The organism is Streptococcus sp. 1004_SSPC (assembly GCF_001069025.1).
In the GTDB taxonomy this organism is placed as follows: Bacteria; Bacillota; Bacilli; order Lactobacillales; family Streptococcaceae; genus Streptococcus; species Streptococcus vestibularis.
Genome location: NZ_JWGQ01000049.1, coordinates 1 through 57671 on the forward strand (window position 1 = coordinate 1; position 57671 = coordinate 57671).

Annotated in this window: 54 protein-coding genes, 2 pseudogenes and 1 riboswitch (1 of these 57 running past the window's edge); of the genes and pseudogenes, 17 read left to right on the plus strand and 39 right to left on the minus strand. The window is 39.7% G+C overall.

The annotated features are described in order from the left end of the window. Positions 1–276 precede the first annotated feature (276 nt). Genes efeO through ADF62_RS03840 form a run of 5 tightly spaced genes read left to right on the plus strand, consistent with a single transcriptional unit; the run spans position 277 to position 4939 of the window. Positions 277–1149 (plus strand): iron uptake system protein EfeO, encoded by an 873-nt coding sequence (gene efeO / locus ADF62_RS03820; RefSeq protein WP_048788127.1) that lies wholly within the window; start codon positions 277–279, stop codon positions 1147–1149. Positions 1150–1154: 5 nt separating this feature from the next. Next, positions 1155–2360: an iron uptake transporter deferrochelatase/peroxidase subunit gene (efeB, locus tag ADF62_RS03825; RefSeq protein WP_003092988.1), complete on the plus strand. Its 1206-nt coding sequence runs from the start codon at positions 1155–1157 to the stop codon at positions 2358–2360. Next, positions 2338–4023 carry an FTR1 family iron permease gene (locus ADF62_RS03830; protein ID WP_048788128.1) on the plus strand — a complete coding sequence of 562 codons (1686 nt, stop codon included), beginning with the start codon at positions 2338–2340 and terminating at the stop codon, positions 4021–4023. The genes efeB and ADF62_RS03830 overlap by 23 nt, the downstream gene beginning before the upstream one ends. Beyond that, entirely contained in the window at positions 4010–4738 is a 729-nt protein-coding gene (gene tatC / locus ADF62_RS03835; protein ID WP_048788129.1) for a twin-arginine translocase subunit TatC, read from the plus strand. The genes ADF62_RS03830 and tatC overlap by 14 nt, the downstream gene beginning before the upstream one ends. Positions 4739–4750: 12 nt before the next feature. After that, a complete protein-coding gene (locus ADF62_RS03840) occupies positions 4751–4939 on the plus strand; it encodes a twin-arginine translocase TatA/TatE family subunit (protein WP_003092496.1) in 189 nt (62 codons plus the stop codon). A gap of 135 nt (positions 4940–5074) precedes the next feature. Here ADF62_RS03840 and ADF62_RS11855 read toward each other — a convergent pair whose 3' ends face one another. The 5 genes from ADF62_RS11855 to ADF62_RS03860 form a co-directional block, all read right to left on the minus strand. Next, on the minus strand, positions 5075–5167 hold the full coding sequence (locus ADF62_RS11855; protein ID WP_082162581.1) for a type I toxin-antitoxin system Fst family toxin: 93 nt from the start codon (positions 5165–5167) through the stop codon (positions 5075–5077). Between the two features lie 158 nt (positions 5168–5325). Next, positions 5326–6462, minus strand: a complete 1137-nt coding sequence (locus ADF62_RS03845) for an ABC transporter ATP-binding protein (protein ID WP_048788130.1) — start codon at positions 6460–6462, stop codon at positions 5326–5328. Between the two features lie 15 nt (positions 6463–6477). Beyond that, on the minus strand, positions 6478–7314 hold the full coding sequence (locus ADF62_RS03850; protein ID WP_048788131.1) for a sugar ABC transporter permease: 837 nt from the start codon (positions 7312–7314) through the stop codon (positions 6478–6480). Beyond that, positions 7314–8672, minus strand: a complete 1359-nt coding sequence (locus tag ADF62_RS03855) for a carbohydrate ABC transporter permease (protein WP_048788132.1) — start codon at positions 8670–8672, stop codon at positions 7314–7316. Before ADF62_RS03855 ends, ADF62_RS03850 begins: the two co-directional genes overlap by 1 nt. 115 nt (positions 8673–8787) lie before the next feature. Then, on the minus strand, positions 8788–10035 hold the full coding sequence (locus ADF62_RS03860; RefSeq protein ID WP_048788133.1) for an extracellular solute-binding protein: 1248 nt from the start codon (positions 10033–10035) through the stop codon (positions 8788–8790). A gap of 185 nt (positions 10036–10220) precedes the next feature. On the opposite strand from ADF62_RS03860, the gene ADF62_RS03865 reads away from it, so the two are divergent. The 3 genes from ADF62_RS03865 (at position 10221) to glgP (ending at position 15238) form a co-directional block, all read left to right on the plus strand. Next, positions 10221–11222: a LacI family DNA-binding transcriptional regulator gene (locus ADF62_RS03865; RefSeq protein WP_003092528.1), complete on the plus strand. Its 1002-nt coding sequence runs from the start codon at positions 10221–10223 to the stop codon at positions 11220–11222. A 253-nt stretch (positions 11223–11475) separates the two neighbouring features. Then, positions 11476–12975, plus strand: coding sequence for a 4-alpha-glucanotransferase (gene malQ / locus ADF62_RS03870; RefSeq protein WP_048788134.1), 1500 nt, complete (start codon positions 11476–11478; stop codon positions 12973–12975). 1 nt (position 12976) lies between these two features. Beyond that, a complete protein-coding gene (gene glgP / locus ADF62_RS03875; RefSeq protein WP_048788135.1) occupies positions 12977–15238 on the plus strand; it encodes a glycogen/starch/alpha-glucan family phosphorylase in 2262 nt (753 codons plus the stop codon). Between the two features lie 81 nt (positions 15239–15319). Here the strand turns inward: glgP and ADF62_RS11380 are convergent. After that, positions 15320–15421 (minus strand): annotated as a pseudogene (locus ADF62_RS11380) (IS30 family transposase); the annotation flags it as partial. A gap of 376 nt (positions 15422–15797) precedes the next feature. Here ADF62_RS11380 and ADF62_RS03885 point away from each other — a divergent pair. Further along, entirely contained in the window at positions 15798–16787 is a 990-nt protein-coding gene (locus ADF62_RS03885; protein ID WP_048788137.1) for a lipoate--protein ligase, read from the plus strand. A gap of 285 nt (positions 16788–17072) precedes the next feature. Then, positions 17073–18143: a tyrosine recombinase XerS gene (gene xerS / locus ADF62_RS03890; RefSeq protein WP_048788138.1), complete on the plus strand. Its 1071-nt coding sequence runs from the start codon at positions 17073–17075 to the stop codon at positions 18141–18143. A gap of 161 nt (positions 18144–18304) precedes the next feature. On the opposite strand, the gene ADF62_RS03895 is transcribed toward xerS, so the two are convergent. The 20 genes from ADF62_RS03895 to pcrA form a co-directional block, all read right to left on the minus strand. Beyond that, a complete protein-coding gene (locus ADF62_RS03895) occupies positions 18305–20845 on the minus strand; it encodes a M1 family metallopeptidase (RefSeq protein ID WP_048788139.1) in 2541 nt (846 codons plus the stop codon). Between the two features lie 133 nt (positions 20846–20978). After that, positions 20979–21632 (minus strand): phosphate signaling complex protein PhoU, encoded by a 654-nt coding sequence (gene phoU / locus ADF62_RS03900; RefSeq protein WP_039976229.1) that lies wholly within the window; start codon positions 21630–21632, stop codon positions 20979–20981. Positions 21633–21660: 28 nt separating this feature from the next. Further along, entirely contained in the window at positions 21661–22419 is a 759-nt protein-coding gene (gene pstB / locus ADF62_RS03905) for a phosphate ABC transporter ATP-binding protein PstB (RefSeq protein ID WP_048788140.1), read from the minus strand. A 12-nt stretch (positions 22420–22431) separates the two neighbouring features. After that, positions 22432–23235: a phosphate ABC transporter ATP-binding protein PstB gene (gene pstB, locus ADF62_RS03910; protein WP_003092580.1), complete on the minus strand. Its 804-nt coding sequence runs from the start codon at positions 23233–23235 to the stop codon at positions 22432–22434. A gap of 10 nt (positions 23236–23245) precedes the next feature. Continuing rightward, positions 23246–24130: a phosphate ABC transporter permease PstA gene (gene pstA / locus ADF62_RS03915; protein WP_003092751.1), complete on the minus strand. Its 885-nt coding sequence runs from the start codon at positions 24128–24130 to the stop codon at positions 23246–23248. Further along, entirely contained in the window at positions 24120–25034 is a 915-nt protein-coding gene (gene pstC, locus ADF62_RS03920; RefSeq protein WP_002890959.1) for a phosphate ABC transporter permease subunit PstC, read from the minus strand. Before pstC ends, pstA begins: the two co-directional genes overlap by 11 nt. A gap of 2 nt (positions 25035–25036) precedes the next feature. Then, positions 25037–25912: a phosphate ABC transporter substrate-binding protein PstS family protein gene (locus tag ADF62_RS03925; protein ID WP_048788141.1), complete on the minus strand. Its 876-nt coding sequence runs from the start codon at positions 25910–25912 to the stop codon at positions 25037–25039. Positions 25913–26037: 125 nt separating this feature from the next. Continuing rightward, entirely contained in the window at positions 26038–27348 is a 1311-nt protein-coding gene (locus ADF62_RS03930; RefSeq protein WP_003097175.1) for an RsmF rRNA methyltransferase first C-terminal domain-containing protein, read from the minus strand. Between the two features lie 80 nt (positions 27349–27428). After that, a complete protein-coding gene (locus ADF62_RS03935; RefSeq protein ID WP_037621466.1) occupies positions 27429–28196 on the minus strand; it encodes an inositol monophosphatase family protein in 768 nt (255 codons plus the stop codon). Continuing rightward, positions 28186–28467, minus strand: coding sequence for a UPF0223 family protein (locus ADF62_RS03940; protein WP_003097177.1), 282 nt, complete (start codon positions 28465–28467; stop codon positions 28186–28188). Before ADF62_RS03940 ends, ADF62_RS03935 begins: the two co-directional genes overlap by 11 nt. Further along, positions 28460–28873, minus strand: coding sequence for a Spx/MgsR family RNA polymerase-binding regulatory protein (locus ADF62_RS03945; protein WP_003097178.1), 414 nt, complete (start codon positions 28871–28873; stop codon positions 28460–28462). The genes ADF62_RS03940 and ADF62_RS03945 overlap by 8 nt, the downstream gene beginning before the upstream one ends. A gap of 70 nt (positions 28874–28943) precedes the next feature. Next, positions 28944–29855, minus strand: coding sequence for a bifunctional riboflavin kinase/FAD synthetase (locus ADF62_RS03950; RefSeq protein ID WP_003097179.1), 912 nt, complete (start codon positions 29853–29855; stop codon positions 28944–28946). After that, on the minus strand, positions 29852–30733 hold the full coding sequence (gene truB / locus ADF62_RS03955) for a tRNA pseudouridine(55) synthase TruB (RefSeq protein WP_003097180.1): 882 nt from the start codon (positions 30731–30733) through the stop codon (positions 29852–29854). Before truB ends, ADF62_RS03950 begins: the two co-directional genes overlap by 4 nt. A 120-nt stretch (positions 30734–30853) precedes the next feature. Beyond that, complete coding sequence (locus ADF62_RS03960; RefSeq protein WP_048788142.1) at positions 30854–32200, minus strand: DUF438 domain-containing protein; 1347 nt, start codon at positions 32198–32200, stop codon at positions 30854–30856. 1 nt (position 32201) lies between these two features. Continuing rightward, a complete protein-coding gene (locus tag ADF62_RS03965) occupies positions 32202–32435 on the minus strand; it encodes a DUF1858 domain-containing protein (RefSeq protein WP_003097182.1) in 234 nt (77 codons plus the stop codon). Positions 32436–32523: 88 nt separating this feature from the next. Next, entirely contained in the window at positions 32524–33144 is a 621-nt protein-coding gene (locus tag ADF62_RS03970; RefSeq protein ID WP_048788143.1) for a restriction endonuclease subunit S, read from the minus strand. A gap of 127 nt (positions 33145–33271) precedes the next feature. After that, on the minus strand, positions 33272–33766 hold the full coding sequence (gene tpx, locus ADF62_RS03975) for a thiol peroxidase (protein WP_048788144.1): 495 nt from the start codon (positions 33764–33766) through the stop codon (positions 33272–33274). A gap of 64 nt (positions 33767–33830) precedes the next feature. After that, entirely contained in the window at positions 33831–34586 is a 756-nt protein-coding gene (locus ADF62_RS03980; protein ID WP_048788145.1) for an HAD hydrolase family protein, read from the minus strand. A gap of 60 nt (positions 34587–34646) precedes the next feature. After that, positions 34647–35927, minus strand: coding sequence for an O-acetylhomoserine aminocarboxypropyltransferase/cysteine synthase family protein (locus ADF62_RS03985; RefSeq protein ID WP_003092642.1), 1281 nt, complete (start codon positions 35925–35927; stop codon positions 34647–34649). A gap of 120 nt (positions 35928–36047) precedes the next feature. Continuing rightward, positions 36048–38357 (minus strand): DNA helicase PcrA, encoded by a 2310-nt coding sequence (gene pcrA, locus ADF62_RS03990; protein ID WP_048788146.1) that lies wholly within the window; start codon positions 38355–38357, stop codon positions 36048–36050. Positions 38358–38662: 305 nt separating this feature from the next. Next, a riboswitch (glycine riboswitch) is annotated at positions 38663–38769 on the plus strand. Between the two features lie 96 nt (positions 38770–38865). On the opposite strand from pcrA, the gene ADF62_RS03995 reads away from it, so the two are divergent. The 3 genes from ADF62_RS03995 (at position 38866) to ADF62_RS04005 (ending at position 42788) form a co-directional block, all read left to right on the plus strand. Further along, positions 38866–40209, plus strand: coding sequence for an alanine/glycine:cation symporter family protein (locus tag ADF62_RS03995; protein WP_048788147.1), 1344 nt, complete (start codon positions 38866–38868; stop codon positions 40207–40209). Positions 40210–40336: 127 nt separating this feature from the next. Beyond that, positions 40337–41707: a tRNA uridine-5-carboxymethylaminomethyl(34) synthesis GTPase MnmE gene (mnmE, locus tag ADF62_RS04000; protein ID WP_048788148.1), complete on the plus strand. Its 1371-nt coding sequence runs from the start codon at positions 40337–40339 to the stop codon at positions 41705–41707. A 139-nt stretch (positions 41708–41846) separates the two neighbouring features. After that, the gene (locus tag ADF62_RS04005; RefSeq protein WP_082162582.1) at positions 41847–42788 is read left to right on the plus strand and encodes an AraC family transcriptional regulator; all 942 of its coding nucleotides are present in this window, start codon (positions 41847–41849) and stop codon (positions 42786–42788) included. A 36-nt stretch (positions 42789–42824) separates the two neighbouring features. On the opposite strand, the pseudogene ADF62_RS09935 reads toward ADF62_RS04005, so the two are convergent. The 7 genes and pseudogenes from ADF62_RS09935 to ADF62_RS04040 all read right to left on the minus strand — a co-directional run. Then, positions 42825–43472, minus strand: a pseudogene (locus ADF62_RS09935) (5'-nucleotidase C-terminal domain-containing protein); the annotation flags it as partial. 275 nt (positions 43473–43747) lie between these two features. Further along, positions 43748–44377, minus strand: coding sequence for an orotate phosphoribosyltransferase (gene pyrE / locus ADF62_RS04015; RefSeq protein WP_003092477.1), 630 nt, complete (start codon positions 44375–44377; stop codon positions 43748–43750). 87 nt (positions 44378–44464) lie between these two features. Then, positions 44465–45160: an orotidine-5'-phosphate decarboxylase gene (gene pyrF / locus ADF62_RS04020; protein WP_003093014.1), complete on the minus strand. Its 696-nt coding sequence runs from the start codon at positions 45158–45160 to the stop codon at positions 44465–44467. Positions 45161–45396: 236 nt separating this feature from the next. Then, complete coding sequence (locus tag ADF62_RS04025; RefSeq protein ID WP_048788150.1) at positions 45397–46353, minus strand: dihydroorotate dehydrogenase; 957 nt, start codon at positions 46351–46353, stop codon at positions 45397–45399. Positions 46354–46362: 9 nt separating this feature from the next. Next, entirely contained in the window at positions 46363–47136 is a 774-nt protein-coding gene (locus ADF62_RS04030) for a dihydroorotate dehydrogenase electron transfer subunit (RefSeq protein WP_048788151.1), read from the minus strand. A 267-nt stretch (positions 47137–47403) separates the two neighbouring features. Continuing rightward, positions 47404–47952 (minus strand): DJ-1 family glyoxalase III, encoded by a 549-nt coding sequence (locus ADF62_RS04035; protein WP_048788152.1) that lies wholly within the window; start codon positions 47950–47952, stop codon positions 47404–47406. 132 nt (positions 47953–48084) lie between these two features. Further along, positions 48085–48885 (minus strand): TraX family protein, encoded by an 801-nt coding sequence (locus tag ADF62_RS04040; protein WP_048788153.1) that lies wholly within the window; start codon positions 48883–48885, stop codon positions 48085–48087. 475 nt (positions 48886–49360) lie between these two features. Between ADF62_RS04040 and ADF62_RS04045 the strand changes: the two genes are divergently transcribed. Next, on the plus strand, positions 49361–51019 hold the full coding sequence (locus tag ADF62_RS04045; protein ID WP_003098402.1) for an Rqc2 family fibronectin-binding protein: 1659 nt from the start codon (positions 49361–49363) through the stop codon (positions 51017–51019). A gap of 124 nt (positions 51020–51143) precedes the next feature. Here ADF62_RS04045 and ADF62_RS11390 read toward each other — a convergent pair whose 3' ends face one another. Continuing rightward, positions 51144–51602, minus strand: coding sequence for a hypothetical protein (locus ADF62_RS11390; protein ID WP_003097197.1), 459 nt, complete (start codon positions 51600–51602; stop codon positions 51144–51146). Between the two features lie 104 nt (positions 51603–51706). On the opposite strand from ADF62_RS11390, the gene ADF62_RS04055 reads away from it, so the two are divergent. After that, a complete protein-coding gene (locus ADF62_RS04055; RefSeq protein ID WP_003097198.1) occupies positions 51707–51970 on the plus strand; it encodes a hypothetical protein in 264 nt (87 codons plus the stop codon). 50 nt (positions 51971–52020) lie between these two features. Further along, on the plus strand, positions 52021–53373 hold the full coding sequence (locus ADF62_RS04060) for an MATE family efflux transporter (protein ID WP_048788154.1): 1353 nt from the start codon (positions 52021–52023) through the stop codon (positions 53371–53373). A 141-nt stretch (positions 53374–53514) separates the two neighbouring features. Here the strand turns inward: ADF62_RS04060 and ADF62_RS11655 are convergent, their stop codons facing one another. Continuing rightward, complete coding sequence (locus ADF62_RS11655) at positions 53515–53649, minus strand: hypothetical protein (RefSeq protein WP_275043069.1); 135 nt, start codon at positions 53647–53649, stop codon at positions 53515–53517. A 393-nt stretch (positions 53650–54042) separates the two neighbouring features. On the opposite strand from ADF62_RS11655, the gene ADF62_RS04070 reads away from it, so the two are divergent. Then, positions 54043–54678: an HAD-IA family hydrolase gene (locus ADF62_RS04070; RefSeq protein ID WP_003097201.1), complete on the plus strand. Its 636-nt coding sequence runs from the start codon at positions 54043–54045 to the stop codon at positions 54676–54678. A 59-nt stretch (positions 54679–54737) separates the two neighbouring features. Here the strand turns inward: ADF62_RS04070 and ADF62_RS04075 are convergent, their stop codons facing one another. The 4 genes from ADF62_RS04075 to ADF62_RS04090 form a co-directional block, all read right to left on the minus strand. After that, a complete protein-coding gene (locus ADF62_RS04075; protein ID WP_003097202.1) occupies positions 54738–55502 on the minus strand; it encodes a nucleoside phosphorylase in 765 nt (254 codons plus the stop codon). Between the two features lie 201 nt (positions 55503–55703). Continuing rightward, the gene (locus tag ADF62_RS04080; protein ID WP_003092576.1) at positions 55704–56327 is read right to left on the minus strand and encodes a TetR/AcrR family transcriptional regulator; all 624 of its coding nucleotides are present in this window, start codon (positions 56325–56327) and stop codon (positions 55704–55706) included. 23 nt (positions 56328–56350) lie between these two features. Then, positions 56351–57433, minus strand: a complete 1083-nt coding sequence (locus ADF62_RS04085; protein ID WP_003097204.1) for an ABC transporter permease — start codon at positions 57431–57433, stop codon at positions 56351–56353. A 1-nt stretch (position 57434) separates the two neighbouring features. Then, positions 57435–57671, minus strand: the final stretch of a protein-coding gene (locus tag ADF62_RS04090) for an ABC transporter ATP-binding protein (protein WP_048788155.1). The gene runs 480 nt beyond the window's last position; only the last 237 of its 717 coding nucleotides appear in the window; its start codon lies off the right edge, out of view — the gene reads right to left on this strand; its stop codon occupies positions 57435–57437.

Consider the following 57671-nt stretch of genomic DNA (forward strand, 5'->3'; position numbering starts at 1 on the left):
TGTCTGCATTCAAAAAGCTCCATAATCTCTACAGTGGTTTTACCCACTACAGAAATTATAGAGTAAGAATTCCTTGGTTTTGTATTATTTAGAATCATTCTTAAATAGCCTAAAACCGTTGACAATGCTGCCTTCTTCTGTTAGTTTAGATAATGTTCTCTTACATATGAGAGTTCATTTTTGACTTATCATCGTTCGTTTTTTATTAACATTAAAACGACGATTCACATATATAACGACAAATGTCGAACACTATCTTGAAAATAGGAGACATTCATGAAAAAACTTAACAAACTTGGTGTTGTTCTTTTAGCATCAGGGCTTTTATTGACGGCTTGTGCCAAATCTGGTAATTCAAGTAATTCAAGCTCAACTAACTCAAAACTCACAGCTAGTGAGCAAAAGCAATTGAAGCAGGCCACAAGTGATTATAAGACTTTCGTAGAAGGTGAAATTGATCAACTTTTGAAAGATACTGAAGGATTCAGTGCAACCCTCAAGTCAGGAAATCTTGAAGAAGCTAAGAAACAATACCCATTGATTCGTATGGCTTACGAGCGTTCAGAGCCGATTGCAGAAAGCTTTGGTGAGTCTGACGTGAAAATTGACTACCGTTTGGTTGATTACATGGACGAAAAAAAATCTGAAGACGGTTGGTCAGGTTTCCACCGTATTGAACGTATCATGTGGCAAGACAACACGACAGAGGGAACAGCTGCCTATGTGGATCAATTAGTCAATGATATCAAGGAACTAAAGGCTAAAATCGCAACTGTTAAAGTCACTCCAGATATCATGTTGACAGGTGCTGTTGATCTTCTTAACGAAGTAGCAACTCAAAAGATTACAGGTGAAGAAGAGGTCTTCTCACACACTGATCTTTATGATTTCCGTGCCAATATTGAAGGTGCAGAAAAAATCTTTGAACTCTTCAAGCCATTGATTGAGAAGAAAGATGCTAAACTTGTTAAGACTTTGGAAACAGAATTCAAGAATGTTAATGGTCTTTTGGACAAACACATGACTGATGATAAAAACTATAAGTCTTATACTGATTTGAGTGAAGCAGATACTAAGGAATTGGCCGAAGCTGTAACGAAACTTGGTGAACCATTATCACAGATGGGTGTTATTTTAGATGGGAAATAAGAAAAATGACTGACGAAAAATTTTTAGATAAAAAAATGGACCGTCGTGAATTTCTTAAAAAAGCAGGTATTGGAGGGGCTGGGCTTGCGCTTGGTCTTTCTGGTGCATCTGCTTTTTTCGCTAATCAGGATAGTTCAACAAAAAAGGCACTAGACGGGGATGAAGATATTAGTTTCTTTGGCAAGCACCAGGCTGGAATTACGACTCCAATGCAGAAGGCTTGTTATTTGGTGGTTCTAGATCTTCGCACGACCGATAAAAAAGAAGTGATTCAGCTCTTTAAGGACTGGACAGATTATAGTAGTAAATTAGTAGAAGGTGAACTAGTTAAAAAGGATGGTTCTAATGCCCTCTTGCCTCCTACGGATACAGGCGAAACGGTGGGACTCAATCCCTATCGCCTGAGTCTGACTTTTGGAGTTTCGGCTGATTTTCTTAAAAAACTTGGTTTAGAATCCAAACGTCCTAAGCTCTTCCGTGATTTGCCTCCATTTCCTAAGGAGCAGTTGCAGGACAAGTATACGGGTGGAGATATCGTTATTCAAGCCTGTGCAGATGATGAACAAGTGGCTTTTCATGCTGTTCGCAATTTGATTCGCAAAGGTCGTAATAAAATTACCATGAAGTGGAGCAAATCAGGTTTTGCTGCCATTGGAGACCGCAAGGAAACGCCACGAAATCTCTTTGGCTTCAAGGACGGTACTGCCAATGTTACGACAGAAAAGGAATTCGACAAGGTGGTCTGGACCGATAGTAAAGATTGGATGAAGGGTGGTTCTTATATGGCTCTTCGTCTGGTACAGATGCACTTGGAAACTTGGGATCGTACCAATTTGCAGGAGCAGGAAAATACCTTTGGTCGTTACAAGGAATCAGGTGCACCCTTTGGAAAGAAAGATGAGTTTGACGAAGTAGATTTGTCAAAACTTCCAGTTGATTCACATGTCCGTTTGGCTAAAGAAGTGAACCTTCCTATCTTACGCCGTTCCTATTCCTATTCAGATGGCATTGATGAGAGAACTGGCCAGTTTGATTCAGGTTTGATTTTCATTGCCTACCAGAAGGATCCCGACCGTTTTGTTAAAATTCAGACTAATCTTGGTGCTGTAGACAAGATGAACGAGTACATCACCCATATCGGAAGTGGGCTCTTTGCTTGCTTTGCTGGCGTGGAGAAGGGAGGCTACCTTGGTCAAGCACTCTTTGAATAAACTCCTCGTTTTACTTGGGCTTCTGGCCTTATTCTGTACTTATCCAGTAGCTGCTGAATCTTACAGTGATCTTTTCATCAAAATCACAGATACGACAACAGCTGTTCAAAATAAAGATCAAACAAAAGCTAATGAATTGGTTAGTGAGATTAAGTCTGATTTCGAAACTAAAGAAAATCACGATTCCAAGGCTGGTCGAAAAGTTAGCAAGGCTCTTGATATTAAGGGAGATGTGACAGAAGAGGACTTAACCGCCATCTCGTCAGCCCTTCTTAAATTTGAGAAAGAGCAAAATCCTGTTGATTTAGACGCAGAGAAGGAAAAACTTGAAACTCGCCTAAATCCTTATTTCAAGAACTTACAGGATGCTATTAATGCCAAAGATTTGACTGTGACACGAAAAACTTACAGTGAATTAAATAATGCTTGGACGCGAAATGAAGCTGTTGTCCGTGACCATAGTACTGCCTACTACGGTAAGATTGAGACCGCCATTTCACTATTAAGAAGTAGAATCGAGACAGAACCAACTGATTTCACTAGCATCCAGTCATCCTATGATGATCTTAAAGGGGGGATTGATGACTTTATCAAGGGTGTCCCTCTTGATAGCACTAGTACCAGTTTAACTCTTAAAGATGGTATTAAACTCTTGAAAAAAGCTTTAGGTCAATTCCAATCGGGTGATGAAAAAACGGCTGCGGCCACTATGAAGAAATTCATCACTATTTGGCCAACCATTGAAGGAGATGTAAGCACAACTAATCCTAGCCTCTATACACGTGTGGAGAGTGAAACGCCTGTTATCATGGTTAAGGGAAAAGAAAAAGCTTATCAGGACAAACTCCAAGCTTTGATTACAGACCTATCTGCTATCGATACCAGTGCTTCTTACAATGCCTTTGATGCTATGTTAATTCTCTTGCGTGAAGGGGTTGAAGCCCTCCTCATTGTTATGGCACTTGTGACAACTCTTAAGGCAGCCAAGATGCGTAAGGGACTCAAATGGGTTTATGGCGGAGCTATTGCTGGTGTTCTTGCCAGCGCAGTTATAGCTGTTATCTTACAAGTTGTCTTTCCAGCTGTGACCTCGGGCTCTAACCGTGAAATCATTGAAGGTGGCGTTGGTATTTTCGCAGTTGCAATGATGATTCTCATTGGAATCTGGCTCCATAGTAAGTCATCAGTCAAACAGTGGAATGACTTTATGGACCGCCAGATGAAGACGGTGACGGCTACTGGAAGCTTTGTATCTATGTTTGCCCTCAGTTTCTTGGCTGTCTTCCGTGAAGGAGCTGAGACAATCCTTTTCTATGTTGGTATTATCCCACGTATCACGACAGCTAATTTCTTGATTGGTATTGCTTCAGCTATTGCAGTTCTTGTTATCATTGCTGTGGCTATGACTAAGGCTAGTCATTATATTAAACCGCACCGTATCTTCTTTATCTTGACCTGGTTGATTTATGCCTTGGCCTTCAAGATGCTTGGTGTCAGCATTCATGCCCTTCAGTTGACTAATATGATGTTCAATCATTTGATTAGTGGTTTCCCAACCATTGATTGGGCTGGTATCTATCCAAGCTGGGAAGTCCTAATTCCACAACTTATCTTTATTGTTATTATTGCCTTTGTGACGGTGAGACAGCATGGCAAAAAGTAAGGAAGAGATGACCATTGTTGAGCATCTGGTGGAGTTTCGGAGACGCTTCATTGCAGTAGTGTTATGTTTTTTCCTAGTTTTTTGTATTACCCTGTTGTTTGCTGGGGAGCTCTATGCTTATCTGACTAGAGGGTTTGACAAGCCTTTATTGGTTCTTGGGCCTAACGATATTCTCTGGATTTACATTAATCTAGCAAGTCTCATAGCTTTTACGGTTACTCTGCCTTTCACGACCTACCAGATTTGGCAGTTTGTAAAACCAGGTTTGAGGGACAATGAAGCGCGTGCTATCTTTGCTTATATCCCAGCAACTTTTGTCTGTTTTGTATTGGGTTTGGCCTTTGGTTATTATTTTGTTAGTCCAGCTATCTTAGAAGTACTTTTAAAACTAGGAGAAGGGCACTTTAATACACAAATTACAGCACAGAACTACCTTAGTTTTTTACTGCATACGACAGTGCCTTTAGCAGTTCTCTTTGAACTTCCCGTAGTTGTGAGTTTTTTGACATCTATCGGCATGATAACACCAGTTTTTCTGACACACAATAGACGCTATGCTTACTTTATTCTCTTGGTTTTGGCGGTCATTCTAACACCAGCTGACTTTATCAGTGACCTGGCCATGACGGCACCCTTAATCTTGCTTTATGAAGTTAGCGTAACTCTAAGTAAGCTCATTTATAAACGTAAACAAAGAAAATATAAAGATAACTAGAAAGGAGATCTTATGGGAATTCTACGTGATATCGGAGCCCCAGGACTTATCATTATTGTCCTAGGTGCCCTCCTTATTTTCGGTCCTAAACGCTTGCCAGAACTCGGCCAATCCATCGGTAAAATGCTAGCCGAATTTAAAGCAGCTGTAAATAAGACTGATGAAGATAAAAAGGATCATGAGACTGAGAAGAAAGACTAGTTCCTAGATACTCTAGTTTCTTGACAATTCGAAGCTTTTATGACATAATTCACCTGTATTGAATAGTAAGTCTATATCATAGGCAAGAAAAGACCCCAGGCTAACTTCCACATAAGCTCGGGGTCTTTTTTAGGACTATCTATCCTTGTTTAACCACTTGTCGATCAGACGAAGGATAATATCGACCACAATGGGTCCGATGATAATTTTGAATAGTAAATCCATCATAGGCAATCCCACTTCCCTTCGTAGGCGGTGTCGAGGTGCCAAGGGATATTATATCATAGTTTGATAGAGATATCTTTAATAACTGTAAGGAAGTAAACGTTAGAATGTATTGCGATCATAACAAAAAAATCAGCTCTTTTGAGCCGATTTTTTATAGCTTACAAACTGATACGTTTTTCTGTTTCAGCGTCGAAGAAGTGACCTTTAGCAACGTTGAAAGTAAGGTTAACTTTCTCACCTGGATTGTGGAAATCACGTGCATCAACGCGAGCAGCAAACTCAGTTTCTCCAAGTTTTAGGTAAAGCATTGTCTCTGCACCGAGAAGTTCTGAAACGACTACTTCAGCATCAACATTGGCATCTGGATATACTTCTTGAACGATTGGACGACTAGAAACGTCTTCAGGACGGATACCAAAGATAACTTCCTTACCTTGGTAACCTGTTTCCCTTAAGATTTTAGCTTGACCTTCAGAAATCACAATATCCAAACCTTCAGAGTTAGTGATACGATTGCCATCAACTTTGACATTGAAGAAGTTCATGGCAGGACTTCCAATAAATCCAGCAACAAACTTATTAGCTGGCTCATTGTAAAGTTCTTGAGGAGTACCAATTTGCTCGATACGACCAATAGTACCAGAACCATCAGGATTCTTAGTTGAACTCATGATAACGATACGGTCAGCAAGAGTCATAGCTTCTGTTTGGTCGTGAGTAACGTAGATAGTAGTAGCCCCAATATTACGAGTAATCTTAGCAATTTCAGCACGCATTGTGACACGAAGTTTAGCATCCAAGTTTGAGAGAGGTTCGTCCATAAGAAAGACTTTAGCATCACGAACAATGGCACGACCCATAGCTACACGCTGACGTTGACCACCAGAAAGGTCAGCAGGTTTACGTTCCAAGAATTCAGTTAAGCCAAGGCTGGCAGCTGCTTCACGTACACGTCTGTCAATATCGTCTTTTTTATATTTACGAAGTTTTAGACCAAAGGCCATATTTTCATAAACAGTCATGTGTGGGTAAAGTGCGTAGTTTTGGAATACCATGGCAATGTCACGGTCTTTTGGTGATTTGTCATTAACCACTTCACCATCAATAGAAAGTGTTCCTTCTGTGATTTCTTCAAGACCAGCTACCATACGGAGTGTTGTTGATTTACCACATCCTGAAGGACCTACGAACACGATGAATTCTTTGTCTTTGATGTCGATACTGAAATCTTCGACAGAGTAGTGGGTTGCATTTGGGTATTTTTTATAAATTTTATCCAGTTTAAGAGTTGTCATATCATTTATCCTTTATTATTTAACTGATCCGCCGGTTACACCTTCAACATAGTATTTCTGCATGAAAATAAAGAGAAGAGTGATTGGGATGGCGATGATAATAGCACCTGCGGTAAATGGAAGGAACCATTCATTGATAGCGTCTTGGTTAAGCATTTGGTAGAGTCCAAGGGCAACAGTATATTTATCTTTAACGTCACCGAGGATAACAGATGCAAAAATGAAGTCTACCCAAGGTCCCATGAAGGCCATGAGGGCGGTGTAGACGATGATCGGTTTAGAAAGTGGTAAGGTAATCTTAGTGAAGATTTGAAGACGAGTTGCCCCGTCAATCATTGCTGATTCATCCAATGAGTAAGGAATGGTATCAAAGAAACCTTTCGCAATGTAGAAACCAAGAGCTGCCCCAGCAGAATAAACCAAAACCAAAGATGTCAACGTTTGTGTCAAATTGAGGGCCTTCAAAATATAGTAGACCGCAATCATTGACATGAAACCAGGGAACATATTAAGTACAAGCGCCAATTTTAAGAAGCCGTTTCTGTGATTAAATTTAATGCGGCTAAGTGAGTAGGCCATCCCAACGGTAATCAAAGTTGAGAGGATACATGTACATGTAGCAACGATGAAAGTATTGATAAACCATTTCCCAAATGGATAAGCATCGCTGGTAAACAGTTTGATGTAGTTATTAAAAGTGTAAGTCTTAGGGAAGAAGTATGGTACGGCATTAGCTCCTTCACCACGGAAACTTGTAAGGAAGATCCAAATAATCGGAATCAACCAGATAACAGTTAGAACTGTCAATAGAATATAAGTACCAGTTAGATAAAGATTTTTCTTACGTTTCATTATTTAGCAGCCCCTTCCTTGAATGAAGATGATCTTGTGTAGGCCAAGAGACTGAATGTTGCAGAGATGGCAAAAATCAAGATACCGATAACAGATGCCAAGTTGTAGTCTTTAGCGCTAACAGTTAGTTTGTAGAGCCAAGTTACCAAGAGGTCAGTTGAACCTGCTTGATAGTATTCAGAGTTAGTAGGTCCACCGCCAGTAAGGAAGTAGATAACGTTGAAGTTATTAATATTACCGATGAATTGTTGAATCAAAGATGGTGCCATAATCAAGAGAATTTGTGGGAAAGTGATACTCTTGAAAATTTGGAATTTACTTGCCCCATCAATTTCAGCTGCTTCAATTTGCTCAGTTGGCAAGTTCATGATGATACCAGTTGCGACCAACATTGTAAATGGAATACCAATCCACATATTAACAAAGATAATAGAGAACTTAGCCCACAAGGGATCAGTCAAGAACGGAATAGGTCCGTTAGTGATATGCAAGGTTTGAAGTAAACCATTCAAAGGACCGTGGTCATTAAGGAAATTACGCATCAAAAGAAGTGATACAAATTGAGGAACGGCGATAGTGATAACGAATAGAGTACGCCATACTTTCTTGAATTTAAGCCCCTTAGTATTAAGCAAGAGGGCGAGAACAATACCAAAGAAGAAAGTAGTTGCTGTTGCGGCAACTGCCCAAATCAAGGTCCAAGTCAAAAGTGGGAAGAAAGTACCAGCCATACGACCTTGTAAAACTTCACCAAAACTTGCAAAGCCAACCCAATCGAAGAGTGATTTAGGGGCTGGGTGATTGTGGTCAAAGTTAGTAAAGGCCAAACAGACCATATAGATCAAAGGCAAGATTGTGAATAGCAGAACCCCAATCAAAGGGACAGTCATAAGCCCCATGTGGAAGCGACCGTCAGCCAAGGTCTTGAAGTCCTCGATAAAGTTCGGCACCTTGCGACCCGATTGTTTAAGAGCCATGAGATGGCGAGCACTCTTAAGGTTACACCAGTAAATATAAACGAAGACTGCACAGAAGATTAATGACGCAAGTCCAAAAATCAACAATAGCATAGAGTTGTCTCCAGCAACCTGAACAGTAAGTTTAACACCATTAACTTCCTTAACAGCCTCACCCTGTTCTTGAGTCCCCAAGCTAATCATCCCTTGAAGTGCAGGAATAATTTGTATAACGAATGCCGCTAGAAAGGCAATCTCAGAAAGGAGGAAGAGCAATCCCTTGGTAAACTGTTTGTTGACCAAGTTTGCCAATCCCATTACCAGAAAGGATAATTTGACATCCCATGTACCTTCTTTGAAGACCTGGCGCATAGGAGTTGTGTCGTAGATTGTTTGTGACATAGATATCTCCTCAGATAAATGTGTGATTAGTGATGGTTTCTATTTTGTCTACAAATAAGTGAGAAAGAGGCTAGGAACTTGACCTGCCTCTTTACCTCCTCATTTGTTAGGTTTCTTATTTAGCCGCTGCCAAATCTTTATCAAATTGTTGTAATTTAGTAAGGAATTGGTCTTCCTTGATTTTACCGTTATAAGCGTCACTCATAAGAGCAGCACTTTCAGTCCAGAAGACTGACATTTGACTAAGTTTAGGCATAACAGTTGTGTATTGCTCAGATGAACCCATAGTAATTACAGCTTGTGCAAGTGCATCATTTTTAACTGCTTCAGAAGCTTGAACTTCTTTATTAGCAGGGATGATGTGACGATCTTCATTAGTGAATTGGTTATTTTGACTGTCTTTGCTTGTCAAAGCTTGTGCCAATTGGTAAGAAGCAGCGATACGTTTAGCATTACCTTTAGAAGGTGTTTGGTTTACAGCGTAAAGTTTTACACCCATGAAGGCTTTTTGTTGAACATCTTGGCCACCGATATTAACTGTTGGATACACGGCAACACCAAGCTTGTCTTTGCCAACAGCTTTAGTAGCAGCTGCGTAGTCCCATGGTCCTGATTGGAATGCATCGACTGAACCATCTTCGAATTTAGCCATCATGTTAGCTGAATCAACATTGACAAATCCTTTGTTGTCTTTTTGAGCTGCGATGAATTTAAGAACATTCACACCAGCCTCGTTACCCCAGTTAGTACCTTTCGCATCTTCACCGTTAGGACCAAAGAGTGTGTCACCAACTGAAAGGAAGAGAGGACCAGTTACGTAAGCATTAACTTCTTTCAGGTTGCTACCAAATTTAGCTTTAGAAGTGATTGTTTCATATGATTTCACATCTTCTTCATTAAGCTTAGACTTGTTGTAGTAAGTAACTTGTGTTTCAATCCCATATGGGAAGGCGTAGGTTTTACCTTTATATTGAGCACCTTTGGCAGCTTGCTCAGTATCTTGATCAGTAATTTCTTTTGAGTATTGCTTAGGAATCTCCTGGATAGCTCCAGCGTCCACCAATTTACCGAGTTGGTCATGTGGAAGTGAGAAGACATCTGCAGCAGTTGATGCATCTTTAGTCAAGTTTTCTTGAGCGTTTGGGTCTTCCATTTCTACCATATCAACTTTGTAACCAGATTTCTTTTCAAACTCTGCTACTGTATTTGAATAAGACTTCTTGGCACCAGTTGGAACCCAAAGTTTCAAAGTCTTGCTATCTGAACTTGAGCTTTTGCTTGAGTTTGAGCTACACGCTACCAAGAGCGAACCAGCTACAAGAAGTCCAGCACTACCAAGTAATACTTTTTGCCATTTTTTCATTTCTATGTCCTCCAGAAATATATTTTACGGTATATATTATGCAACCGTTTCCAACATCTGTCAAGTGTTTTCTAAAAAAAATTAAACTTTTTTTGCAAACGATTGCAAGAGCTGTTTATTTTAGTTATAATAGTTCTTGTATTTTACGAATATAAAGAAATATTTATAAAAATGAGAGGAAAATAATGGCTACAATTAAAGATGTTGCTAAGAGGGCTGGTGTCAGCCCATCAACAGTAAGCAGGACCTTAAAGGATAACCAGGCCATATCAGAAGAAACCAAAGTTAAAGTAAGAGCGGCTATGGATGAATTAGGTTATGTACCAAACTCAGCAGCACAAATGTTGGCGACAGGCTTAACACATAGTTTAGGTGTTGTTCTTCCTCCCTTAACAGACCGTGAAAAAATTAGTCAACCATTCTATATGGAGATTCTAACAGCAATTAATGAAGAAGCTAGTTGCCATTCTCAGGTCATTAGTATTGCTACGGGTGCCACACTTGAAGAATTAGTTAAACAGGTCGAGCTTATGCATCGTCAAAAACGAGCTGATGGCTTTATCATTCTCTATTCAGAAAAAAAAGATCCAGTTAAAGACTACTTATTAAAAGAAAAAGTTCCTTTCGTAGTTGTTGGAGCAGCAGTTGATAATAATAATAAAGTAACCTATATTGATAATGATAATAAAGAACTTGGACAAGAAGCTGTTAGTTATTTAAGAACTAAAGGTCACCAAAAGGTTGGTTTTGTAACAGATGATCTTTTTGGTCAAGTAGGTCAAGAACGTTATCAAGGATATATTGAAGCGACTAACGAATTTAATTTAGAAGCTTATCCAGAACTTGTTTTTTCATCTAGAGTCATTGATTCATTGACAGAGAGTTTGCAATCTTATCAACTGACCGCCTTAATTGTTAAAGATGACTTGATTGCCCTACGGCTTATACACTGGCTAAATAATCAGGGAATCAGAATTCCCGAAGATTACGCCGTTATTTCTTTCAATAATTCGACTTTTGCTGAAATCATGCATCCTTTCCTAACTACCTATGACATTAATATTAAAGAACTGGGTAAGGAAAGCGTCCGAAGGCTATTGGATCTTCTTAAAAATCCTCATACTAAGGCACAGAAAATAACAATTCCATTTAAACTCATTGAAAGAGAAAGTGTCTCAACGAGATAAAAAAGGTTTAAATATTTACTTTTGGTTGGTAACTTAAGTTACCAACCATTTTTTATTACCTAGACAATTATTTTTCAGAAAATCCAGAGCGCAATTAAGTTAGTAGAAGAACTCACTAAATGAAAACGTTTATTTCACGAACGTTGATTTAAAGAGAAATAAAAAGTTTATATTTTTTTTGCTAAAAATTCTTGACTTGTGCAACCGTTTGCATTATAATCGTTAGTGTAAAAAATAATTTGAGGTAAACTTTATGAACAAACGAGCAAGCGGTGTTTTGATGCACATCACATCACTTCCAGGTGACTACGGGATCGGATCTTTCGGTCAAGCAGCCTACGACTTTGTTGATTTCTTGAAAGAAACAAAGCAAACATACTGGCAAATTTTGCCATTGACTACTACAAGTTATGGGGATTCACCTTACCAATCATTCTCAGCAGTAGCGGGAAACACACACTTCATCGATTTGGATTTCCTTATCCGTGACGGTTTCTTGACTGAAGCAGATGTTGAGGGTGTTGACTTTGGTTCAAATCCAGAGTTTATCGACTATGCTAAAGTTTACGAAGCTCGTCGTCCAATCCTTGAAAAAGCTGTAAAAGCAATCTTGGCTGACAAAAAAGAAGCTAAGAAGTTTGAAGCTTTCAAATCTGAAAATACTAACTGGTTAGCAGATTATGCTGACTTCATGGCTATCAAAGAACACTTTGATAACAAAGCCCTTCAAGATTGGGATGACAAAAAAGCGGTTAAACGCAATGAGGCAACTCTTGAAAAACTTCGCAAAGAACTTGTTGATGTCATCACTTACCACCAAGTAGTACAATACCTCTTCTTTAGTCAATGGGCAGAACTTAAAGCCTATGCTAACAAAAATGGTATTCAAATCATTGGTGACATGCCAATCTACATTTCAGCTGATAGTGTTGAAGTTTGGACTCAACCACACCTTTTCAAACTAGATGCCGAATGTAAACCACGTTACATTGCCGGAGTTCCACCAGATAACTTCTCAGCAACTGGACAACTTTGGGGGAACCCAATTTATGCTTGGGATAAACACAAAGCAGAAAACTATGCTTGGTGGGTCTTCCGTATTCAAGAATCATTCAAACTCTATGATTACTTGCGTATTGACCACTTTAAAGGCTTCTCTGATTTCTGGGAAATCCCTGGTGGAGATGAAACTGCTGAAAATGGTAAATGGGTCCCAGGACCTGGTTATGACCTCTTCAAAGTGGTTAAAGAAGAGTTGGGTGATCTTAAGATTATTGCCGAAGACCTTGGTAATATTGATGATAAGACACGTAAACTTCTTGCAGACTGTGGTTACCCAGGAATGAAGATTGTTCAGTTTGGTTTCTATGATACCACTGGAAACAGCATTGATATTCCACACGTATACACACAACACTCAGTAGCTTACACTGGTACACATGATAATGAAGTTATTAACGGTTGGTATGATAACTTGACACAAGAGCAACGTGATTACACTGATGCTTATATCAACCGTCGTCAAGGTGAACCAATCACACGTGCCCTTCTTCGCACACTCTTCGCAACAGTAAGTAACACAGCTATTGCGACTATGCAAGATATTCTTGATAAACCTGAAAATAGTCGTACAAACTTCCCTAACACAGTTGGAGAAAACTGGAAATGGCGTATGCTTCCAGGTGAAATCACCGTTGATAAGAAAGAATTTTTAACTGATATTACAGAAAGATATAATCGAGGAAATAAATAAAATGTCTACATTTACAAATTACGTTGAAGCGAAAAATAAAAATCTTAAAGAACTTTCAAACGAAGAAATCTACTACCTTTTGTTAGAATTTGTAAAAGAAGCAGCTGCCCCAAAACCTAAAAACGATAGCAAACGTAAAGTTTACTACATCTCAGCTGAGTTCTTGATTGGTAAACTTTTGTCTAATAACTTGATTAACTTGGGCATCTATAAAGATGTGAAAGCTGAATTAGCTGCTGCCGGAAAATCAATCAGTGAAATCGAAGATGTTGAACCAGAACCATCTCTTGGTAACGGTGGTTTGGGACGTTTGGCTTCATGTTTCATAGATTCTATGTCAACACTTGGCATTAACGGTGAAGGTGTTGGTCTTAACTACCACTGTGGTCTTTTCAAACAAGTCTTCAAAGATAACAAACAATATGCTGAACCAAACTACTGGATTGAAGATCAATCATGGTTGGTACCAACTGATATCTCTTATGATGTTCCATTCAAAAACTTCACATTGAAATCACGTTTGGACCGTTTGGATATCTTGGGTTACAAGAAAGAAACTAAGAACTACCTTAACCTCTTCGATATCAATGGCTTGGACTATGGTTTAATTGAAAAAGGAATCACTTTTGATCAAGACGAAATCCAAAAAAACTTGACACTTTTCCTTTACCCAGATGATTCAACTCGTAAAGGTGAGCTCTTGCGTATCTACCAACAATACTTCATGGTATCAAACGCTGCTCAACTTTTGATTGACGAAGCTATCGAACGTGGTTCTAACCTTCACGATCTTCCAGATTACGCTTACGTACAAATCAACGATACTCACCCATCAATGGTTATCCCTGAATTGATTCGTCTTTTGACAGAAAAACATGGATTTGAATTTGATGAAGCAGTAGCAATCGTGAGCAAAATGGTGGGTTACACAAACCACACTATCTTGGCTGAAGCCCTTGAAAAATGGCCTCTTGACTACCTTGAAGAAGTTGTTCCACACCTTGTTGTTATCATCAAGAAATTGGATGCTATCGTTCGTGGCAAATATGATGATCCACGTGTTCAAATCATTGACGAACACAATCGTGTTCACATGGCACACATGGATATCCACTTCTCTACAAGCGTTAACGGTGTAGCAGCACTTCACACAGAAATCCTTAAAGCTTCTGAGTTGAAACCATTCTACGACCTTTACCCAGAACGCTTCAACAACAAAACAAACGGTATTACATTCCGTCGTTGGTTGGAATTCTCAAACCAAGAACTTGCTGACTACATCAAAGAATTGATTGGTGATGGTTATCTTACTGACGCAACTCAATTGGAAAAATTGGCTGCCTTTGCAGATGATCCAGCAGTTCACAAACGTTTGTCTCAAATCAAATATGATAACAAATTGGCTCTTAAACGTTATCTTAAAGCCAATAAAGGTATTGACCTTGACGAAAATTCAATCATCGATACACAAATCAAACGTTTCCACGAATACAAACGTCAACAAATGAACGCTTTGTATGTCATCCACAAATACTTGGAAATCAAAAAAGGAAATCTTCCAAAACGTAAAATCACAATCATTTTTGGTGGTAAAGCAGCTCCTGCCTACGTTATTGCTCAAGACATCATTCACTTGATCTTGTCACTTTCTGAACTCATTAATAATGATCCAGAAGTAAGCAAATACCTCAACGTCCACTTGGTTGAGAACTACAACGTAACAGTTGCTGAACACCTTATCCCAGCGACAGATATTTCAGAACAAATCTCATTGGCTTCTAAAGAAGCTTCAGGTACAGGTAACATGAAATTCATGCTTAATGGTGCCCTTACACTTGGTACAATGGACGGTGCCAACGTAGAGATTGCTGAATTGGTAGGACCAGAAAACATCTTTACATTTGGTAAAGACTCTGATACAATCATCGACCTTTATGAAAAAGCTGGCTATGTATCACGTGATTACTATGAAAAAGATGCAAACATCAAAGCAGCTGTTGACTTTATCGTAAGCGAAGACCTTGTTAAACTTGGTGATAAAGAACGCTTGGAACGTCTCCACAATGAACTTATCTCTAAAGACTGGTTCATGACATTGATTGACTTGGCTGAATACATCGAGAAAAAAGAGGAAGTCTATGCAGCTTACGAAGATCAAGAAGCATGGAACAAAAAAGTTGTTTATAACATCGCTGAAGCAGGATTCTTCTCATCTGACCGTACAATCGAACAGTATGACAAAGACATCTGGCACACAAAATAATAGCTTAATTGCATAAAACGAAAACGAGATCAGAAATGGTCTTGTTTTTTTTACGATAAATTGCAAGAATAAGCGCAACATTTACTCTAACTCATCCATTAGAGCTTCACAAGCAGTTCTGTAAGCTAAACATTTTCGTGGTCGGTGATTGATATCATATAGGGCCTTGTTCAAAGCCTTATCATAAAAACACAGCTAATAGGATAATCAACTGTGTTTACATAAATAAATTTTTGTTATTTTTGATGGTAATTCAATATATAATATATGTTTCTTTATCATAGATAAAAGACTCATAAGGTCTTTGAGAATCATTATAGAGAAAGATTCCTTGAATTACAAAAAGAAGCAGAGCTAATGCTATTTTGAACTTTTTGTTTATTTTGCTAGCTTGTCTCGAGAAAAAGGGACTTAATTTACTATAATTTTGTCTCATTACATAACCCCCTATATAGTTTCTACTATCATATCATGAAAATCCTTATACCTAAGGCGTCTTCGTGTACTTTGTCACCGTTTTCCTTTATAATATAAGTATCACATTACAAGAGGAGACCTCATGAAATATATCGTAAACACATCAAATGATCCTGCCTATAATATTGCTTTGGAAGCCTATGCCTTTCGTGAATTGGTTAATGAAGATGAATTGTTCATTCTCTGGATTAACCGTCCAGCTATCATTGTTGGGAAACACCAAAATACCATTCAAGAGATTAACAAAGAATATACAGATGCTCATGGTATCAAGGTCGTTCGTCGTTTATCTGGTGGTGGCGCTGTTTATCACGATTTGAATAACCTTAACTATACCATTATCTCTAACAAGGCAGATGAAGGAGCATTTGACTTTAAGACTTTCTCTCAACCGGTAATCGCAACACTTGCTGATTTGGGAGTTAAAGCTGAATTTACCGGTCGAAATGACCTTGAAATCGATGGTAAAAAGTTCTGTGGAAATGCTCAAGCTTACTATAAAGGTCGTATGATGCACCATGGTTGCTTGCTTTTTGACGTTGATATGTCGGTTCTTGGCCAAGCCCTTAAAGTCAGCAAAGACAAAATTGAATCAAAAGGTGTTAAATCTGTACGTGCTCGTGTGACAAATATTGTAGATGAATTGCCAGAAAAGATTACCGTAAATGAATTCTCAGATAAAGTATTGCAAAAAATGAAAGAATTCTACCCAGAAATGACCGAATACGTCCTTTCTGAAGACGAATTGGCTAAGATTCAAGAGTCCTATGAAAAACAATTCAATACCTGGAATTGGACTTACGGTCAATCACCAGAATACACGGTAGAACGTAACGTTCGTTACCCAGCTGGTAAGATTTCTACCTATGCAAATGTTGAGAATTCAATTATCAAATCTGTTAAGATCTACGGAGATTTCTTTGGTATTGGAGATGTATCTGATATTGAAGAAATTTTGGTCGGTGTACCTTACGAGTACGAAGATGTCTTGGCCAAACTCAAAACCATTGACACAACACATTATTTCTCACGCATGACAACCGAGGAAGTTGCAAAAGCTATCGCAGCTTAATCATTATTTGAACAATCTGGATATAACTCTAGGTTGTTTTTTTGGTGAGTTTCTATATTGTCTAAAGTAAACTTTAAATAATTTCCAGAATCAAATTCACATGATACTCTGAAAGTTCCTTTATGATTGACTAAGTTAGTCATTTTATAAAATAGGCTAACGAACCTAAAAAGCCCATATAAGAGAAAAATACCCCATAACATCTTTCCGAAAAACTATAATTTTCTTGAAAGAAATATGAGGGTGTGATATACTTCTATTAAGTAATTATGGAGAATAAAATTAATGAAACGTGAACTCTTACTAGAAAAAATTGAAGAATACAAATCTCTTATGCCTTGGTTTGTTTTGGAGTATTATCAATCTAAACTATCGGTACCGTATTCTTTCACGACCTTATATGAATATCTCAAGGAATATAAACGCTTTTTTGACTGGTTGATTGATTCAGATATTTCGGATACTGATGATATTGCCTCAATTGATATCAAAACCTTGGAAAATCTAACTAAAAAAGATATGGAATCGTTTGTCCTCTATCTACGTGAACGTCCATCTTTAAATACCTATTCAAAGAAACAGGGTGTCTCTCAAACAACCATTAATCGTACGATTTCAGCTCTATCTAGTCTCTATAAGTATTTAACCGAAGAGGTCGAGGGTCCTGACGGTGAGCCTTATTTCTATCGTAACGTCATGAAAAAAATTTCGACTAAGAAAAAGAAAGAAACCTTGGCTGCACGTGCTGAGAATATCAAACAAAAACTTTTTCTAGGCGATGAAACCATGGAATTCCTTGCTTATGTAGAAAATGAATATGAAGTCAAGCTCTCAAATCGTGCTAAATCTTCGTTTTATAAGAATAAGGAGCGTGATTTAGCTATCATTGCATTGCTGCTGGCTTCAGGCGTTCGACTATCTGAGGCTGTTAATCTAGACCTTAAAGATATAAATTTAAAAATGATGGTCATTGACGTCACTCGAAAAGGTGGCAAACGGGACTCCGTTAATGTGGCGAGTTTTGCAAGACCCTATCTTGAAAATTATCTTAGCATACGTGATAAACGCTATAAGGCTGAAAAGCAAGACGTTGCCCTATTTTTAACAGAATATCGAGGGGTTCCAAACCGTATCGATGCTTCAAGTATCGAAAAAATGGTTGCTAAGTATTCTCAGGATTTCAAGATTCGTGTTACTCCCCACAAACTACGCCATACTCTGGCAACACGTCTTTATGATGCTACTAAGTCTCAAGTTTTAGTTAGTCATCAACTTGGTCATGCTTCCACTCAGGTCACTGATCTTTACACCCATATTGTAAATGATGAGCAAAAAAATGCTCTAGATAATTTATAATTAACCCATCATAACCATTCCTATTTGGCTTGATTATTTTTATTTTACATAAATTTAATTATATCAAACTAATTTTATTCACGATTGTTAACAAAACTAAAATTATGTAAATGATTGTGAACAAAAACAAACTCTCCTTCATGGAAAGCTTGTTTTTTATATTAATAATCTTTAAGAGCTGATTCAACCGCAGCTTTTTCTTTTTCAATCAAGTCTACGCGTGCAGCAATTGTTTTAATTCCCATCAAGATATTGCGTTCCAAGGCTTTGTCACTTGTTTGTGGCTCGAAGAATGCAATATATTGGTCAAGACGTTCTTGTGTTTTAAAGATTCCTGCTGGGATATTAACAAAGCTATCAAAGCTCATATCACCACCAAGGGCTGCTTTAATCCACTCCCATTTTTCTTTAGCCCAATTCCAAACGGTTTCTTGAGCAAAAGATTTGCTGAGGAAGTTCATATACCATAGATACAAATCTTGCGGTTTAACAACGTTTTTATCTTTAAGTTTACCTAGTACGTAGTCAAGACCTTCTTGATTTTTAAGGTATGAAAGTGCTTGAGTCAATTGACGACGGAAGTTACTGTCGTTTGTTGCTACGTATGCATTAACATACTCTTCAACAAGAGAAAGACTGTTTTCTTGTTTCATTTGGTTGATGAGGACAAGGCCACGGACACTTGCTGGAATACTTTCGATGTTTTCTTTATGGGCTTGGAAAACACTTGCGGCTGCAAGGACTGTTGGTTGATAGTCTGCTTGAATCAAGTAGCTAAGAGCTGTTTGACGGACCATTTCATCTTCATCAGACTCTCCTTCTTTGGCATCGAAACCAAGGCGTTCAAAGTCATTTTGGAATTGACGACATACTAAGGCTTTATAATGCACTTCTGTTTCTGTATCTTCATCGATAAAGCGTTTCAAACCAGCAAGGATTTGAGATTTAGCTTGAGCAATCAAGAAGCTTTCTTCCTTTTCGACAAGATCAAGAAGAGCAACTAGGCTTGCATACGAGATACGTCCACTTTCCGCTAGAAGACGACGTTCTTGTAAAATTTGAAGTTTACTTACAGTATCAAGGTTTGCAAAATCTTCTAAGATATTGTCCAAGAGTTGTCCTTGATAGTCTGTGATGTAATGTGCTGTATTAGCTGTATTAAGACGGAGAGTTCCACTATTTTCGGTAGCAAGCTGGCTATAATTTGGAATCTCAATACGCTCTTCTGAAAGTGTATCTGGAAGCCCATTCCAGTTTGTATTCAATGGAATCTCCCAAAGACGCCCTTTGTCTTCATGTTCACCAATAAAGAATTGTTTTTGACTAAGGATAAGCGTATCTTCAACAACTTCTGCACTAACCACAGGGTAACCTGGTTGCTCTAACCAGGTATCCATGAAGCTAGAGACATCCTTACCTGAAGCATCAGAAAGAGCATTCCAAAGGTCACGTCCAACAGTATTGTTATATTGGTGTTTTTCAAAGTAAGCTTTAAGCCCTTTGGCAAAGGCTTCATCGCCCAACCAACGGCGGAGCATATGCATAAGACGGCTACCTTTGGCATAAACAATAGCACTATCAAAGAGGGTATTAATCTCGTCTGGATGATTAACTTCCATGTGGACAGACTGTACTCCGTCTGTTGCGTCACGTTGAAGAGCATGAGGCACACCAGTTGTTTGGAAATCTTCAAAGATGTTCCAGCTTGGTTCAATAGCATCCACTGAAACATACTCCATCATGTTGGCAAAACTTTCGTTAAGCCATAAATCATCCCACCATTTCATGGTAACAAGGTTACCGAACCATTGGTGAGCCAATTCGTGGGCAACAACAAGGGAAACTTGTTGGCGGCTTTCAGCTGAGCTATTTTCATCTACAAGGAGGTAAACTTCACGATAGGTAACGAGACCCCAGTTTTCCATGGCACCCGCTGAGAAGTCAGGAAGAGCAAGGTGGTATGATAATGGGATAGGATACTTGACTTGGAAGTAGTCTTCATAGAAGTCGATGACACGAACGGCAATATCAAGAGCGAAGTCGACGCTATTTTCTGCTTGTGCAACTGTAGCGAAGACACCAACTTCAGTGCCATTTTGTGTTTTGGCTGTTTTACCCTGGAGAGCACCGAAACCAAAGGCGAGAAGGTATGTAGACATGCGAGGTGTTGTCTCGAATGTCCAAACTCCAGTTTCTTCACGCAAATGGCTATTGATTTCTGGCATGTTTGACAAGGCAGTATCGCCTTCTTCAGCGTCAAATTTCAATGAGAGATCAAAAGTCGCTTTTGCTTCTGGTTCATCAACAGAAGGAAAAGCTTCACGGGCGAAATGAGATTCAAATTGTGTTGAAATAATTTCCTTCTTTTCACCATTGTAAGTGTAATATGATGGATAAATACCAGTCATATTATCTGTGATGCGGCCAGAAAATTCTATGAAAATTGTTAGAACCCCAGTTTCTGGAAGCTCAATATGGAAAGCCTCATTGGCATCATCCATTTGGAAGTTCAAGGATTCATTATCCAAGAGAACTGAATTAATGGTAAGGTCTTTTTGGTGAAGGGAGATGTGATTATCAAAGGCTTCACCTGTAATGGCAACATTCCCTGTAAAGGTCTTTTCAGAACGATTAATGTCCAAGAAAAGATTGTAATTTTCAGGGATGAAACTTTCGATAAAACGAGCAACAGATGCTGTCATACGTATATACTCCTAATCTAACTTTTCGTATCGAAACAGACTGACAAATGTTTCGATATTAGACTCTTTTACAAAAGAAAAGGGTCTGAATTATTTAATACAGACCCATTATAACATAGATTGGAAGCTTTGCCTACAGTTCAATGATTTTACCAGATTTGAGGTAGACAACCCACTCGCAGAGATTGCGAGCATAGTCACCGATACGTTCCAAATACATAAGTACTTGGAAATATTCTTTGGCAGCGAAGGCAGCATCAGGATTCTTGCGAACACCTTCTACTGTCATGGCCTGAATATCACGGAAATAGTTATCAATGATTTCATCTGAAGCTGCGATTTCATAAGCGCGTTGTTCGTCACTGTTTAAGTAAACATCTAGAGCATCCTCGACCATGTGGCGAACTGCTTTCCCCATTTTCTTGATTTCAGCTTCAATTTCAGTTATCCGTTCTTCACCTTTAATGCGGATGGTTGCTTTAGCGACAGCAACGGCATGGTCACCCATACGCTCAACGTCGCTAGATGCTTTAAGTGCGGTGATAACTGTACGCAAATCACTTGATACAGGTTGCTGTAGAGCAATAATTTCAAGTGATTTTTTCTCAAGTTTGGTTTCGTAGTTATTGACGATTTCGTCATTTTCAATGACTTCCTTAGCCAAATCACGATCATGGCTGATAAAGGCACGTACAGCTTTCTTAAGCTGAGCTGCAACCTCTGTCCCCATAGCGTAAAATTGGTTGTGGAGTTTTTCTAATTCTTCTTCGAAGGGTGTTCGTAACATCATAATTGTTTTAGTAATCTGTCCTTTCTTAACCGAATTTACCGGTAATATAATCTTCAGTTTCTTTATGTTGTGGATTTAGGAACATGTCTTTTGTTGATGAATACTCAATGAGTTCTCCATCGAGGAAAAAGGCGGTTCGTTGTGAGATGCGGCTTGCCTGTTGCATAGAACGTGTGACTAATAGCAAGGTGTATTGGTTTTTAAGGTTATATAGGGTCTCCTCAATTTTACCAGCGGAGATAGGGTCGAGGGCTGAGGTTGGTTCATCAAGAAGGATAACCTTTGGAGATGTGGCAAGAACCCGTGCAATACAGACACGTTGCTGTTGCCCTCCTGAAAGTCCGAGTGCTGAGTCATGGAGACGGTCTTTAACCTCTTCCCAGATTGAAGCACCTTTTAGTGACTCTTCTACTGCTTTGTCAAGGACAGCCTTATCTTTGATTCCATTGATACGAAGTCCATAAACCACGTTTTCATAGATAGACATTGGAAAAGGATTGGGTTGTTGGAAGACCATTCCGATTTCTTTACGGAGCTCAACAGTGTCTGTTCGAGGACTGTAGACGTTGTGACCATTGTAGGAAACAGCACCAGTAAGTGTCCACTCGGGGTTTAAATCTCCCATTCGGTTGATAGAGCGGAGCAGAGTTGATTTCCCGGATCCTGAAGGTCCGATAAGGGCCGTGATTTCATTTGGATAGAAATCCATTGTCACATTATTAAGGGCTTTTTTCTTATTGAAATACACCGATAAATCATTAATTGAAATGATAGGTTCAGTCATGAGTGCTCCTTTCTATCCAAAACGTCCTGATACATAGTCATTGGTCGACTGTAGGGCAGCGTCTTGGAAGATTTTCTTGGTTTCATCATATTCGATAAGATCACCAAGGTAGAAGAATGCTGTATAATCACTAGCACGCGCTGCTTGTTGCATATTGTGCGTCACGATGATAATAGAGTAATCTTCCTTAAGTTCAAACATGGTCTCTTCGAGCTGCATAGTAGCTACAGGGTCCAATGAAGCTGCAGGTTCGTCCATGAGGAGAATCTGCGGTTTCACAGCAATAGCTCTTGCAATACAAAGACGTTGTTGCTGACCACCTGAAAGGGTAAAGGCAGATTTATGAAGGTCATCTTTAACTTGATCCCAAAGTCCAGCTTGCTTAAGTGATGTTTCAACAATCTCGTCCAAGGTTTGCTTATCTCTTACACCTTTACGTTCGTGAGCAAAGGTGATATTTCTGTAAATAGACTTGGCGAATGGATTTGGACGTTGGAAAACCATTCCAATATGTTTACGCATTTCATAAACATTGATATTACTTGCGTTAACATCGACGCCTTGATAAAGGATTTGTCCAGTAACCTTAGCAATATCAATCGTATCATTCATACGGTTTAGGCTACGAAGAAAGGTTGATTTCCCGCATCCTGAAGGCCCAATAAGAGCCGTAATTTTATTTTTCTCGAATTGCATGTCGATACCTTTGATGGCTTCTTTTTGACCATAATAGACATGTAAGTCCTTTGTTTCAAGAGCGAGCTCCTTCTCTGGGAAGGTGATAATATGACGCTCGTCCCAATTATATTTTGTCATGATAACTCCTTTAAGCGGATGTTAATTTCTTATGGAGGTAAGCTCCCAAACGACGTGCACCAAAATTGAAAATCAAAATGAAAATCAGGAGTACTGCTGCTGAACCAGCAGATACTGCAGTGGCATCAGGTGTCGTACCTTCTGAGTTGACCTTCCAGATGTGAACAGCAAGTGTTTCTGCTTGGCGGAAAATCGAGATTGGACTAGAGATACTAAGCGGATTCCAGTCGCTCCAGTTAAGTGCTGGTGCAGATTGACCTGCTGTATAGATAAGTGCTGCTGCTTCCCCGAAAATACGACCAGAAGCAAGAACGATACCAGTAACAATACCAGGTAAGGCTTCTGGAACAACAACGTGACAGACAGTTTCCCATCGAGACAAGCCTAGAGCTAGACCAGCTTCACGTTGAGTATGGTGAACGGTTCTTAAGCTATCTTCAACCGTACGAGTCATTTGTGGCAAGTTAAAGACAGTTAAGGCCAAGGCACCTGATAGGATTGAAAATCCATACTGAAATTGGACAACGAAAATCAAATAACCAAAGAGTCCGACCACCACTGAAGGTAGTGAAGATAGGATTTCAATACAGGTACGGACAAAGTTGGTAAGTCGTCCTTTTTTAGCATATTCTGATAAGAAGATGCCAGCTCCCATTGAAAGAGGCACAGAAATAATCAAGGTAATAACCAAAAGGAAGAATGAATTGTAGAGTTGAACCCCAATTCCTCCACCAGCTTTGTAGGAAGATGATCGACTAGTCAGGAATGACCAGCTGATGTGTGGTATCCCGCGAACCAAGATATAGAGAATCAAGGCTGCCAGGATTGTTACAATAATGCCAGCAATCACATAAAGCGTGCTGATGGCAATTTTATCAATTTTTTTAGCGTTCATAATTTCTCTTTCTCTCACGGGTAATGAATTTCACCAACATATTAAAACCAAGACTCATCAATAAGAGCACCAAGGCGAGAGACCAAAGGACATTGTTTGAAACAGTACCCATGACTGTATTCCCGATTCCCATAGTCAAGACAGATGTCAATGTTGCTGCTGGTGTCGTTAAAGAAGTTGGAATCACTGCGGAATTTCCGACAACCATTTGGATGGCTAGAGCCTCACCAAAGGCACGGGCCATACCGAAGATAACGGCCGTGAAAATACCTGGTTTAGCCGCATTAAGTGTCACACGCCAAATCGTTTGCCAACGTGTAGCTCCCATTGCTAGACTAGCTTCACGATAGTGACGAGGCACTGCACGAAGTGTATCTGTTGTCATAAAGGTTACGGTTGGTAGAATCATGACGAACAAGACAAAGGTACCTGAAAGAATACCAAAACCTGTTCCACCAAAAATTAAGCGAACAAATGGAACCACGACTTGGAGACCAATGAATCCATATACAACAGATGGAATCCCGACCAAAAGTTCGATGGCGGGTTGTAGGAATTTAGCCCCTTTCGGAGAAATTTCAGTCATAAAGATGGCTGCTCCAATGGCAAATGGGGTTGCAACCAAGGCTGAAAGTAAAGTCACTACGAATGATCCCAAAATCATTGGTAGAGCTCCGAATTTGCCTTCAGATGGTGACCAATCACCACTAAAGAGAAACTCGACCAAGCTAACTTTATTGACAAAGAAAGTCGCCAACCCTTTTTGAGCAACGAAAAGTAAAATCATGGCCACGATGAAAACAATCAAGGCCAGGCAAAGGAAAGTGATTGTTTTACCAAACTTCTCGAGGCGTGAATTTTTAGAGGGTGATGTTAATTGTTTCACCAATTCTTCATTTTTCATGCTTACTCCTCACTCTTTTTTGAGACTTTACCATCAGCATCCTTGGTAACTTTCATGCTATGAATGGAAATGTAACCCATTTTTGCGACGACGTTTTCTTGGACTTCGTCACTCATCATGTAATCTAAGAATTGTTTGGTATAGCTATCCGGTTTCCCCTTGGTATACATATGTTCGTAGGACCAAATCGGCCAATCGTTAGTTGCAACATTTTCAGCTTTGGGTTCAAATCCATTTAACTTCAATGTTTTAACAGAATCATCAAGGTAAGCAAATGATAGGTATGAAATAGCACCTGGTGTCTGAGCAACGATTGACTTAACCATACCGTTAGAATCTTGCTCTTGGGTACGGATTGGTGATTTACCATCCATAATCACTGCATCGAAAGTTGCGCGCGATCCTGAGCTAGCTGCACGGTTAATAATAGTAATCTCTAGGTCTTTACCACCAAGCTGTTTCCAGTTTGTGATTTCACCAGTGAAAATCTTACGCAGTTGTTCTGTTGTCAAGTTATCTACAGAGACTTCTTTGTTTGTAATAACTGCAATCCCTGCAACGGCAACTTGATAGTCAACAAGCTTACTGGCATCTATTCCAGATTTTTCCTCGGCAAAAAGGTCACTGTTTCCGATTTGAACGGCACCGGATTGTACCTGAGAAAGTCCAGTACCAGAACCACCACCTTGGACGTTAACGATATTCTCAGGGTTCTTTTCAGCGAACCCATCTGCTGCCGCCTCCACTAAGGGTTGAAGGGCCGTAGAACCAACTGCTGTAATGGACTGGCCACGGTCAATCCAAGAGGCACAGCCAGTTAAGACTAGCATGGCCATTGCCAGTGACAGAATCACTGCAAGGACTTTTGTTTTTTTCATTTTTGTCCTCCGACATTTTGTAACATAAGTAAGATAGTGTCTTATATATATGCTATTAAAAGACATCTATATAATTATACCAAGTATAAGATAATTAAGTCATATTAAAGTTTGGTTACAGGTTCTTAAATGTGAAATCTTAATCCTTTAGGATAGTAGTTTTTAACCGTGTTTCCAACGATTTTGGCAAATCCAAAACCATTGCCGTCCACTAAAAGCTGATACCAACCGTTAGGATGTGTTTGATCTAGAGTAACCACATTACCAGAAACGTATTGGGCAAACTGGTCTTGAGTTAGCTCTATACTTGAAACAACTTCATCAGAGGTTAACGCAATTCCAAGAGCAAAACTTGGTTCGAAACGTTTTTTCTTGAAGATACCAAGATGCAGACCGTTACGAGCGATTTTTACTTTAGAAAGATCTGGAAGTCCCTTAGGAAGCAGATAGAGATTGTCCCCAAAAACTTGGAGTAAACCATTTAGACTAGTCTTAAGGTGTTTTTTTGCAAAATCTTCCCAATGTTGCTTCTGCTCCTTATTTAGGTTAGATTTTCCTTCTTTGATACGTGTCTGCTCAGGGACGCGTTTATCCTGGAATTTTGCTACAAACTGGCCTTCACCTTTGAAATGGTGTGGATACATTCGAGCTGTTTCTGGAAAATCAATCCCACCTCTCATGCCGTTCCATTTAGGGATTTGCACTAATTTAAGATCAGGGTAATTTTCTAAAATCCAAGCGACAACCCCTTCGTTTTCCTCAGGAGACCAGGTACAGGTTGAGTAGATCAATTGACCACCAGGAGCGAGCATCTTCAATCCGTCTGACAGAATATCCTTCTGCAATTGTGCCAGTTCACTAGGATAATCCTTGTGCCAATATTGGATTGCTTCAGGATCCTTGCGGAACATTCCTTCACCAGAACAGGGTCCATCAAAGACAATCGTATCAAAGTAATTTTTGAAAACTTTGGCTAGCTTATCAGCTGACGTGTTAGTCACAACAACATTTCTCGCCCCAAAACGTTCTATGTTTTCAACCAGAATTTTACTACGCTTTGGATTGATTTCATTGCTGACGAGCAGTCCAGTATTATCTAAGTAGCTTAGAAGATGAGTAGACTTTCCGCCTGGAGCAGCTGCCAAGTCTAAGACACGACTTCCCTTGGCCGGAGCTGCCACTTGAGCAACCATTTGAGCAGCCGGTTCCTGAGAATAAACCAAACCAGTTGCATGATCGGCAGATTTTCCAGAAATTTTACCGTAATGGCCCCAAGGTGTTTCAGGAATAGCATCAGAAAAGTCCTTCTGTTGCTTTTTCAGAGGGTTAGTACGGTAGGCGGACACGGCTTCTTGGTCAAAAGATGCAAAGAAGTCCTTCGCTTCATCTCCAAGGAGGTTATTATATTTTTCTATAAAGTCTGATGGAAATTGCATAGTTTCCTTTCTATCAAAAAACTGGACTAACCAAGAGAACTTGCTGTTCTGATTTGTCCAGTATGTTTTTTTGTTTTAAATTAATTTTCTGAGCCCATAATATCCTTGATTTCTTCAAGTCTGTCTTTAGGCACAAGCATTACAGCTTGACGACTAGAATAATCCAGTGGTTCTCCGGTAATGGTCTCAAGATGATAACCCAATTTTTCTCCCATAATACTTGCTGCAGCATAGTCCCAAGGGTAAATAACTGAAAAGTAAGCTAAAATTTGACCAGATAGGACTTTTGACATGCTTAAACCAGCACCACCGTAGACACGAACACCCAAGGTCTTATCAATAAGGTCTTTTAAACCGTGAAAATTTTTAGCATACATCGCTCCATTGCTAGCGACTAGGCACCGGTCTAAAGGTCGACTTTTATAGGCTGGAAGCAATTTGTCATTACAATACACATCAAACTGGCCACCACCATAGAAAAGTTGATCAGCCATGACGTTATAAATGAGACCAAATTTCCCTTGCCCCTCTTCATAGTAGGCAATCATCACACAAAAATTATCTTGTTGGACAATAAAATTGACCGTTCCATCAATAGGATCCAAGACCCAGACGTTCCCATCTTTGATATTATGCACCAAGCCATTTTCTTCAGCAAAAATATTGTCTGAAGGAAAGGAAGATTTAATACGTGCCACGAGTAAATCTTGTGTTTGTTTGTCAATATTAGTAACTAAATCATCAAAAGCCGTCTTTTCTTCGACTGTGATTGTTTTGCTTAAACTTTCTTTAATAAAAGCACCAGCTTCTTTGATGATTTCTTTGGCGAAAATCAGTTTATTTTCCAAGTGATACAAATCCTTTATCTTTTGCTTTAGCAGCTTTGACAGCTTGATAGGTTGAAAAACCGCTAGCTTCTTCAAAGGCCTTGTCTAGTTGCTTTTCAGGTGCCTTTCCTGGAACAACTGTTTTAAACGCCTTATAGGCCTGCAAGAGCTGATCACGGTCAACCTTACTCTCATATGCTTTTTCTACCTGACTCAAAAAATGAAGCACTGTGGTGATTTCCTCAGTGCTCCATGATGGATCGAGTGGGTAGTAATAATTTCCTTTAGTCATTGTTACCCTTAATTTCAGCACGAATGGTCGCTTGACGCAGTTCTTGCTTTCTATAATCACGAGGCAAAAAGGCACGAATTTCATCTTCGTTAAAACCGATTTGCATACGTTTGTTATCCATAATGATAGGTCGACGAAGAAGATTGGGATATTCAGAAATCAATTGAATGAGTTCCTTAATTGTCAAATTATCCACATCAATATTCAACTTCTGAAAGACTTTGGAACGAGTTGAAATGATATCTTCAGTACCATTTTCCGTGTAAGACAAAATCTTCATCAACTCATCGTGAGTTAATGGGCTCGTGATGATATTGTGTTCGTCAAAAGCAACTTCATGATTGGTCAACCAGGCTCGTGCCTTTCTACAGCTGGTGCAGCTAGGTGATAAAAATAAAGTTACCATGCAAACACCCCTTTCACTTTAACATTCCTAAAACATTATACATTATTTGATTAGTTTTGGCTACGCTTTCTTAAAATTTTTCCGCGATTTTTTTATCCGCTTCCAGTTGGTTGCATAGATCGTCTATATTATTGAACTTGATCATATCACGGATATAATCTAACCAGAAAACTTCGATTGTTTTTCCATAAATATCACCTTCAAAATCAAAGATATTGGCTTCAAGACGTAACTCCGTACCACCAAAGGTGACATTTTTTCCTAGACTAGTCATAGAACGATAGCGTTTTCCATCAATGACAACATCAGCAACGTAAACCCCATAAGCTGGGAGATAGGTTCTATCAATTGGTGCCAGATTTGCCGTTGGAAAACCAATAGTGCGTCCACGAGCATCTCCGTGGACCACAATACCCCGTGTAGAGAATTCATGACCCAAGAGGTAATTTGCCTCTTTAACCTTACCTTCTCTAATCAACTGGCGAACACGGGTTGATGAAATCTTTTCACCATCACTTTGTTGTTCTTCAATGACATGTACCCTTCCAGAAAAATTTCGAGCTAAATAGTCCGCATCTGTTCGATGGTGTCCAAACTTGTAATCAAAGCCCACTACAACCTCTTGAGCTTTCAAACGCTTAATATAACGAGCAATGAAGTCGTCAGAACTTGTTCGAGCAAAATCACTATTAAAATCTGTTAAATAAAGCTGATCTGTTCCATAGGCTTCAAAAAGATCACAACGTCTTTGAGGTGCTGTAATGTGCAGAAGGAGATCATCCGTATACCGTTGAAAAGTCAGTTGAGGACTTTCATTAAAGGTAAGGACAGCTACTTCAAGCTGTTTGTCGTCAGCAATCTGGCGTGCCTTATCAAAAAGGACCTTATGACCACGATGAAGCGCATCGAAATAGCCTAAGACCAGGACAGTTTCCTTATCCTGATGGATATCTTTATAATCGTTAATAGAAGTTATTTTCATTGACTTAATACTTTTCTAGGTTTATAAACTTGATTTCGCTTTTCCATGATGGCTAGTACTTTGTCTCCTAAAAAGGCCGCAACCAAAGGCTCTTGGCTATCAATTGAAATAAAGCGACCAAATGAGATTTCTTTGGCATCATCTTCATTGACTTGTACTGCCGGCAAATCCTGAACACCGAATTCAATGGGAAGGAGAAAGGACGTATCCCCTGCTTCTACCATTTCTGAGATTTGTGAGAGAGTTAATGCCTTATCTAAGGTTAGACCAGCTGAAGCTGTTCGACGAAGAGCAGACATATGACTTGCGTAGCCGAGCTTAGCACCCAAATCGACAGATAAGGTACGGACATAAGTACCCTTACTACAAGCAACACGGAAGGTGAATTTTGCGGTGTTGTTTTCCAATTCAATAGGAGAGGTACGGACAAACTCGGTAATTGTCACTTGACGTTGTGGACGCTCTACTTCTTCACCAGCGCGTGCGTACTCATAAAGTTTCTTTCCGTTGACCTTAACCGCTGAGTACATAGGAGGAATTTGTGTGATTTCTCTCTCAAAACTAGCCATTGCCTGATCGACAGTTACTTCATCTAGCTCTGTTATTGGAGTTGTTTGAACGACATCTCCACTAGCATCCTCGGTAGTTGTTGAAAATCCAATGGTGATTTCGCCCTCATAGACTTTACCTGCTTCAGTCATGTATTCAATAACACGAGTAGCTTTTCCAACCGCTATAGGTAGAACACCAGTAACATCTGGATCAAGAGTTCCTCCGTGCCCAATTTTTTTCTCATGTAATATTTTGCGTAGTTTAAAAACAGCATCATGACTGGTCATTCCAGCCTCTTTTTTTAGATTAATAATTCCTGAAATCATACTTTTAATTATATCAAAAGCAATCCTAAAGAGCTAGGTAGAAATATAAAGAGGCAGAGAGCAAAGTCTCTAACCTCTTAAGTATAATAGTCATACGCAATCGCAGGTCTGCTAGCTTTTTTAATCGATATCTCTATTAAGGTCGCTTTCCAGTTCAAAGAAAGGCTGAATATCTTGCACATACTCTAAGACACCTTGAAAATCCCCCTGGTTATCCCTGACAGCTGCATAGGTAACATAAACGAATTTTCCTAAACGTTCAGATTTGAACCACATTGGAACTTGGTCACGCTCCCCTCTTCTTAGTAATTCAAAGATTTTCTTGACCTTTTCAAGCACTTTTGGCGGATGACAAAGTTCAACGTTTCGTCCAATTTGGCTAGGTGTTCGTTTAAAGACCATCTCATTGGCTGGAACATTATCATTATAGTACTGGAAAATATCGTCTTTATTGACGAAAGTGATTTCCAAAGGAAGATGGTTAAGAATGAGATTGGCCTGCTCCACAGAAAGATAACCATTGCCAAAAGGCTGAGTCGTTTCTCTATCTACGACAGTTTCAGTTTTTGGTTTTGGAGTGAAGCTGATGGTGAACTGCCCTTCGGGAGTGTCAATAATTCGGGTATTATCCAGACGTTCGTCACTACTTAGTTCAGATTGTTCTTGCGATGTATCAGCATTTACCTCCTCAAAACGTTCACGCTTAGGTTTCCAGACAGCTGTAGGTTTTATTATTGCATAGCCATAGGCATCGCTTTCTTCGGCAATCGAAAGCCAATCGTCTTGCGTGAAGGTTTCAAGCAGAATCATAAGTAAGATAGCCTCTTCTTTGAAAATCATGGCTTCAAATTCTTCTGAGAAAGCTTCAAAGGACTTTGAAAATTCTTCTAAATCAGTATCTGGAAGTTCTTTTAATTTAGCTTCTGCTGCTCTAAAAAGTTTTCGGATATCATCATCTACTCCCCACATCACTTTTGGAGGGGAGTCATGGCCATGACGTTCCATAATTGGAAAGAAGAGCTTTTCTTTACGTGTGTAATGGTTATGGAATTGTCCCAATAAAGACATCTGATGTCTAAGCCCATTGAGTAGGTCAGATTTGAAATCTTCATTTTCAGGCTTACTAATGTTTTCAATGATACGTCGGATACGGAGTATGGCTGAACGAAGCGCTAGATTTTCTTGCTTGAAAACATAGACAGGGTGGCCCTCTTGATCAGCATCCGCCACTTCCACATCTGCAATTGCTCCTTTAAAGAGGTTAGCGTGGACATTGCAGAGGCTCATAACATCTTCAAAGGTAACCCCATCTTCAGATGACATCAATTCATGCTCCATCATAGAGATTTCAAGAGCAGATACTCCCTTGAAGTGTTGATTGAAGCGTTCTTGAACACTTTCAGGACTGGCTCCATGGTGTAAATCTAGGAGTATTTCTTTGAGTATTTGAATACGATTATTTTCCATGTTAGTCTCCGATGACATCATAACCATTGAACAGTAAGGTTTGCTTGATTTTGTCCAAGGGAATGTTAGCTAACTTAGAGCCAGCTTTTATACTGGTTACCTTACCAACAGTATTTAGCATAGCAGGGTTGGACAAGGGCTTAAAACCAAGATCAATCAGTAACTCCTTAACCTCTGGATGCTCTTTAATGATGGTTGCGACGGGTTGTGATAAATCTATAGTGTTGGTAGTCATAATGACCTCCTAATAACATATTTACTACTACCATTATACACGAGAATAATAAAAAAAGACCAACAAATCCTAGTTTGATGGCTTTTGATTAATTTCCAAATAGGGCTTCTGTGACATTATGCTGGATGTTTTCCCACTCTTGCTCTGCACGAATCATCTTACGGTGGTAATCAGCACGCCCACGTAGGTAGGCAGCAATTTGGTAATCTTGCTTCACAATTGGTATCTCAGGAATTTTGATGTCTAAGAGGTCAGCCGTCGATAAATTTAGGACAGCCTTTCCCTTATCAGCATAGTCTAAATAGGTACGACCAATCTCTGTCTCAAGGAAAAACTTGATGTAGAAACCACGGAGTTTTTCCTTAGGTCTTAATACTGTGATATTTGATGAGGCGACAACTTCTCGCTTGTCCTGATCTTCGAAAACAGCAACTTTTTGTACAGTTCCCTTAGATGCAATAAGAACATCTCCATCTTCTAAGAGAAATCGTAAAAGTTTGCGGCGTTCCTCAGAAAATGTTTTAAGGTCATCGTAGGCAATACAGTTAGGTGTCATATCCGATAGATTAATGACAGCAAATTCACCAGGTTCTGCCTTAGCTGGGACAGCTTTTCCTTTAAATTGATCAACAACATCGCCTAAACGAACAAGTTTGTCTGTATTAGCTTCGTAATCGATAATCAGTTGAGGTCTTTCTTTTTCAGACATTGAATCTCCTTTTTTATATTTTACTATCCGTATTGAGTATTGCTATACAATAATAGCAAGAAGCTAATACTTTTGCAAGTAAAAACTGTAAGAAAGGCAAAATAAAAAAGAGACCTGTACCTCTTTTTTATAAGCTCTTAACTGCTGCTACTGCCGCTTCATAGTTTGAATCAGTATTGATATTGTCCAAATATTCGACATAAGTAATCTTGTTGTCAGCATCTGCCACTAAAACGGCACGCGCTAACAAGTGCCATTCTTCAATAAGAACACCATAATCTTTACCAAAACTATTATCATAGTAGTCAGAAAGCATAATGGCATTTTCAAGACCTTCAGCACCACACCAACGAGCTTGTGCAAATGGTAGGTCCGCTGAAATAGTGATAACTACAGTATCATCTAGTTCTGACAATTCCTTGTTAAAGGTACGTGTTTGAGTTGAACAAATACCAGTATCGATTGATGGAACAATAGAGATAACTTTTTTCTTTCCATCGAATTCTGAAAGTGATTTTTTCGTCAAATCTGTTGTGGTCAAGTTAAAGTCACGCAAGGTATCTCCAACTTGAAGTTGTTTGTCTTCTGCTACTGTAACTGGTTTTCCAATAAATGTTGGCATGTTAGTCCTCCAATACTTTTTTTACTATTGTACTGTAAATATAGCAATAAGCCTAAGCATTTGTTTAGAACTTTTCAAACAGTAGTCTAATTTTTTCAGCAATAACTGCATTAATTGCAGGAATAACCTCATCCGCAAAGTTTTTTAGGTAGGGATAATCATCAATTTGCACTCCATATATAGCATTTTTGAAAAGAGAAATATCATTTTGATCATTTCCAAAAGCTACAAAGTCTTTACCAAAGTGGTTTAAAACAGTACTAGCCTTGCTCACACCTTTAGTATTAATGTAAAGACACCTTTCGATATCATGGTAAGTAAGGTCTAAACATTCCAGTTTGTTTAGATTAAAGATAAGGTCTTCACGTATATCTTCATGCTCTACAAGTGGAATAACAACTTTGATAGGCTCATTAAGTTCATGAACAGGCAAAATCCTTGCTTTGTTTAATGGATCAACATTTGAAAGAAAAGGGATTTTCTCAGGATTTTGAATAGCATAATTAAAGGTATCATCAATAAAATAAGGGAGATTATAAGTATCACAGTAGCTAACAATCGTTCTTAGAGCAGAAGAAGGTATTGTGTATTGTGATACTAAACATTCATCTTGAAAGACTTCACCACCGTTTAAGCCAACTACTGTCAGCTTTCTCAATTCTCCTTCTAAAATACTAAGACAATCTCTGTAAGAGCGTGCTGTTGCAAAAATAATGTCATGCCCGTATTTTGGTGCAGTTAAAAGAACCTTTTGTAGGTCTTTCGACATGGTCATACCATCAAAACATAGGGTTCCATCCAAATCAAAAACAAATTTCATAGGGATAGTATAACAAAAAACCAGCTAAAGAGCTGGCTAAATCATTTTGTATTGAAATACTTAGATTTTATCAAGAGCTAGTTTTAAATCTTCAATCAAATCATCTGCGTTTTCCAAACCAACTGAGATACGAATTTGATTTGGAGTGACACCACAAGCTAGTAAATCAGCTTCTGCCAATTGTTGGTGAGTTGTTGTTGCAGGGTGCACCACCAAAGATTTTGCATCAGCAACGTTAGCTAAATCTGAGAAGATTTCAAGATTATCAATTACGGTACGTGCTTCGTCTTGTCCACCTTTAACATGGAAAGTGAAAATAGAACCTGGTCCTTTAGGGAAGTATTTTTGTGCCAAATCATAGTAAGGACTTGATGGTAATCCAGGATAGTTAACTTTTTCAACTTTTGGATGATTTTCCAAAAAGTCTACGATCTTTTTAGCATTTTCGACGCGGCGTTCGACACGAAGTGAAAGTGTTTCAAGTCCTTGTAAAAGTAAGAAAGCATTGAAAGGTGCTAAGGCAGCTCCTGTGTCACGCAAAAGTTGGGTACGAAGGGCAGTGATAAATGCTGCTGGACCAACATCACGTGTATAGCTGATATTGTGGTAAGATGGGTCTTCTTCAACCAACTGTGGGAATTTTCCTGAAGCTTCCCAGTCAAATTTACCAGAATCGACGATAAGGCCTCCGATGGTTGTTCCATGTCCACCGATAAACTTCGTCGCAGAATGAACCACGATATCTACACCATGGGTGATAACATTGATGAGATATGGAGTACCAAAAGTATTGTCAGCAACCAATGGAATATTATGACTGTGAGCAATCTCAGCAATCTTTTCAAAATCAGGAATGTTGATAAGCGGATTACCCAAAGACTCAATCAAGACAAGTTTGGTATTATCTTTGATAGCAGCTTCAATTTCTTCAGGATTGTCAACATCTACAAAAGTTGTTGTGACACCATAGCGTGGAAGAGTTTCTTTTAAGAGATTGAATGTCCCGCCATAGAGGGTTGTCGCAGCAACAACATGATCACCAGCATGTGCCAAGCCAAGGATTGCATAGGTGATTGCAGCCATACCTGAAGCCGTAGCCAAGGCACCAACACCACCTTCGAGGGCTGCAATACGTTCTTCAAGTACTGCTACTGTTGGATTGGTAATACGTGTGTAAATATTACCCGGTTTTCTAAGGGCAAAAAGATCTTCACCTTCTTGAGCATCGTCAAAAACATATGAAGTCGTTTGGTAAATTGGAACAGCACGTGATTTTGTTTCCTTGTCAGGTGTTTGTCCAGCGTGTAATTGTAAGGTTTCAAATGAAAATTCTCGTGACATATGGGTGTCCTCCAAAACAAAAGTTGCCTTCATTCTACACCCAGAAAAGCCAGCTGTCTAATAGAAATGTTTTATCAATGTGATAGGGAGGGCTTATAAAAAGGACCTTTCGGTCCCTTTCTATTTCTTCACAATAGGTGCTACGCTTGACAAGACTTTTTTAAGTCCAACTTCTGGGAATTTTATCTTAAGTTCCTGTGTCTTGCCACTTCCAGTTACTTCTAGAACGGTACCATCTCCCCACTTCTTGTGGTGAGCAATATCTCCGATTTCCCAATCAGTAGCTGAATTTCCAGAGTCTGAAGCCTTACCAAAAGGTAGTCCGCCAGTAGCTTTTGAAAATGGCTGAGCGCCAGTATGCCTTTGAGGTTGTGCATTTGCTTTTCTGGTCTGAAGCGCTTGTTGTAAACTCATGCCTTGACCAAATTGTGTTGGCTCTTCCTTTGTAAAACGAACACCAAATGATGAATTGGCTGGACGTGCTAGACCTTGATATTGTAATAAATCATCTGAAATTTCACGCAAGAAACGGCTAGGGCGATTATAGCTGGTCTTACCAAAAAGCGTACGCGTATTAGCGTTGGTAAGGAAAAGAATCTCTTCCGCCCGAGTGATACCTACGTAAGCTAAGCGACGCTCTTCTTCGAGTTCTTCTGGATCCTCTGAAGAACGAGACAAAGGGAAGACTCCCTCTTCCATACCGATAAGAAAGACGACTGGGAATTCAAGTCCTTTAGCAGCATGAAGAGTCATCAAGGTTACTTCTGCTGCTTCCATATCACCATCGTCCGTATCAGCAATCAAAGCCAAATCGTTCAAAAAACGGCCTAAACGGTCAATGCCTGTCTCGTCTTCAGTAACATCTGTATTAGTTTCGTCAAAATTCTTGGTTACAGACATGAACTCTTCGATATTTTCAATGCGTGCTTGGCTTTCAAGCGTTTGTTGCATGGACAGAGCATCCAGATAACCAGACTTGTCTAAAATAGCTTCTACAGTCTCGGTAATGCTTAGCCCATCCAACTGTTCACGTAGGTTCAGAATCGTGTTAGCGAAATCGTAAACGCCTTGAGCTGCTTTTCCCTTAATAGGAGACAACATAATATTCGCTGAAGCATCTAGGAGACTCATGTTTTGCTCATAGGCAAAGGTACGAATCTTTTCAAGCGTACCAGGCCCAACTCCGCGTTTAGGTTCATTGACGACACGTTCAAAACTGATGTTATCTGAAGGGTTGGCAATCAAGTTCAAATAAGAAATAACATCACGAATCTCTTTACGGCTGTAGAATTTTGTCCCACCAACCATTGTATAAGGAATATTAGACTTGAGCAAGGCTTCCTCAATAGTACGAGACTGAGCATTGGTACGGTAAAGAACAGCGAAGTCTTTGAAATTCTTGCCTTCTTCACGGACGATATTGTCGATTGTTGAAGCTACGAATATAGCTTCATCACGCTCATCGTTAGCACGGTAATAAACAATCTGTTCACCGTCATCATTTTGAGTCCAAAGTTTCTTAGGACGGCGGTTGCGGTTGTTCTTGATGACTTCGTTGGCCGCCTGGAGAATCTTCTTGGTTGAACGGTAGTTTTCCTCCAAGAGAACTACCTTGGCTTCAGGATAGTCCTTCTCAAAATCAAGGATGTTCTGCATATCAGCCCCACGCCAACCGTAGATTGATTGGTCCGCATCACCTACGACACAGATATTCTTGAAGCGAGATGCTAAGAGTTTTACCAACTGATACTGAGCATGGTTGGTATCTTGGTACTCATCCACGTGAATGTACTGATAACGCTGCTGATAATAGGCGAGAACATCAGGATTTTTGTCAAAGAGACGTAAAGTCATCATAATCAAATCGTCAAAATCCATGGCTTCGCTACGACGGAGCTCTTCCTGATAGGACTTATAACATTTAGCAACGATTTGGGTGTACATATCACCAGCCTGGTGCTCATAGGCCACTTCATCCAATAAATCATTTTTGGCGTTGGAAATCGTCCCTAAGATGGCACGTTCATTCCACTTCTTAGGATCAAGATTAAGAGTCTTTAGAATACGTTTCATCAAAGTACGTTGTTCCCCAGGATCTACGATAGTAAAGTTTCGGTTGTATCCAATATGGTCCGCTTCACGACGAAGGATTCGCACACACATGCTATGGAAGGTCGCAATCAAGGTTTCTGAAGTTGCTGGATTTAAAGCCATAGCACGCTCACGCATCTCACGGGCAGCCTTATTGGTAAAGGTGATGGCTAGGATATTCCAGGGATTGATCATTTTCTCGTCGATAAGGTAGGCAATGCGGTGGGTAAGCACACGTGTCTTCCCAGATCCTGCACCAGCCATAATCAAAAGAGGGCCTTCAGTCGTTTGAACTGCTTCGGCCTGTTTGTCATTCATACCAGTTAATAATGGGTTCATCATATTCTCCATTCTCAAAAATAAGCTCTACTATTTTATCATTTTTTGAATGAAAATGCAGACTCTATTCATAATGAGTGTGAAATAACTTTAGCAAATAATCGTTTGTTTTTATTGGGAGGTTATTTGCTTAACATGATTGTTATTCCAGGCTTTTCTAGGTTTTGATGAAAGGCATTCTTCAGTATAATATTCGGTTTTTTATAGTTTTGATGAAAATTAGTGTTGACACTGTTCGGTTTTTTCGATAAGATAGAACCACAATAAAATAAGAACCGAGTGATGTCATCAGGAAGACTGGTGATTGACGGACTTCTGGAGAGATCTTGAAACAGCCTTAGCTGTAAACAAGACACCGAAGGGGCAAGGGGTAACAACCGAAACTCTCAGGTAAAAGGACAGAAAGCATCGCAAGTTTTTAACTTGTAGTAATAGCTTTGTTTTCTCAGAGGTCTGGTTAAGCCAAACCTCTTTTTTGACGTCTCGGTTAAAGGAGATTGTTACATTCATGTTAGACTTTTTTACTACCATTGATGATTTTGTCTGGGGTCCACCCCTTTTGGTCCTTCTTGTAGGAACTGGGATTTACCTTACGCTTCGTCTTGGACTTTTGCAAATCATTCGTCTGCCTAAAGCCTTTAAACTTATCTTTGCTGAAGATAAAGGGGAAGGTGATATTTCTAGTTTTGCAGCCCTCGCAACGGCTCTTGCTGCAACTGTTGGTACAGGTAACATTGTCGGTGTAGCTACTGCCATCAAAACTGGTGGACCTGGTGCCCTTTTCTGGATGTGGATTGCCGCTTTCTTTGGTATGGCAACCAAATATTCCGAAGGTCTTTTGGCTATTAAATTCCGTACACTTGATGACCAGGGTAATGTTTCTGGTGGTCCAATGTATTACATTACACACGGTTTTTCTGGGAAATGGCAAACTATTGCTAAACCTTTGGCCTACTTCTTTGCCTTTGCAGGTGTCCTAGTTGCATGGTTGGGGATTGGTACTTTCTCTCAAGTAAACTCAATCACATCATCTCTTCAAAACAGCTTTGATTGGTCACCAAAAATTGTCAGTGTTATCTTAGCTCTTATTACTGCTGCCATCATTTTTGGTGGTATCCAATCTATCTCTAAAGTTTCTGAAAAGGTCGTACCATTTATGGCTGGACTTTATATCCTAGCAGCTCTTGTGGTTATCATTACTAACTTTAGTCAACTTCTTCCAGTCCTTGAAACAGTCTTCCAATCTGCCTTTACTGGTAAAGCAGCTGTAGGTGGTTTTGCTGGTGCAACAGTCATGGTTGCAATGCGTCTTGGTATTGCGCGTGGTGTCTTCTCAAATGAGTCAGGTCTTGGATCAGCTCCTATCGCTGCAGCTGCTGCTAAGACCGAAGAACCTGTTGACCAAGGTTTGATTTCAATGACAGGTACTTTCATTGATACGATTATCATCTGTACACTTACTGGTCTTGCTATCCTTGTAACTGGTCAATGGTCAGGTAGCCTAGAAGGTGCCCCAATGACACAAGCGGCCTTCTCTTCTGTTTTTGGTACATTTGGTGAAATTGCCTTAACACTTTCTTTGGTTCTCTTTGCCTTTACAACAATCTTGGGTTGGTCTTACTACGGTGAACGTTGTTTCGAATTCATTTTCAAATCAACGAAATTCCTTCCACTCTACCGCCTCATTTTTGTGGTTATGGTTGCTCTTGGTGGTTACCTCACACTTGATGTTGTTTGGAAAATTGCGGATATCGTAAACGGATTGATGGCATTGCCTAACTTGATTGCCCTCCTAGTCCTCTCACCAATCATCATTAAAGAAACCAAATCATACTTTGAACGCCACAAATAAACAAAAAGAGCTCAGGCTCTTTTTTCTTGGCTTTATCGGCACCAATCCTTGCTCCCACTGGTCTTTTGCGTTACAATGAAATTAAATCATTTTAAAACTGATACAGAAAAAATCCAAAGGAATAATTATGTCAATTACTAAAGAATTTGATACGATTACTGCAATTTCAACGCCTTTAGGTGAAGGTGCTATTGGTATTGTTCGCTTATCTGGAACCGATGCTGTTGCTATTGCTAATAAGGTTTTCAAAGGAAAAAATTTAGAAACGGTCGCTTCACATACTATCAATTACGGTCATATCGTGGAAAATGATGAAACCATTGATGAAGTCATGGTCAGTGTGATGCGTGCACCAAAGACCTTTACACGCGAGGATGTCGTGGAAATCAACACACATGGTGGTGTCGCTGTTACTAATGAAATCCTTCAACTCCTAATTCGTTCTGGAGCTCGTATGGCTGAACCAGGGGAATTTACCAAACGTGCCTTCTTGAATGGTCGTGTGGACTTGACCCAGGCCGAAGCTGTCATGGATTTGATTCGTGCTAAAACTGATAAGGCTATGGCCGTTGCCGTTTCCCAACTTGATGGTTCGCTCAAGGATCTCATTAACAACACTCGCCAAGAAATCCTTAACACTTTGGCTCAAGTCGAGGTGAATATTGATTACCCAGAGTATGATGATGTTGAAGAAGTTACTACAGCTCTTGTACGTGAAAAGACTCAAGATTTTCAAGCACTTCTAGAAAATCTTCTTGCTACTGCCAAACGAGGGAAAATCCTACGAGAAGGTCTTTCGACAGCAATCATAGGCCGTCCTAATGTCGGAAAATCTAGTCTTCTCAACAATCTCCTACGTGAAGAGAAAGCTATCGTTACTGATATTGAAGGGACTACCCGTGATGTTATTGAAGAATACGTTAATATTAAGGGTGTTCCTCTTAAGTTAATTGATACCGCTGGTATTCGTGACACAGATGATGTGGTCGAAAAAATTGGTGTTGAGCGTTCTAAGAAAGCTCTTGAAGAGGCTGACCTGGTTCTTCTTGTCCTTAATAGCTCCGAACCGCTAACTGAGCAAGACCGTACATTACTCGAAATTAGCAAAAATAGCAATCGTATCATTCTCCTAAATAAAACTGACCTTCCACAAGCAATCCAAATGGAAGAGCTTCCTGAAGATGTCATTCCGATTTCAGTCCTCAAGAATGAAAACATTGACAAAATCGAAGATCGCATCAACCAACTCTTCTTTGATAATGCTGGCTTAGTGGAAAAAGATGCTACTTATCTCTCAAATGCACGACATATTTCACTCATTGAAAGGGCGCTTGAAAGTCTTGAAGCCGTCAATCAAGGACTTGAATTAGGTATGCCTGTTGACCTATTACAAGTTGATATGACTCGCACATGGGAAATTCTTGGCGAAATTACCGGTGACGCCGCACCGGATGAACTCATTACGCAACTCTTTAGTCAGTTCTGCCTAGGGAAATAAACATAACTAAATTTATGTAAAAAGATGTTGCATCATCTTTTTACTTTACATACCTTAAATACAGAAATAAAATTATGTAAAAAATATATCTATATCATAAGACGATTAACTCATGCTTTTTAAGAAATAAAATGCTATCATGGTACTATCCTATGATTTTGAAAGGTTTACCATGAGTCAAGCAGCTACTGATACTGATTTTAAACATTTGATAGATTTTGACGATAATCTGCTTCCGTTTCGACTGACGGAAATCAAGGTTGAAAATGGACGTCCTGATATCCTTTTTCATTGGCATCCTGAGCTTGAGATTCAGTACGTTTATGAGGGGACAGCTCGCTATCATATTGATTATGACTATTTTGACAGTCAGGCTGGAGATATTTTTTTGATAGGTCCTAATGAGCTTCATTCGATTCATCCCATAGATAATCAGTCTCATCATACTGACACCCTTCATTTTCATTTGGATATGTTGGGACAGTCTCTGGTGGATCTGCTTAGTCTCCGATATCTTCAGCCCTTACAGAATTCCAATTTTAAGTTTAAACAATGTCTAAGACCATCAGACGAGGGTTATACGGAAATAAAAGCACTTCTTTTCGAGATTTTTAAGATGATTCGTCAGAAAGATCGTCACTATGAACTTCTTCTCAAGTCAAAGTTGGAAGAATTAATCTACCTCCTCTACTTCTATCGTTTGGTAAAGCGAAAAACTTCTGATGATCATTATCGAAAAAATGATAAAATTCGTGAAATCATTGATTACATCAATCAACATTATGCTGAAAATCTCACGATTGAAAAGTTGTCAGAGCTCATGGGATATAGTAAGACACACTTTATGACGATTTTTAAACAACATACTGGCACCTCTTGTACCGAATTTATCATTCAAGCAAGACTACATGCTGCTTGTGAGGAGCTCCGCAATAGCGTAAAACCAGTTTTGGAAATTGCTACTAATGTTGGTTTTAATAATTTATCCAATTTCAACCGTCAATTTAAACACTATTACGACCAAACACCAAGTCAGTATCGAAAAACACATAGCAACAACAATAAAACAAAAAAGAGTTAGCCAAATGGTTAACTCTAATTTTTATCTGCAAACTTCTTAGTATTTCTCTTTAGCTTTGTGTTTTCCGCTAATTCCAAAGAGAGTTAACAACATACCAAGTCCGAGGAGCCCAGCGTGTGAGGCCTTATCACCTGTTGTAGGAAGTTCTTCGGTTTAGCCTAAAGTTTCAGTAACCTTTTCAATTTCCTTAAGAGTTTCGTTTGAAGTTGAAACGAAGAAGGCTTTACCGGTAGGTGTTGTTACTACTTTAGATACTACTGGTTTAGTTTTTTCTAACACTTTAGAAGCTACAGTTCGATCAATAGTATTTAATGGATTAACCCTTGTATCTTCCGCATTCTCTTTCTTATTTAAAACAGCAAAATCGGCACTTGAAATAGAAATTGTACGTGAATTAGGATTAATTACTGCGTATTTCGTAAGATCTGCATGAGTCAAGTAATCAGCAAAGGCTGTATCGAGTGAAGGAGCCTCTTCACGTGGACCACCAAGCATTGTGAAGCCATCGCCACCAGCAGCCAAGAAGTCATTCGTTACAAGGTAGTAAGTTTCATTAGTGTTGAGCGGTTTATAGACACCAGTTTCTTGATCCAAAATGTCAATTGATAAGATACGTTTTTCAGCTGGAAAAGTTGTGTCATAATATACGCGAGCTCCAGCGACTTGAAGGAAACCAGCTGAAGGTCTTTCTGAAAAGTCTCTAGTTTCTGCTTCTTTCAATGCTTTCTCGTAGCATTGACTGACGATAGCATTGATTTTGGGATTCCTCCTCTCTGCTTCACGAATGGTAGCCTACACTAGTTCTCGGGGACTGACCATCTTATTTTGCACAGCTTCATCCATTGCCGTTGCATCTAACTGCTCATTAATTGTCCTCATATACTCTCCCTGCTTATCTTTTCCTAAATTATACTAAAAAAAGCGAAACGCCTAAAACGTTCCACCTTAAATCATGATAACTAGTCTTGCCAAGTTTCTTGGTTTTCTTTGAATTTCCTCAAGAGTTGAAGTCCGTCTGCTGTAATGTAACCTTGAACTTTAGCAACCTTAATCAACTCAGTGTAGTTTGAAAGAGTGACCAATTTCACACCGGCATCCGCAAAGTTTTTCTCAGCTTTTGGCAATTCGTAAGTAAAGATAGCCACAACACCGATGACATCAGCCCCTTCACGCTCTGCAGCTGCTACAGCATCAAGTACTGAACCGCCAGTTGAAATCAAGTCTTCAACAACAACCATTTTTTCGCCTTTAACCACACGACCTTCGATTTGGTTACCAGCACCGTGATCTTTTGGTTTGCTACGGATGTAGGCAAATGGAAGGTTCATCTTGTCAGCTATAATCGCACCGTGAGGAATACCCGCAGTTGCAGTACCTGCAATTACTTCTACTTCGGGAAATTCTTCCTTAATTTTTTCCACAAAACCATTTTCAATAAGTGTACGAGTTTCTGGATAAGACAAAGTAATACGGTTGTCTGTGTAGATTGGCGATTTGATTCCTGATGCCCATGTAAATGGTTCTTCAGGTTTAAGGTAAACAGCCTTGATATCGAGCAAGTCAGATGCGATTTGTGATGCTAATGTCATAATTATTATCCTCCGTAAAGCGTTTTCTACTCTTTATTATAACCTAATTCCATCTATTTTCCTATGAAATAAGGTCTTTTTGAAAATTTATTGACCGTTCCATTGGGCCTTGATGTCGTGATAAGCTGCTACTGGATCGGCAGCTTGTGTAATTGGACGACCAACGACAATGTAATCTGAACCAATTTGATGGGCATCGGCAGGTGTCATGACACGTTTTTGGTCACCAACTGCTGCTCCTGATGGACGAATACCAGGTGTCAAACAAACGAAATCTTCATTTGTTGCTTCTTTGATTTTTGCTACTTCGTGTGCTGAGCAAACAACACCATTAAGACCCGCTTCAGCAGTCTTCTTAGCATAATGAACCACTGATTCTTGAAGTGTGGTTTGGATATTTTGAAAATCACGCATCTGCTCTTCAGAGGTAGAGGTCAACTGTGTTACAGCAATCAAGATTGGACCATATCCCAAGCCTTCACGCGCAGCCTTCATCATTTCCACACCACCAGCCGCATGCACATTAGTCATATCAACGCCAAGGTTAGACAAGACACGCATGGCTGATTTCACAGTATTTGGAATATCGTGAAGCTTAAGGTCAAGGAAAACACTATGGCCAAGATCTTTAACATAGCGAACAATCTCTGGACCAGCTGCATAGTAAAGCTCCATACCAATCTTCACATAAAGCTTTTCATCAGCAGGAAACTTAGCAAGGAATGCCTTCACATCCTCAAAAGTCGGGAAATCAAGGGCAATAACAGGACGATTTTCTCTCATTTCTTATATCCTTTCACACAAAAAAACCTCCGCCAGTCAGCGAAGGTTGCACGAAAATAGGGCAGTCCCTACCCCTTAGTAATGCCGTAGCATCTCAGCACACCTTTCTCGCCTCTCTGGACTCGATTAAAGGTTCAGTTTAATTTGTTCTATTATAGCGCTTTTATAATGGAATGTCAAAGGGGGATGAAAGTAATTATAGCTTTGTTAAATTCCTTAAAAATGCTATTTTTATTCTATTTCTTCAACAAGTCTGTTCGAACTTCCTCACGCAAGTCCTCAAGAGTTGTGATGCCGTACTTGTCCATAACCTCAGGGAGTCGGTCAATGATTTTAGGGCAGGCATATGGATCTGCGAAGTTGGCTGTTCCGACACCGATGGCTGAGGCACCAGCAATAAACATTTCGATAGCCGCTTCGGCACTGTCAACACCCCCCATACCGATAATTGGAAGGTCTGAAGCTAGAGCAACTTGGCGGATAAGTTTAAGGGCTACTGGAAAGACAGCTGGGCCTGACATACCACCTTGGCCATTGGCAATGATAGGTTTGCGAGTCGCCAAGTCATAGCGTGTTCCGACCAAGGTGTTAATCATGGTGAAACCTGTCGCACCGGCATCTTCGACTGCCTTGGCAACACTTGTGATGTCAGCCACGCTTGGTGTCAGTTTGACATAGACGGGCACATCAGAATGAGAAACACTGGCTTTTACGGCTGCATAGGCAAGTTCTGGGACTTGTCCGATGAGAAGGCCGTTGTTGCCATGATCCACGTTTGGACAGGAGATGTTGAGCTCAATTGCCTTGACGTTACTAGCTTTGGAAATCTTGTGAGAGACTTCCGCATATTCTTCGTTAGAAAATCCAGCCACATTCGCAATGATTGGCAACTCAGGATAATGTTCCTGTAACCATGGGAGTTTTTCAAACAAGACAGCATCAACACCAGGGTTTTGCAAGCCAATGGCATTAAGCATGCCTGATGGTGTCTCAGCCACACGTGGTGTCGGGTTCCCAAAGCGTGGGTTGGCGGTCGTTGCCTTGATCATGATCGATCCTAGTTTATCCAAATCGTAATACTTGGCATACTCTTGACCAAAGCCAAAGCAACCAGAAGCTGGGATAATAGGATTCTTCAAATCGAGTCCTGGAAGGCGAATAGCTAAACGATTTTCTGATTTAATTTCTGACATAGTAACCTCCTAGACGATGACTTTTCCGGTAGGGAAGACTGGTCCCTCTTCACAAACACGAAGATTTTTGGCGTCCGACTCTCCTTTAACGTGAACCACACAGGCATAGCAAGCACCCATACCACAAGCCATGCGAGCTTCCATAGAAACATAGGCATGAGGATGATTTTCAAACTTGCTATCGACATATTTAAGCATGCCTGGAGCTCCGCAACTGTAAACGGCATCTGGAGTCCAGTCGAAACCATCAATAACTGTCGAAACGTAACCCTTGATACCGTATGAACCGTCATCAGTGGTCACATAAACATCACCACAAGCTCTGAGCTTGTCCTCCAAGATGACGGCATCCTTATTGGCAAAACCAATGACTGATACAACTTCCACTCCCTTAGTCTTCAACTGCTTAGCCGTCTCAACCAAAGGTGGCACACCAATACCTCCACCAACTAGGAGAGCTTTCTGCCCAGCCTCAATAACAGAAATATCAAAACCATTACCCTGAGGGCCCATGGTATCAATGGTTTGTCCAGCTACCATCTTAGACAGAATAGCTGTTCCCTCACGCTCCACACGATAGACAATAGTTGCCTCTTTCTTGTCGTAGTCAATCTCTGAAATGGAAATCGGACGACGAAGGAGCTTGCTTGGGTCTGGCACCTTGAGGTGGACGAACTGACCAACATGCATATCTGCAACCATCTCTCCCTTAAGCACCATCTCAAAAATACGAGGTGCAATCTCACGCTGACTCACAATGGTTAAATCTTCAACTAATATCATGACAACCCTTTCTAAACTGCAAAATATCATCAAAAAAACCTCGCCACATGGCAAGGTCGCACAAAAAATCACAGGAGAACCCTGCTGTTTCAATCTGTCCGACCTTTTAAGCCTCTCTGGACTCATTTAAAGGTTATTTGTGATTATTATAACCATTTTCAAGCGAGATGTCAAAGCAGAAAAGAAAAAACCAAAGCTCTTAAAACTAAGCTAAGGTCTCTCTAGCCTATAACTAGGCCATCTGTTTGATACATGTCTATTATCATCTTATTGAAACAATCTGTCGTAGACCATAGTATGAGCCAACTGCTGACCATCACCGCCCAATAGATCAACCAAGGCATATGCAAATGCCAATGCTGTTCCGGCACCACGGCTTGTGACAATATTGCCATCAACGACCACCAAATCAGTTTGATGGTCGCCAGATGCAATTTGTTCTTCAACACCAGGGAAACATGTGAATTTGCGACCTTCAAGAAGACCAGCACGTTCGAGAACAATTGGTGCCGCACAAATGGCAGCAACGTATTTTCCAGCTTTTGCAGCCTCTTGAAGAGAGGCAATCAAAGTTTCGTTGTCGCGTAGATTAGTTGATCCAGGCATACCTCCAGGAAGGACAACCAAATCATAATCCGCAAAATTGCCATCAAATACGCCATCCATGGCAACTTGAATCCCATGTGAGCCAGTTACTGACGCACTTTCAAGTCCAAGCATGCTACAGTCAAATCCTGCTCGGCGGAAGACATCCACTGGGCTCAAAGCTTCGATTTCTTCAAATCCTTCCGCAAATACTACTGCTACTTTTGTCATGATATACCTCCAATTTAGTTATCACAAGATTCTATTACGCCTTAAATTATAGCAGTTTTAGAAGCAGGAAACAAACCATAAAAATAGATTTTGAGCACGAAAAAAGACAGCACAAGGACTGCCTTTGTCATTTTATCTAAACAAACTTGCTAAGATCCACAAGAGATAAATATGGGCTGGGTAGAAAATATAAAAGAAATTCTTGTTACCACTACCGCGCTCACCATTATAGAAATACATAGGAATCGCAGCAAAGACCATCATCCACTGCACACCTGTCGGATCAAAGAGATGGGCAATCACTGAAATAACAGCTAAGACGATGATTTGAGCGATGCGATTGGTACGGAAAATATAGAATAGCAAACCAAGAATAACCATGACAAAGCCACCCTCAACCATGATAATACTTGGCACAAGTGACAAGATAAAGGCAATAATTTGTACAACAAGTGGGTTTGCATGTGGTGTTTCAAATATACCTCCAAGGACTACAACTGGAATAGATGAAAGAATCGGCAAGAGAAAGACACCAATCCCTTGAATCAACTCCTTGTATGATTTATCGCGAAGCCCCTTAGCCAACAAATCCCAAGAACAAATAAAAATCCCAGTGATAAAGAAGGTTGAAAAAGCATTGTTCATCAAACCAAGATTACCATTATGAAAGACACTACTAATAATGGTGTTACCAATAGTCATGAACCAGCTCATGTAAAGCAAACGTCTGAGAAAAGCCATACGGTCGTGAGTATAATGGAAACTATCTGCGGCTAGAAAGAGAAAAATAGGAAAAACCAAACGTCCCAACATCGTCAACCATATAGGTGCCCCCATACTCCCGAACATCTGATAGATTTGGTCCAAAAACATAAGTGCAACAGCTAGGTATTTCAAATTAGTCGCATTACATAGCTTTTTAATATCATTCATTTTAATGCTCCTTTAATTTTCAGCATATTAAATGATACCATAACTAGAACATAAATTCAAAAAAATATATGAAGAATTTTGATATGATTTTTAGCTGTTTATGTCATACAATTTTTCAAGATAATTTATACTAGATTAAAATAATAAGTTTAGATTCTCGCCCCCAAGCATTTCTAGAGGCTTTATGCTATAATGGTTAAGCAACATTTACGTTTATAACGTATTCAAATTGTTTAAAAATATCTAACCAAGCTAATAAGCTCTCCAAATTTTTGAAATAACTTTTTGGGCGAGCAGAGCGAGCAATTAACCGAGACTTTACGCCGTGTTAAAAGCGCCTGAAACTAAAAGGTTTCAGGCGCTCGGAACTTTTACAAAGTTCCTTGACGTCCGCCAACACCTAAGGAAAGTCTCACAAAGTATTTTATTTTTAAAATAAAACAACCATTATCTCTAACAAGAAAGGAAGTACATCATGTCTTTTGACGGCTTTTTTCTTCATCATATGACAGCTGAGTTGCGTGAGCAGGTGCTCTACGGGCGTATCCAGAAGGTTAATCAGCCTTTTGAGCGTGAGTTGGTCCTGACCATTCGTAACAATCGTCAGAATTACAAGCTTCTGCTTTCGGCTCACCCTGTTTTTGGGCGTATTCAGACGACCAAGGCAGAGTTGCCAAATCCGCAAAATCCAAACACCTATACCATGATTATGCGTAAATACCTTCAGGGAGCAGTTATCGAGGATATTCAACAGCTTGAAAATGACCGTGTTCTTGAAATTTCAGTCTCTAACAAAAACGAAATCGGTGATAGCGTTAAGGTTACTCTGGTCATGGAAATCATGGGGAAACACTCCAACATTATCCTGATTGACAAAAACGAGAGCAAAATCATCGAGTCTATCAAGCACGTTGGTTTCTCACAAAATAGTTACCGTACTATTCTGCCTGGGTCTACCTATATCGCTCCTCCTAAGACAGACGCCAAGAATCCATTTGACATTGCAGACGAAAAGCTCTTTGAAATCCTACAAACCGAGGATTTGTCCTCTAGAAACCTTCAAAAACTTTTCCAAGGTTTGGGGCGCAACACGGCCAATGAATTATCAGCTTTACTTGATACTGATAAATTCAAGAATTTCCGTGCCTTCTTCAATCGTGAAATAGAGCCAAACTTAACGGCTAAGGCATTCTCAGCTGTAAGATTCTCAGATAGTCAGGACCAACCTGAGTTTGAAACCTTGTCAGCCCTATTGGACTACTACTATTTGGACAAGGCAGCGCGTGACCGTGTGACTCAACAGGCTAGTGATTTGATCCATCGTGTGCAAAATGAACTGGAAAAAAATAAGAAGAAACTTGTTAAACAAGAAAAAGAGCTTGCGGCGACTGAAAATGCCGAGGAGTTCCGTCAAAAAGGGGAACTGTTGACCACCTACCTCAGCATGGTGCCAAATGACAAGGATAGTGTCGAGCTAGACAACTACTACACTGGCGAAAAGATTACCATTCCTCTAAATGTGGCTCTAACACCTAACCAAAATGCTCAGCGTTACTTCAAGAAATACCAGAAGCTCAAGGAGGCTGTTAAGCACTTGACTGGTTTGATTGAGGAAACCAAGCAGACTATTGACTATTTGGAGAGTGTTGAGTTTAGTCTTTCTCAAGCCAACATGGATGAAATCGAGGATATTCGTGAAGAGCTTGTTCAGGCTGGCTTTATGAAACGTCGTTCAACTGACAAACGCCACAAACGCAAGAAACCTGAACAGTATCTAGCTTCTGATGGTAAGACCATTATCATGGTTGGTCGTAACAACCTACAAAATGAGGAGTTGACCTTCAAGATGGCTAAAAAGGGGGAGCTCTGGTTCCACGCCAAGGATATCCCAGGTAGTCACGTAGTTATCAAGGGCAATCTTAACCCAACTGACGAAGTCAAAACAGATGCGGCTGAATTGGCAGCCTACTACTCTAAGGCCCGTCTGTCAAACTTGGTTCAAGTCGATATGATTGATGTTAAGAAGCTCAACAAACCAACAGCAGGTAAGCCTGGATTTGTGACTTATACGGGACAAAAGACCCTACGCGTCACACCAACTGAAGAAAAAATTGACAGTATGCGGATGAAGTAAATCTAACCTTCCACCAACCATTATGTAATGCCTAGTGGTTGTAAATGCTAGTTTAACTGTAATAAAAAAGGAACTTAGTAGGTTCCTTTTTTATTACAGTGGTAATTTATTTTATATTTATTTTTCAATACATATTCTTGTGATAATCTTGAATATTTTTTGTAAACTTAAAATTTTTGTAAAATCCAATCACACTACCTATTGTAAAACACAGAAAAATAAATGAAATCACCCATACTATTGATTCTGAAGAAGCATCATTAGTTAATGGAACAGTAATTAAATACACAAGAAGTGCTATTGGCAAAAATGATGAAGTAACAGAAGCATTTTTGATACGTTTGTTGTCTTCAATACTGTTAATATCTACAAACCAGCTTACAGGAAGAAATCGCATCCAATATTTAAACTTTTGAGCTTCAGACTGGCTAACTTTTTCTGAGAACAAGTTTGTTATAACTTTATAATAAGGTAATGCTACTAAGTATGTAAGTTTTACAAAGAGCACAGAAAAGACTGTTAGTAGACTTATAATCCACATGATATAACTAAAATCATCATTGAATCTTGAATTTTTTGACATTTTATTTCCTCATTCTATTTTTTAGATAAAATATTTGCAAACGTATTTATTGTTGTCATCTTATTATATGCCATCTGACGCTGCATCTCTTTTTTGTGACCTATATGCAAGTCTATCTCCTAGTCCTATATCTTGGTGGTGCGTTCTACTATGCTTTCACTTATAAACGAATGGAAGATGGAGCGACACTGGGCCTCTATGCCTTCCTCTATCTCTTCGGTGGCATCCTCTTTCACCTCATATCAGAGACTAAGAGCCAGTACACCCTACCTTATATTTACTTACAGATTCCAATGATCGCGGCAGGCTACAACCATATGACACAAACACTTAGCCGCTATCTAAAAAATATGCAAAAGTCATCCTAGGATGGCTTTTTAACATTGTTTCACAATTACAATCTTGCTATAATAAGTCTATGAAAAATGCGTCAGTTGATCTTTTACGAGGCCCAATTTTGCGGTCTCTTTTAATCTTTGCTCTACCAATTCTGATATCCAATATTTTCCAGCAACTCTACAATACTGCCGATGTCATGATTGTGGGTCGTTTTCTAGGGCCAGATGCCTTGGCTGCTGTAGGAGCTTCTTCTGCTATTTTTGATTTGGTTATCGGCTTTGCTCTTGGCGTTGGAAATGGTATGGGAGTTGTTATCGCACGTTATTATGGTGCGCAAGACTATAGAAAACTTCGTCAGTCTGTCGCGGCCACAGTTGTCATCGGTCTGGGCTTAAGTGCCCTGGTTATGATTCTAGGACATTTCGGGCTCTATCCTTTGCTAAGATTTTTAGGGACGCCTACTTCTATCATTGGGCAGTCCTACCAGTATATTTCAATGATTGTCTCCTGTGTTGGGGTTACTTTGGGTTATAATCTGTGTGCAGGGCTGCTTAGAGCGGTCGGTGATAGCCTTACAGCCCTTTATTTCCTTATTTTTTCAGCCTTAGTTAATATCATTTTAGACCTTTTCTTTATTACACAGCTCCATCTGGGCGTCCAATCAGCAGGCTTGGCGACTATAATCTCACAGGGGCTTTCTGCTATCCTCTGTCTTTACTATATTAAGAAAAGAGTGACCTTTCTCCTACCACATAAGTCTGGCTGTGTTCTTGATTCAAGCCTTTATCTGGACCTTTTGGGACAAGGGATGGCTATGGGGCTCATGAATTCTATTGTTTCTATTGGAACTGTGACCTTACAGTACGCCATTAATGGCTTCGGCTCTCTCATCATTAGCGCTCAGGTGTCAGCGAGACGAATTATGTCCTTTGCGGTTCTACCATTGACCTCCCTTGCTGCTGGGGTGACAACCTTCACCTCGCAGAATTTCGGAGCCCAACAGTTTAAACGCATTGTCGCTGGGTTAAAGCAATCCTGTCTTGTTTCTATAACTTGGTCTGTCATTGCTTGTGCCCTCCTCTATGTAGCAAGCCCCTTCTTGGCTGGTCTTATCTCTGGTTCAGATAATGCTGTGATTATTGACAATGCCAGTCTCTACCTCCGTATCAGTTCTCTCTTTTATCCTATTTTGGGAATACTCTTCATCTTTAGAAATAGCCTCCAGGGGCTAGGTAAAAAGCTCACACCTTTAACCTCTAGCTTTATTGAGCTTTTTGGTAAAATTCTCTTTGTTGTTTTCGTCATTCCTTATATGGGCTACCTTGGCGTTATCCTATGTGAACCTTTGATTTGGATTCCTATGACTATTCAGCTCTATTTTTCTTTGAGAAAACATATCAGACGCTTGTTTGTCAGCAAGCCCCCTTTTTGAACAGCTTTAAGGTTACTCCAGATAGGTGAGTTTTTAAGTTTGTTATCTAGGAGTTACTGAGAATCAGCTTGAACAATCAAGAGATCAGGGGTAATATCTTTTAGTTAATCTAGATCTATAACTTGGAACATATCATCTGGATTATAAGGTTTCGGCACGATTGAACTTATAAGTATCATACAGGTAACCAAAATGCCCGTAAGCATAGTATGGGAGAGGTTTCATGATAGTCCCAATTTTCATCGGTGTTGATATAATAGCCAACAGTTGGTGCAATCTCAGACAAATCCTCATAAAGATCTTCTCGCTCGCCTGTCATAAGAATTAAATCAGGTTTTAACTCAGCAATCTTATCCAAATCTGGATTTCCCTGCTAACCAACTAAAATAACTTTTTTATCCTTGTATTGTTTCTCAAAGAGGGTTGAAAAGTCTTGACTATCAGCTTGACCAGTTGTCGCACCTATGGGAGTGGTGATATCCAATGGGTCTAAAATTTCACCATAGAGGTCGTCGAGGATAACGATACGTTTGGGAGCTTTTTTTCAACTCCGCCCTATCAAAATCATGCACAATCGTCTTCTCTTTGAAAATCTGACTTGTATTGTTTGACTTTGCATTTTGTCCTATCATGATATAATAAATAAACAACATTGTATTGGAGAATCATATGATATTTACACACATTTTCTTCGACCTTGATGGTACCCTTATAGATAGTTCTGAGGGCATCCACAATGGTTTTGTCCAAACCTTTGAAAGACTGGGCCTACCTGTTCCAAGCAATAAAAAAATTCGCACCTTTATGGGACCACCTCTAGAAGTCACATTCAGAGAAGAAATAAGCGAAGAAAGTGCTGCCCAAGCTGTTCAACTTTATCGTGACTATTATGAGAACAAAGGACAGTTTGAAGCTCATCTCTACGACGGTATAAAAGAAGTACTCGAGAAGCTGAGTCAAGATCCAAATAAGAAAATCTATATCACAACTTCCAAAAATGAGCCTACTGCTCGCAAAATGTGCAAATACCTTGGCATCACTGAGTTTTTTGACGACATCTATGGGGCCACACCTGCTACTTTCAACAAGGCTGACGTCTTGCAGCGTGCTATTACTGAAAATAATGCGAACAAAGACCATTCTGTCATTGTTGGCGACACCAAGTATGACATGATTGGAGGAAAAACCTTTGGTATCAAGACCTTGGCTGTTACTTGGGGATTCGGGACAAACGAAACCCTTTTGGAAGAAAATCCTGATTTTGTAGCTGATACTTCCCAAGAACTCTGGAATATTTTGAAATAACAATTGATACATAAAAAGAGCATGACTATACCATCATGCTCTTTTCTATCAAATCAAAATTACATCTGAACAATGATATCTAAGCAGATCTCTAAGGCCTTATCAAAAGCCTCTGAGCCCCAATTTCGTTGATTGTAATTGTCTATATCTGCTAGGGAATCAGCAGTAAACAGAAGCAAGCCCCAAATAGCTCCTCGAAGTTGAGCAACTGCTGCAAGAGATGCACACTCCATCTCTACAACACTACACCCCTCTTCAATCCGATAAGCAACTTTATCAGGTGTTTCTCTATAAAAGCCGTCTGTCGACCAGGTCATGACCTCTTCATAGGGGATTTTCTTTTGCTTTAAAGTTCTCTCAATGGCTCCAAGAGCTTGTGTATTCATGTCTATATAGCGAGAAGGCGCAACATAGTGGTAACTTGCACCTTCATCTCGCAATGCTCTCGTCGGAATCAAAAAGATATTCTCTGGCATGTCTACCAAGACACCACAAGTTCCAGTTGATATGATTTGCTTGACGCCATAACCAATCAACCAGTCCATAAATTGAGCTGCTGCAGCTGATCCTACTGGAGCTTGAGCCAAGCATATTTCCTCCCCATTGTAAGTCATAACATAAACAGGATAGATTTTGGTCGCAGAGACAAACTCACCAACTTTTTCAGCTCCAACAGAAGTCGCATAACGTTCTATTTCTTCCTCTAAAAAGGCGTAGACGCACCTAGCCGGCAAGTTCAAGTCTAAATCCTCATGTGTCGGCATAATCACAGCCTGAGGATTGTCATCAAACTCTAAAATTGGGATTTCATGTTTATGTATCATCTGTTGCCTCCTAAGTTTTAAGAATTATTATATCAAAAAATAATCACTGTAATATGATTTCATAGGAACTACTTCCCAAGAATCACAAAGAAAAACCAATTAAACAATGTACATAACTGAAAAGAAAGGACATAAATCTGCTTTAGTCAGAAACATGTCCTTTTTGTGTTTTATTTTAAGAAATATGATTTCAGTCGGCGTTTATTTCCACAAACCACCTAAAATCTGTTTTTCCAACAAATTTAAGTCTTCTTCTCTTATGTCACTATTGTCGCTAACGATATAGAGTTGGGCAAAGTAGGCCAATAAGGGACCTATACAAATACGAACCATTTGAGGAACCGTGATTTCAGGATTCACTCGTGAATCTGCTATCAATTCCTTGTGGAGTACTAATAATTTATCCTGAAGAGTATTCCAAATATAAAGTTGTTCTTTTCTCAGTTTCTTATTTGAAAAAATTTCCTGAAAAATAATTTTCATCAAAGCGCGATTCTTTTTGAGATAGGCCATACGATTTTGAACCAGATAATGCACCTTTTCTTCAGTCGTTTCTAAGGCTAAAAGTTCTTCAAAAAAACGACCGAAAAGTCCTGGAACAACAGGGTGCAAAATAGCTGTTAATAAATCTTCTTTAGTCTTGAAATACTTGAAGAGCGTTGCTTGGCTAAGTCCCGCATGTTTAGCAATTTGTAAGGTGGAGGTCCCATTGTAACTCTTAGTAGAAATCAAATCGACCGCCGCCTGCATGATTTTTTTCTTTCCCTTGGGATAGTCTGCACCCTTTAGATAAGCTTCAAACGACTCAAAAACACTCTCACTCATTTTCATCCTCGTATATTTATATTTTATACTTTACGGTAACGACGCAAGCCGACAATATTGAGAACTGTCAAAGCGACAAGGAAGACTAGTAGAACACCAATATTTGGTAAAATATCTCCAAGTCCACGTCCGTAAAGAATAATCTGACTCATCGCATCACCTGAGTAGGTCAAAGGCAAGAATTTTCCTAGTGTTTTTGCCCAGTCTCCCATTGAATCAAGTGAAATGATTCCTGAGAAAAAGAGTTGCGGCATAATCACAAGAGGAATAAATTGCATCATCTGAAATTCTGATTTTGCCAAGGTAGACAAGAGAATTCCGAAGGCTAGTGCCACCAGAGCCAGTACCACATTAACTATTATAACATTTAACAGGCTTCCGACAACTTCAATGTTCAACAACCAGATGGCTGCTAGAACGACTACTCCTGTCTGCAGTATGGCAATAAGGCCGTAAGACAACATATAGCCATAAACAATTTCCGAACGTTTGACTGGGGTTGCCAACAAACGATCTAGGGTTCCGCTAGTACGTTCTTTCAAGAGTGCCATCCCTGAAATCAAAAAGACAAAGAAGAAAACGACGAACCCAATCAAAACAGGAATCATTTTAGCAAAGAAGCCGGTGTCCTCGTTACCATATTCATAAGATTCCTTAATTTCAGGAGATTTTACCTTTAGTTGTAATTGTGGAAGGGATTGCTTCACACGGGCTAATAATTGATTGGTGTCTTCACTGGCAATACTGGTGCGTAATACTTGTCGGGTCACCGAAGTTTTAGAGGCATCTGTATTGGCATAGGCTACATGATATTCACCATCCTTATAAGAGATAACTGCATCTACTTTTTCATCGTTTAAAGCCTCTTTAGCTTGAACCAAGTCTTTGTAGTTTTTAACACTGACATGTGCTAAGTCATCCATCCTACTTACCAAACTACTTGGCACATCTTGTGTCGCTAGCTTAACAGTCACCGTTGTACTAGCCGAAAACATGAGGTTCATCAGCCACATAATAAAGACTGGTGCCACAAACATTAGGGCCAGTGTCCGTTTGTCACGTAGCAATTCTTTGATGACTTTTTTTGCAATGGCAATTGTTCTCATTTCATTCTCCTTCTGCTTTCAAAAAGACTTCTTCAATACTTGAAACACCATAAGATTCTTTTAGCTTGGATGGTGTATCAAAGGCAATGATTTTTCCACCTAATAGTAGTCCGACCTTATCTGTCAACTCTGCTTCATCCATGACATGGGTTGTAACCAAGATTCCTACACCATTGTCTCTGAGCGCCATCAACTCTTTCCAAATTTTCTTTCGAAGAGAAGGGTCAATCCCAACTGT

Coding starts and splice junctions, on each gene's coding strand:
- efeO (WP_048788127.1), top strand. CDS start 277: ATGAAAAAACTTAACAAACTTGGTGTTGTTCTTTTAGCATCAGGGCTT.
- efeB (WP_003092988.1), top strand. CDS start 1,155: ATGACTGACGAAAAATTTTTAGATAAAAAAATGGACCGTCGTGAATTT.
- tatC (WP_048788129.1), top strand. CDS start 4,010: ATGGCAAAAAGTAAGGAAGAGATGACCATTGTTGAGCATCTGGTGGAG.
- ADF62_RS03840 (WP_003092496.1), top strand. CDS start 4,751: ATGGGAATTCTACGTGATATCGGAGCCCCAGGACTTATCATTATTGTC.
- ADF62_RS11855 (WP_082162581.1), bottom strand. CDS start 5,167: ATGATGGATTTACTATTCAAAATTATCATCGGACCCATTGTGGTCGAT.
- ADF62_RS03845 (WP_048788130.1), bottom strand. CDS start 6,462: ATGACAACTCTTAAACTGGATAAAATTTATAAAAAATACCCAAATGCA.
- ADF62_RS03850 (WP_048788131.1), bottom strand. CDS start 7,314: ATGAAACGTAAGAAAAATCTTTATCTAACTGGTACTTATATTCTATTG.
- ADF62_RS03855 (WP_048788132.1), bottom strand. CDS start 8,672: ATGTCACAAACAATCTACGACACAACTCCTATGCGCCAGGTCTTCAAA.
- ADF62_RS03860 (WP_048788133.1), bottom strand. CDS start 10,035: ATGAAAAAATGGCAAAAAGTATTACTTGGTAGTGCTGGACTTCTTGTA.
- ADF62_RS03865 (WP_003092528.1), top strand. CDS start 10,221: ATGGCTACAATTAAAGATGTTGCTAAGAGGGCTGGTGTCAGCCCATCA.
- malQ (WP_048788134.1), top strand. CDS start 11,476: ATGAACAAACGAGCAAGCGGTGTTTTGATGCACATCACATCACTTCCA.
- glgP (WP_048788135.1), top strand. CDS start 12,977: ATGTCTACATTTACAAATTACGTTGAAGCGAAAAATAAAAATCTTAAA.
- ADF62_RS03885 (WP_048788137.1), top strand. CDS start 15,798: ATGAAATATATCGTAAACACATCAAATGATCCTGCCTATAATATTGCT.
- xerS (WP_048788138.1), top strand. CDS start 17,073: ATGAAACGTGAACTCTTACTAGAAAAAATTGAAGAATACAAATCTCTT.
- ADF62_RS03895 (WP_048788139.1), bottom strand. CDS start 20,845: ATGACAGCATCTGTTGCTCGTTTTATCGAAAGTTTCATCCCTGAAAAT.
- phoU (WP_039976229.1), bottom strand. CDS start 21,632: ATGTTACGAACACCCTTCGAAGAAGAATTAGAAAAACTCCACAACCAA.
- pstB (WP_048788140.1), bottom strand. CDS start 22,419: ATGACTGAACCTATCATTTCAATTAATGATTTATCGGTGTATTTCAAT.
- pstB (WP_003092580.1), bottom strand. CDS start 23,235: ATGACAAAATATAATTGGGACGAGCGTCATATTATCACCTTCCCAGAG.
- pstA (WP_003092751.1), bottom strand. CDS start 24,130: ATGAACGCTAAAAAAATTGATAAAATTGCCATCAGCACGCTTTATGTG.
- pstC (WP_002890959.1), bottom strand. CDS start 25,034: ATGAAAAATGAAGAATTGGTGAAACAATTAACATCACCCTCTAAAAAT.
- ADF62_RS03925 (WP_048788141.1), bottom strand. CDS start 25,912: ATGAAAAAAACAAAAGTCCTTGCAGTGATTCTGTCACTGGCAATGGCC.
- ADF62_RS03930 (WP_003097175.1), bottom strand. CDS start 27,348: ATGCAATTTCCATCAGACTTTATAGAAAAATATAATAACCTCCTTGGA.
- ADF62_RS03940 (WP_003097177.1), bottom strand. CDS start 28,467: ATGACTAAAGGAAATTATTACTACCCACTCGATCCATCATGGAGCACT.
- ADF62_RS03945 (WP_003097178.1), bottom strand. CDS start 28,873: ATGGTAACTTTATTTTTATCACCTAGCTGCACCAGCTGTAGAAAGGCA.
- ADF62_RS03950 (WP_003097179.1), bottom strand. CDS start 29,855: ATGAAAATAACTTCTATTAACGATTATAAAGATATCCATCAGGATAAG.
- truB (WP_003097180.1), bottom strand. CDS start 30,733: ATGATTTCAGGAATTATTAATCTAAAAAAAGAGGCTGGAATGACCAGT.
- ADF62_RS03960 (WP_048788142.1), bottom strand. CDS start 32,200: ATGGAAAATAATCGTATTCAAATACTCAAAGAAATACTCCTAGATTTA.
- ADF62_RS03965 (WP_003097182.1), bottom strand. CDS start 32,435: ATGACTACCAACACTATAGATTTATCACAACCCGTCGCAACCATCATT.
- ADF62_RS03970 (WP_048788143.1), bottom strand. CDS start 33,144: ATGTCTGAAAAAGAAAGACCTCAACTGATTATCGATTACGAAGCTAAT.
- tpx (WP_048788144.1), bottom strand. CDS start 33,766: ATGCCAACATTTATTGGAAAACCAGTTACAGTAGCAGAAGACAAACAA.
- ADF62_RS03980 (WP_048788145.1), bottom strand. CDS start 34,586: ATGAAATTTGTTTTTGATTTGGATGGAACCCTATGTTTTGATGGTATG.
- ADF62_RS03985 (WP_003092642.1), bottom strand. CDS start 35,927: ATGTCACGAGAATTTTCATTTGAAACCTTACAATTACACGCTGGACAA.
- pcrA (WP_048788146.1), bottom strand. CDS start 38,357: ATGAACCCATTATTAACTGGTATGAATGACAAACAGGCCGAAGCAGTT.
- ADF62_RS03995 (WP_048788147.1), top strand. CDS start 38,866: ATGTTAGACTTTTTTACTACCATTGATGATTTTGTCTGGGGTCCACCC.
- mnmE (WP_048788148.1), top strand. CDS start 40,337: ATGTCAATTACTAAAGAATTTGATACGATTACTGCAATTTCAACGCCT.
- ADF62_RS04005 (WP_082162582.1), top strand. CDS start 41,847: ATGGTACTATCCTATGATTTTGAAAGGTTTACCATGAGTCAAGCAGCT.
- pyrE (WP_003092477.1), bottom strand. CDS start 44,377: ATGACATTAGCATCACAAATCGCATCTGACTTGCTCGATATCAAGGCT.
- pyrF (WP_003093014.1), bottom strand. CDS start 45,160: ATGAGAGAAAATCGTCCTGTTATTGCCCTTGATTTCCCGACTTTTGAG.
- ADF62_RS04025 (WP_048788150.1), bottom strand. CDS start 46,353: ATGTCAGAAATTAAATCAGAAAATCGTTTAGCTATTCGCCTTCCAGGA.
- ADF62_RS04030 (WP_048788151.1), bottom strand. CDS start 47,136: ATGATATTAGTTGAAGATTTAACCATTGTGAGTCAGCGTGAGATTGCA.
- ADF62_RS04035 (WP_048788152.1), bottom strand. CDS start 47,952: ATGACAAAAGTAGCAGTAGTATTTGCGGAAGGATTTGAAGAAATCGAA.
- ADF62_RS04040 (WP_048788153.1), bottom strand. CDS start 48,885: ATGAATGATATTAAAAAGCTATGTAATGCGACTAATTTGAAATACCTA.
- ADF62_RS04045 (WP_003098402.1), top strand. CDS start 49,361: ATGTCTTTTGACGGCTTTTTTCTTCATCATATGACAGCTGAGTTGCGT.
- ADF62_RS11390 (WP_003097197.1), bottom strand. CDS start 51,602: ATGTCAAAAAATTCAAGATTCAATGATGATTTTAGTTATATCATGTGG.
- ADF62_RS04055 (WP_003097198.1), top strand. CDS start 51,707: ATGCAAGTCTATCTCCTAGTCCTATATCTTGGTGGTGCGTTCTACTAT.
- ADF62_RS04060 (WP_048788154.1), top strand. CDS start 52,021: ATGAAAAATGCGTCAGTTGATCTTTTACGAGGCCCAATTTTGCGGTCT.
- ADF62_RS04070 (WP_003097201.1), top strand. CDS start 54,043: ATGATATTTACACACATTTTCTTCGACCTTGATGGTACCCTTATAGAT.
- ADF62_RS04075 (WP_003097202.1), bottom strand. CDS start 55,502: ATGATACATAAACATGAAATCCCAATTTTAGAGTTTGATGACAATCCT.
- ADF62_RS04080 (WP_003092576.1), bottom strand. CDS start 56,327: ATGAGTGAGAGTGTTTTTGAGTCGTTTGAAGCTTATCTAAAGGGTGCA.
- ADF62_RS04085 (WP_003097204.1), bottom strand. CDS start 57,433: ATGAGAACAATTGCCATTGCAAAAAAAGTCATCAAAGAATTGCTACGT.